Here is a 47,173-nt window from a genome sequence, read left to right on the forward strand (position 1 = left end):
ACATTTAATTTTTGGTATAATAGTCACAGGCCTCGGCCTCCTTTTTGGAGTAATAGAGTTTTGTGGTGAAACTATTATACCCCAAGGAGTCCGGGGCTTTCAATTTTCATTTAACTTAACAGAACGAAATAGACAGCAGGGAGGTGATAGATGAACCGCAGGTCAGGCCAGATTACTCAAATACTGAAGTGATGTTTTGTGCAGGAGGTAAAAGCTCCTACTGGATTTCCTGGGATGGAAAAATGCTCCCTTGTGCTTTGATGAATTCACCATGCTCTTTTCCTTTCAGTTCATGCTTTAACAGTGCCTGGCAGGAAATCAAACACAAAATAGGAGAAATTGGCAGGCCTGATGAATGTAAAACATGTAAATACTTACCCTATTGCAATGTGTGTCCGGGAAGGCTTCAGGCAGAAACCGGATCATATGAAAAGGTAAGCATGCATATCTGCAAAATGACAAGAATGTCTATGAAAAAATTTTTTAACAAATATGAAAGGGGGGACTAAGATGACAAAGAAGATGTATGTAAAACCTGAGATTACAATGGTTGGACTCAGGATAGAAGAACGTCTTGCAAATTGCATAGGTCACACTTACCAGTTCTCTCCTAGTCCGGATGGTTGTAACAAATTAGTATTTCCAGAGGATTATCCTAGCACTTGCACCATAACATTACAACTTGTACCAAGCTAAAGCTGAGAATTGGTAAAGAGAATTTAAAGGATATAAGAAATGAGTGCTTCATATGTCAAAAATAGTTATTGGTAATATCCCAGTTAATTTGAGTGCAGAAAAAGCTCTGCAGAAATATTTGCTCTGGCTTGAGCCTTTTAAGCAGGCTCATACTTCTCCGGAAGTTGGCTTGCAATTTTTTTGCGCGGATGAGATAAGCATACATGGGAACAGGATATATTCTGAAGATGGACTGGAATGGCTGCAGGATGGTTCTGATTATGAAGTTGTAATTTATAGCAGAACTGACAATAAACCAATTGCTATAATGCGTGCAGACAGCAATTGGCGAAATATCTCAATTACAGGGACATATAAGGCCTTGCCGGGTGTATTTAGGACTATGAGTGAAATTGCATTTAGGACAACTATATTATTTTATCAGGGCATAGTACTTCATGCATCTGCAATTGATTACAATGGTAAAGGCCTTGTGTTCTCTGCTCCCTCAGGTACAGGAAAGAGTACTCATGCTAACTTGTGGGCATTACATAAAGGAGCGGAGATTCTAAATGAAGACCGTCCCGCAATCAGAATTACAGAGGGTCAGGTAAGAGTTTTCGGTTCCCCGTGGAGCGGTGCCTCAAATCATTTTTTAAATAAGAGTGCGCCTCTTATTGCCATATTTTTACTTGAGCAGAGCCTGGAAAATGAGGTTGTAGTGATTTCTCCACGGGAAGCTCTTCAAAGGTTGGCTGCAAGATGCTATTTGCCATATTTTGACAGAAGCTTGCTGGAAATGGCTCTGGATAATATCGGACTTACCATGGAGAAAGTGCCGGTGTATATGTTAAAGTGCAGACCGGATAAACAATCTGTGGAAAAGGTGATTTCATGGTTGAACTTGTAAATAAAACAAATTTTATCAAAATGTCTCTGCTTGTTCCTATTATTGAAATGCTTTTTAATGAAGGCTGTCAGATTAAGCTCGCAGTGTCAGGCAACAGCATGTATCCTTTTTTACGCCACGGCATTGATAGTGTAGTAATTGATAAAGATTTCCATAGGAAGATAAAAAAAGGAGATATTATACTTTTTAAAAGAGATAACGGTCAATATGTGCTTCACCGGGTGGTGAAAATTTCTGAAAAAGGAGAGCTGTATCTGGCAGGCGATGCCCAAAGATTAATCGAAGGACCAATAAATAGAGATCAGGTCACCGGGATAGTAACCATGATATACAGGGGAGATAAGGGAATTCCTTGCAACTCCTTATTATATAAATTATTATCAGCTATATGGCTTTGGGTTTTACCCTTTAGGCCATATATCATAGCATGGTACAGAAAGTGCAGGAAATTATGTTCTTAAAGCGGATAATAAAACAATTAAAAAAGTTAGAGAAACATTTTAAAGAAATAAAATGGCTGTATAGATATATAAGGCTGTTTTCAGGCAAGCTTTTCTTAATCATTATTTTGGGTGCTCTCCTTTCTTTATCAGGAGTATATTTTGCTTTGATTTCCAGAAAGCTGATGGATACAGCTACAGGAATCGAAGAAGGCAGTATACTGTTTAATGGCATACTTATGGGAATTATGCTGTTGCTTCAAACTCTGCTCCAGGCAGGGCTTTCTGTCCTTGAATCAAAAGTCTCCGAAGATATGAATAATTTTGTCAGAAGCGACATTTTATACTCTTTGATTAAAAGTAAGTGGCTGGAATTTTCCAAACTTCATTCGGAAGATATGGTAACCCGAATGACCAGCGATATATCTGTTATTACAAATGGCATCACAGGTATTGTCCCGAGCATTATATTCTTATTTATCAGGCTTGTTTCTGCATTTATTCTTCTATATTATTTTGATCCTGTACTTGCTTTACTGGGAATTTTGGTGGGACCGCTATTTCTGCTGTTAAGCAAACTGTTTACTCCCAAGCTCCGTAAATTGCATATAGAAACCCAGCAGGCAGAAAGCAATGTAAGAAAGACAATGAAGGAGATTTTGGGGAATATTCTTGTAGTTAAGGCTTTTAACAGGGAGAATAGTTCCAGGGAGCAGGTAAATAATCTTCAGAACATCCATTGCTCCTGGGTGGTGAAAAGGAGCTTGTTTGGTACAGGTGCATCTGTACTTATGTCAGTTGGGTTTGGAATGGGCTATTTATTAGCTCTTATATGGGGTGCCTGGAGGCTGTCAGAAGAAATGATTACTTTTGGCACACTTACAGCATTTTTACAGCTAATCGGGCAGATTCAGGGCCCTTTTTTGGGGCTTGCTCATTCTATACCAAAGGTGATCTCTACTTTAGCTTCTGCAGGAAGGCTTATGGAACTTGAAGAATTGCCGAAAGAATATGAAGAGGTGGATATAATTCAGGATTATACAATCCCGCAGAATAATTTGTGGGGTGTTAATATAAATAAGGTATCTTTCTGCTATGAAGAGAAGCAGGTTATTTTAGAAGATATTGATTTACGCATAGAACCGGGAGAAATTCTGGCCATTATGGGGCCCTCCGGTGAAGGAAAAACTACTCTTCTAAGGTTATTACTGGCACTGGTGGAGCCTGATTCAGGTAGTATTTCTCTTTATAGTAAAACAGGAGAAAAAATACCTGTTTCAAGATATACCAGAAAATTCTTTACGTATGTTCCGCAAGGCAATACTCTTTTTTCCGGTACGGTATTGGAAAATTTAAAAGTAGGCTGTGAGGATGCGACTTTAGAAGAAGTGCAACATGCCCTGAGGATGACATGCGCTTTTGAATTTGTAAATAAGCTGCCTAATAAGAAGAGACCGTTATTGGAGAAAATGGAGAAGGTTTATCTGAAGGGCAGCTGCAAAGGCTGGCTATTGCAAGGGCTCTCTTGCGGAAAGCCCCTATCCTTCTGCTTGATGAAGCTACCTCTGCCCTGGATGAAGAGACCGAGAAGCGGATTCTGACAGCCATTAAAAACGATTCTTTTAAACGGACTTGCATTTTTATCTCCCACAGGCCCTCCGTAAGGGATTATTGTGACAGATTTTATTATCTCGGACCGGAAAGGGCAAAAGCTGTGGGGGAGTAAGAGGCCCACTCTAGCTCTTTTTGGTCAACTTCATTTTTATAAGGGATAGAGTCTGCCGCGCCTTTTTTTCCAACTGCAAGAGATGCCGCGATACTGGCCCGTTTAAGGCATTCTTCTTTTGTAAGCCCTTCAAGAACTCCTGCCAGGAAATATCCTGTGAAGGTATCCCCTGCTGCAGTTGTATCTACTACAGGAACATCATATACACCATGTCTTAACATTACTTCAGAATCCAAGTATAAAACTCCATCAGGTCCTAATGTAAGGACTATGGTAGCATGGGGATATCGTGACAGTAATTCTTTGGCAATTTTCTCGGGTTCACTTTGGCGGGTGAGTTCTTTTCCCTCTATTTCATTTAGAATAAACCAGTTTATAGCAGAAAAATCACATTCCAACAAATCACCGGATATTGGTGAAGGATTGAGAGCTACACGTAATCCCATGTTTTTTGCTTTTTCTAATATATATTTAATATTTGATATTTCGTTCTGAAGTAATAGAATGTCACCATTTCCAAAATTAGACAAAATATCATTAATATCCTGGTGAGTTATTTCTTTATTTGCTCCTCCGTATAGAATAATGCAATTCTGACCAGTGGGATCAACCTGAATAATTGCATGACCGCTGGCTCCTTCCACAATCTTTATATTTGATGTATCTACATTATAGTATTCTAATTTTTCTTTTAAAAATAATCCTTCACGGCCTATCTTGCCTCCATGATAAACTTTTGCACCGGCTTTAGCCAGAGCAATACTTTGATTTAAACCTTTGCCACCGGCAAAAATTTGGTAGTTATTTGATGCCAATGTTTCACCAGGGCGCACAAAATGAGGTACTGAGTATACATAATCAATATTTAAAGACCCAAAATTTAAAATACGCATATTTTAATTCCTCCCTAAATCAAAATATCTAATTCTGCAGTATTCAATGGGTGTATTTCTGAAATACTATATAAGTGTATTTATTGGTTTGTTTTAAAAGCCATATTACGGTATTTATATGGAGTGACTCCTACTCTTTTTTTAAATACCATGCTAAAATAATGTGGATCACTGAAACCTACCTGCTCAGCCACCATATAAACCTTATTTTCGAGTATCTGTAACTTTTTCTTGGCTTGGTATAATCTATAATCTGTTATAAAAGTTGATAGATTTTTTCCGGTTTCTTTCTTGAATAATTCAGAGAGATAATTACTGTGTATGTATACTACAGATGCTATTTGTTCAATTTTAAATTGATACGAAGAATTCTGAATTATATATTGCAGTGCTTTTCTAACAATAGCACTGTATGAATTTTGACCCTTCAAAATTGATTCAATATAATTTGTTTTATCATAAGGCAATATAATATTATTATGGCGGTCATATTCTTTCAATTCTTTCAGCGCTTCCTGAAAGGCGGTATGAAGCTCTAAGAAAGAATAATGGATTGCACTTGTACCTGTCTTGATAGCATGATTGGTGGAAATATCTTTGACTTTTAAAATATTTTGTTCAATATTTATTTCATCATTTTTCCCCCAAATGAAAATAGCTACCTTTTTATTACTATGATCAATTAAATATAAGTCGATATCTTTTGATAAGGAATTTCTCAAATCGTTACTGAAGGAGGGATCATCGATTGTTCTCTCAGATTCATTATGAACAGAATCATCATCTTGAAATAATAAAACCCAAAAAGCTTTGTTATTGAGCTTCAGGGTATGAAAACATTCTTCATACTGTTCCGGGTTACTTGGATAAGCGCCTGATAAGACTGAAGCGAAGAAACCTGTTCGCAAATTTCGAAGATTTGTATCAATAAATCTTAAATCTCTTAACTGATTATATTTTTCTTGTGCTTCTTTTTCGGCATCATCCAGTATTTTATAGAGCTTACGTATATTAACAGGTTTTACTAAATAATCTTTGGCGCGAAGTTGCAGAGACTGCTGTGCGTAAGTGAAATTTTCGTAACCGGATACAATGATTACCTGAGGGTCAATCTTTTTTTCATTACTTAATATTCTAAGAAAATCAAGACCACTCATTCCCGGCAATCTTATATCAAGGAATAATATATCTGTTTCCAACAGCCCGGGATTTTCCAATGCTTCTTCAGCGCTGGCTGCAGTGAGGGGAGCAGGCCTGTCGGGATGATAATTGGTTACTATATGGGATAGACCACGGCGAATCTTTGGTTCATCATCGAGAATGAATGTTTTCATAACAACCTCCTATGATCGAACTAATACCCAATAAATAGTTATAGTACCCAATAAATAGTTATTACTTTTTATTATCAAAGAGAGGCAACAGAATGCGAATGCGTGCACCTTCCGGTACAGCATCCAGGAATTCTATTTTATAGCCACTACCATAAATCAGGTAAAAACGTTCAAGTACATTAGTTAGACCTATATTTTTCCGATTTTTTCCCCATAGGTTTCTGATTTCAGTTAATGCTTTTATCTCCTCTGAAAATCCAGGTCCGTTGTCGATAATCTCGATGATTGTATACTTGATGTCATTATATGCCTTTATAATTATCTGTCCGTTATTTTTTCTTTTTTCTATACCGTGTACAATGCTGTTCTCTACCAAAGGTTGAAGCAAAAAACGCGGAATCATCATATTATTAAGTGATGAATCAATATGGATTTTATATATTAATTTATCCTCGAAACGTACTTTACATATATCCAGGTAACATTCGATAGCATTCAATTCCTCTGATAATGCAACCATATCATTGGTGCCTGATATACTATATCTTAGCAGGCTGGCCAATTTACCCAGTGCGTCACTGATATCATATTGTTGCCGTTCAATAAGAGTCCAGTTAATTGAATCAAGGGTGTTTGAAATAAAGTGAGGAGAAAGTTGTCCCTGGAGGGCATTTAAACGTGCTACTGTAAGGAGGTTTTCTTTTCTGTAATTTTCTTTAAGTAATTCTTCATATGAATCAAGAGTTTGATTAAAAACCTGGCCAACAATAGCTAATTCATTTACAAAGTCTTCAGGTACTCTGGCAGTCAGGTTCCCCTCCTTTACACTTTTCATTGTTGATAGTAATGGGTCGAGCATATGAATAATCTTGTTTGTAATACTATATGATAAAAATATGCATATTAGGATAAGACATATAGCGCCAACCCATAATGTTTTCATGTTCCCGCGCAGGCTCCTGGTAAGGGAAATCTGAGGAATAAGGCTGACTACATACCAGTCGGTTGAAGCATTCTTTTTATATGTTAAAAGTATATTTTCATTTTCTATTTTTTTAATATCAAATCCTGAGTCACCGTTTATATTGGAAAATAAATCTGAATAGTATCTGTTATAAAGATTATTATTAGAAAGTATTACTTCTCTGTTTTTGTCCATTACAACCAGACTACTGTTTTCAAGAGATTCATATGGCCCTGTAATAGCTGATTCCAGAGCTTTTACCCGCAGAAAGATGCTTAAAAACCCGCAGGCATCTGTCTTAGCTGTGTTCATCAGCATAGCTGAGCATCGAATGTATTTTGCATTGCCGGTAGTATTCTCTGAGGATGAAGAAATTAAGGAATCCCTGCTTCCGAACCAGAGAGATGAACCTCGCTTGCTTCTTACTTCGCTTTCACAAACACTTCCCTGTATTCTGAGTAAATGGCTTGGTACGGGCATGGAAGCGGTTTTTGAGAATACTATTGCATTTGGAGTCTCCAGTAATATCATTTGTACTATATTACTGTTGGCAAATAATACATCTTCGATTTTTTGAGTTACCTGATTACGGCTGGCCAAATCAATTAACATATCTTTATATGTAAGGTTGAAAATAATTTCACGGTTTATTGCTATACTTAGTGCCATATTCTCAACAGTATCAGTTATCTGCTTGATATTAACATTTACCTGGTCTAATATGTCTTCGGCATTTTCTCTTGCATTATTAATAATATTGTTAGTGCCCCATAAGTATACTGTCGAAGCAACCAAAAAAGAGGGAACAATGCTAATGCAGCAAAAGTATATGAATAATGCTTGCTTTATTGAGAACCTTTTTTGAAATATAGATAAAAATTTAAAATTCCGAAGCAGGAACATAATATTTTATCTTCCTTCTGGCATCTTTAAAATGACTTTCAGCAAACTCGCTTCGCCCGGGGATTCAGTGGGGGTCTTGCAATCCCACACTGAACGAGGTTGTTATTATAATTTACATCAGTTCAGCTCCCGCTTATAGAAGCGAGAAACTTCTTGATGCCTGGTTAAATCTGAAAAACCGTGTGATCGTGTGATATTGACAAATCAATTGTAGCATATCGTGACACCTTTCTCAAATAACTCAGAAAGTTTCTTAAATTATTAAACTTTTTTTGAAAATTACTTACTACAAATCATTAATGCTTATAACGTACAATATAATTAAAATCATGCCTGTTAATAGAGGCAAAATACCAGCAAAAAGGAGGAATTTCAAATGTCATTTAAAAGAATTCTTGAGTCGTTATGATTGTTATAATGTGCATAGCTATGTTTGGCGGTTGTAGCAATCAGGCAAAAAAAGATACCACATCTTCTAGCGACAGTACAGAATCATCCAGCACTTCCGGCGATAAAAACACACCTAAAAGCGGTACTATAAACTGGCTCTGTCAGGACTATGGTGACGTTATGCAGAGGTTGTCTGAAGAATATAAGAAAACTGTCAACTCCAATGTAAATTTTAACATTGAAATCTATCCTAGAACAAAACTGATGGAAGTAATTGAAATCAAATTAGGAGCTGGGGAAAGTGATTTTGATTTGCTTTTTGTAGATCAGCCTCTTATTGCAGGTTATACTTGGAAGGATTATTTGTTACCACTTACTGATTTTTTTACAGAAGGACAAATGAATAATTTTGCTGATGCAGACCGTGCAGCTGGAATGGTGGACGGTGAATTTATGGCAGCACCTTTAATGTCCTCATCATGCGTGCTTTTAATAAACAAGACTCTTTTAGAACAGGCAGGAATGGTAATAGATCAGAAATATTATGATTTGAAAGAACGTATTACATGGGAGAAATTAAAGGATCTTGCTATAGAATTTCAGTCTAAGATGGATCGGGATCATACTAAAGGTTTATGGGGATATGCATTTGACCAGGCTGAAAATGTTTATCAGATCCTTGCTCTTGGTAACTCCCTTGGGGAAATTGGTATCGGACCTGACGGCGTAACTGTCGATGGATATTTAAATACTGATGGCTGGGTAAAAGCACTTACTTTCTATCAAAATTTATATACGGAATGGGGAGTTTCTCCAAATGGAGTTACAAATGATGAAGTCCGTGAACTTTTTGCATCAGGTAAAATTGCATTCTATAACACTAACAGTATAAGGGCAAAGAATTTTGGTTTTGACTGTTCTGTCATTTTACATCCCTATTTTGAGGGAGGAATAGCTGCTGTTCCAACAGGAAGTTGGCATCTTGGAATAAATAAGAATTCGAAGAATGTTGATTTGACAAAAGATTTTCTTGTATGGGCAACTGCTGATAAAGGAGCAGAATTCTGGATGCTCGCAAACAATCAGGTACCCGCACAGAAGAGTCTGCTTGAGGGAATAATCAATGGCAATTATCCTGCCTTTAACGAATGGCCTCTATATGCTACCAAAGTTGGTGTTATGCAGAACCTAAGCGGTGCTGCATTCCCGCGTCCTACTTCAGTTGGATTCCTTGAGTTCGATACGGCTATGACAGCCATGTTCCAGGATCTTAGAAGTGGTGCAGACGTAAAAACTGCTTTGGAAAATACTACAGCACAGTTAGAAAGCAGTTTCAAGCGTTATCGCTGATTCTAAGAAGAAAACTATTGATTTTGAGCTAGACACTTCTAAATAATTTTGAAATATTTTAAGTTCCTGGGGGAAGAAGAAATATCTTCTCCCAGGTAACAATATAAAATGTTATAACTAAACCTCTGTATATTTGGGAGGATAAACGTTATGTTAGCAATACCTGGTGCGAAATTTCTAGGTAAGAATCGCTCAATTTATACTAATTTTAATTGGAAACTAATAATACCTTATTTTTTCGTACTGCCTGCAATACTAATACTTGCCATTTTTAAGTTGTTTCCGGTTTTTATTAGTCTGTATGGAAGCCTTTTTAAAACCGGAGCCAAAAGTGTATCCATATTTGTAGGATTTCAGAACTATGTAGAATTATTTACTGATTCAATATTTTATATTTCCCTGAAAAATACAGTTGTTTTTAACCTTGTTACTACGCCGGTTCAGATTTTTTTCGCATTTCTGTTAGCACTGGTTTTTAATCAAAGATTGAAAGGAATTAAAATCTACAGGTCTATCTTTTATATGCCTGTTGCCACTTCCTTGGTAATGGCAACTATTGTATGGAGTATGATGATGAATCCATATCAAGGCATACTGAACAGCTTCCTTGGTATGTTTGGAATACCCAACCAGAAATTTCTTACAGATCCAAAGCAGGCGCTGTGGTGTGTGATGCTTATTGCCACATGGAAAGGTACTCCATATTGGATGATGTTCCTGCTGGCAGGTTTACAGGGTATATCCGACAGTGTTTTTGAAGCTGCCCTGATCGATGGCGCAAGTGGTTTAAAGCGGACTGTATATGTAACTATACCTTTATTAAAGAATACTTTTGGATTTGTATTCATATCCAATACCATAGCAAACTTACTTCTGTTTGTTCCAATGTATGTACAAACTAAAGGCGGACCAATGAATTCTACAAATGTATTAATGTATGAGGCCTATAAGTCGGCTTATAACTACAATAATATGGGCAGGTCATATGCAATTGTTGGTATATTATTGCTGCTAAGCATGGCTTTTGTTGCTATACAAAATAGATTTTTTGACATCACAGATTAAAAGGAGTGAAAAAATTGTTTACCTTATCCAGAAAACATAAAACAGCTATTGGTAATATACTCCGACATATATGCCTTATATTATTTGCTTTTATTTTCCTGATGCCTATTCTATGGTTTGTAACATCATCCTTCAAGACAAATGAAGAGGTCTTTGCAAACATAAATCCATTTTCACTGGCAAAGATGCTTTTCGGGAATTATACATTGACTTCATATATATCAATATTTGTGAAGTATTAATTTTACCGTCCGGTTTTTAATACAATTCTGGTTTCCGCCCTTACTATATTGTTTGGAATATTGTTCGCATCTATGGCCGGGTATGCATTTGCCAAAATGAAATTCTATGGTAGAAAATTAATGTTCCTTCTTGTAATATTTGCAATTATGGTGCCATTTGACGCAATTGCCATTCCACTTTACGCGATTATAAACAAATTGAAATGGATTAATACATATCAGGCTTTAATTGTTCCTACTCTAGCAAATGGTATGGTAATATTCATGTTTAAGCAGTTTTTCAAAGATGTTAGTGATTCTCTTATTGAGTCTGCAAGAATTGATGGCGCCAGTGAATTTGTAACCTTTTTTCGCATAGTATTTCCGATTTCAAAACCAACCATAATAAGCGGTGCTTTAATTCTATTTATGGCTCAGTGGAACGCTTTCATGTGGCCTTTGTTATGTGCCCGTTCACCACATCTTAGGATGATGCAGGTAGCACTTTCAGAATTTCAGACGGAATTTGGGACACAATGGTCAGAATTATTTGCAGGGATGACTATAGCCTTGATAATCCCCTGTATGATCCTTTTACCATTTCAAAAGTACTATATACGCGGTATAGCAACCTCTGGCATGAAAGAATAAATCTCCAAATACCTGATCAGGGAGGAAAATATAATGAAAAGAATACCTTTGATAATTGATACAGATCCCGGTCATGATGATGTTGTAGCTATCATACTGGCTTTATCCTCACCTAAGCTGGATGTGAAAGCCATAACAACAGTACAGGGAAATCAGACATTAGATAAGACAACACGTAATGCTCTTAGACTGAGAGATTTTATTAAAAGGGATTTTGTAATAGCGGCTGGTGCTGCACATCCAATGATAACTCCAATAGTTACAGCAAAAGGACATGGCATTACGGGACTTGATGGATCTACCATGCCTGAGCCTGTTTCAAAACCTTCAGATTTATCTGCAGTAGAAACCATAGCAAAAATTGTTGAAGAATCCGAGGAGCCTGTTACCATATGCATTTTAGGCCCCTGTATAAATATTGCAACATTTATTCTGGCATACCCTCACCTTCTGCACAAAGTTAAAAGGCTTAGCATAATGGGAGGAGGATTTTTCAGAGGAAACAGAAGCCCTGCCGCAGAAATGAATTTCTATGCTGATCCATTAAGTGCAGCCATTGTTTTCAAAAGCGGAATTCCTATAACACTGTTTGCCCTGGACATTACTCTTAAAACAGGTATGATGCCTGAAGATGTAGAGAGACTGGGTTCTCAGAAAGATCCGCTTTCCCAGGAGATTTACCGTTTAATGCTTTTTTATCAGAACACACACCGGAAGCTTGGCCGGGAAATGGTACCTGTTCACGATGCATTAACTGTTGCCTGGTTAATTAATCCTGATTTGTTTGAACTTCGTCCTGCATATGTGGAGATTGATTATCATGGACGATACACAAAAGGCTCAAGTATTGTAGATTTCCATGACCAGACGGGTAAGAAGCCCAATGTATTGTTTGCAATTGGCGCTAAGCGTGAGGAAATTATATCTATGATTTTAGATGGAATAAGAAAGATAGGTGAAACAATATGAAAAGGCCTGTAATAATAGATACTCCAGCAAATATTGGCGTATTTTTTGCTTTAGCTTATTCTTCAAAACAGTTTGATATCCGTTTTTTATCAGCATGCTCTTATGGTAATGCAATACAGTTGTGTTCAGCCAGAGATATGCTTGAAATGAATATTCCGGTCTATACCGGAGCGGTTAAGCCAATAATACGTGATGTAACCAGCCCCTGGAGAGGTCCGAAGGGTGACCGTGATTTTTCTGGATTGTTTTTTCAATCAGAATCAATGTATCCTCCTGAAAGCGGGTATGTCTGGGACGCAATAATGAATGAGGCTAAAAAACAAGAAGGAGCTCTCGAAATAATTACTTTAGGGAGCCTGACAAACATTGCTATTGCATTGTTAAAATATCCTGCTTTAGAGAAGCTTATTTCGAAGATAACAATAATGGGAGGCGCACGCTTTTGCGGCAATTGCCCTGATGCTCCTCAGTCTGAGTTCAATTTCTACTACGATCCGGAAGCTGCCCATATAGTTATAGATAGTGGTATTCCAATTCTTATTGCAGATATAAATACCTGTATAGGTGTTGAATGGAACTGGGAGGATATAAATCAACTCTTTGCAGCTGTTCCCAGGATCGAATATATGAAATCATATATTTTCCGTAAATATGGATATTGCTGTTCACTTAACGAGCTGGTGGCTGTAGCACTTGCAGACAGTTATTCTGAAGCTAAAACAATGAATTTGGTTGCCAATGTGGAAACAGATTCACAAATTGCCAGGGGAAAACTTGTACTTGAACATGATACTGTGGCAATGGGATTAGAACCTAATGCTACTTTATTTAGCTCACTGGATGAGGAAAGTTTAAAGAAAAGAATAATAAGTGTGCTTAATAATTAATTTTTCCGGGGATGATGTGAAAATGAAACTAAATAAAGAAGCACAGGAATTAAATGAAATCTTTCAGGAAAGTCCTGAAGTATATGAGATGCTTTCTGACTTTGGCAAACGTATTTATTTTTTAGAAAGTGGCGTACTTGCCCAGTCCTGGGAAGCAAGAGAAAAGGCATTCCGGTTTAATGCTACACTTGGAGAAGCCCAGTCAAACAGGGAAACAATCTATTCAAGAACTTTTCACGATGCTTTTTTGGGATTTGCTCCAAATGAAGTATATCCTTACGCACCGCCTGCCGGTCTGAAAGAGCTTCGTCAGCTATGGCTGGAAAAAATGCTTCGAGAAAATCCTTTGTTCGAATATATTAATATTTCACTACCAGTTGTTACAACCGGTGTTACCCATGGGCTTTCTCTGGCGGCAGACCTTTTTCTTAATCCGGGGGATAGGGTGGTGGTTCACGATAAACACTGGGAGAACTATGAATTAATTTTTGAAGTGCGAAATTCAGCAATCATTGAGACTTACCCAATGTTTGTAAATAATAGTTTTAATGTTTCCGGATTGGAGAACTGCATAAATGCATGCCAGTCAGACAAGGTCTTCGTTATATTAAACTTCCCCAATAATCCTACGGGATATACCCCTGCCATGAAAGAGGCAGAGGAAATAGCAGCCGCATTGGTACGCTGTGCCGAAGCGGGAAAGAAAATTGTTGCACTATGCGATGATACCTATTATGGATTATGGTATAATGATGAGGTTATTCATGAATCTATCTTTGGCCTTATAGCCGGGTCTCATCCTTCAATTTTAGCCATCAGGCTGGACGGGGCTACAAAGGAGCATTTTGCCGGTGGATTCAGGGTGGGATTTATAACTTTCGGAGGAAAATCTGGAGAAGTGCTTACAGCATTGGAAAAGAAGGCTATAGGGACCATCCGGGCAAGCATATCCAGTAGTTCCCGTACATCACAGGCAATTTTGTTTAAGATACTCAGTGACAGTAAATATACCCAGGAGTTAATGGAAGGCAGGCAGTTGCTTTGTGAGAGAGGGAAGGAGGTTATGGAGCTTATTAAGAAAGGAAGCAGTAAAAACCTCTGGAATGCTTATCCGTTTAATTCGGGATATTTTGTATGTATTAAGGTATCGAAAAATGCAAGAAGAGTCCGTGACTATTTGCTTTCGCAATATGGAATAGGAGTAATAGCAATTTCTGATGAGGATATCAGGATTTCAGTCCCCTGTATTGAAATAAATGAAATCAGAGAGTTATTCAGCATATTGGATGAAGCCATAGAAAGTGCTTAGTATAATGTAGAAAATACATAGTACAATGTGGAAAATGCATAGAACTACGTGTAGGATTCATAGAACAAACACTTGCAGCATGAAGTAAAAACTCGCAACATAAAATTAATACTTGCAACATAAAACCAATACTTGCAACATTAAACCAATACTCGCATATGTTTATACTTGCATATGATTAGCAGAGGGGGTAGTAAATTTGTGGCAATTTGTAGCTGTTATAGTTACATTTCTGATGCTTCCGGTGCTTACTAAAAAATTTAAACTGAACCTGACTTTATCTTTGATAATATGTAGCCTTGGGATTCACCTGCTAGTTTTTCGTTCATTGAAAGTTCTATATACCGTTATACTCAATACACTTTCTTTTACAACAATCAACGTGGTATTAACTATTTTTTTAATCAGCATCCTTAGCAATTTAATGAAGCATTATGGTTTATTGGATGATATAGTTACTTCGCTTAAGAGCCTTTTTAAAAGCCGAAGACTGCTAATTGGAGCAATTCCTTTGGTTATAGGCATGCTCTCAGTTCCAGGGGGTGCATATCTGTCTGCACCATTTGTGGATGATTTAGGTAAAGATATGAATATTGCACCGGAAAAGCGGGCAGTAATTAATCTGACTTTCCGTCATATAGCAATGCTGATAAATCCTTTTTCTACACCCCTGCTTTATATTGCTGCAAGTGTACCGGATTTAAGCATCTATAAACTTATTTTGCTTAATATTCCTCTTGCGCTGGTAATTATGGCAGGATCAGTAAAATTATATATGCCTGGTCCAAGATCTTTCACAGATGATAAACCCAATGAATATTCAAAAAGAGAAAACATAAGAAGGTTATTATTAGGGATTTCTCCGATAGTTATTGCCATATTGTTTAACGGAATACTTAGAATCCCTATGTCAGCAGCAATAGCAATTAGTATATTATGGGTCTGGATTATCTGCCCTAAAAAAGACTTTATTGATGCTATCAGGAAAGGTTTAAATTTTGATTTGCCTGTAATGATACTGGTGGTTTTCTTTATTCAGAATACCATTTTACAGATGACCGATATAATGGATACTTTCAAGATTATGTTTGAAAGCCCTTCTACAATAGTAATTTTGTTAGCATTATTGTTGGGTTGTTTCTTTATTGGAACTGTTACAGGGTTAAACCTGGCGGTACTTGGTGTATTCATTCCTATTATACTTTCACTGCCACTGACGACCTCAGAGCTTTGGTTGTTTGTTTTCTTCCTGAATATTTGGTCATTTTTAGGTTATTATTACTCTCCGCTTCATTTGTGCCAGATACTTACAATAAAATACATAGATGTGCCAACCTTAAGTGTATATAAACAACATATAAAGCTATTTCCATGGCTTGCGGCAGTTTCCTTCATACTTTATTATCTTTACAGCTTATTGTTATAACAGTTTGATCATATAGGTTGAATATATTTATCATTTGTTTACTATTTATCTACTTTGCTTATTTTCTTTTTGTTTTGGGAGGGTTCTATATGTCAGTTAAGAAAAAAGTTATTCTGGATGTAGATACCGGTAGTGATGATGCAGTTGCCATAATGTCTGCAGTACTTTGTGAAGAACTTGAAGTCTTAGGTATTATTGCCACTTTTGGTAATCAGCCCTTGAAATATACTTTACCCAATACCCTCAGAGTTGTAGAATTTCTAAAATGTAATGTTCCGGTTTACAGGGGTTTTGGAGTCCCCATTGCAAAGGATCTCACGCCCAGCAGGAATAAGAATGTAAATACAGATTATACTGTTCTGGAAAGGGTTGTTAATGGAAAAGTATTAGCAATACATGAAAAAGAACTGCCTCTGCCCGGACCAACGATAGCGGAGCAACCGGAGCATGCTGTTACCTGGTTACTTAGGACTCTAAAAGAAACAAAGGAAAAAATTACACTTATTCCTGTTGGGCCTATGACAAATGTTGCCACTGTCCTGCGTATGGATCCTTCGGCTGCAGAAAACATTGAGGAGATTGTTGCTATGGGGGGAGGAGTATATGTCCATAATATAACACCCTGTGCTGAAATTAACTTCTACAATGACCCTGAAGCTGCAAAGATAGTTTTAAATTCGGGTGTTCCCGTAACTTTGGTTACTTTGGATGCAACTCATAGCTCCTGGTTTGGCTATGAGGAGGCAGACCAAATTGCGGCCGTAGGGACTCCTGCGGCAGAATTTGCAGCAAATCTCTTACGTCACCGTATTTCATCTGCAAATAGGCTTGGAATCCGCAAAGAACAGAAAAGCGCCTTACATGATGTATTGGCTGTATGCAGTGTAATTGATAAATCAATTCTAACTGATCTGAGACATGAAAAATGTGATGTTGACATTGGGGGAAATTATGCGGATGGCGCTTTGATAGTTGACCGCCGTCCTGTGGCCAGGCTTGATTTACCTACATATATTGCTTATAAGGCTGATAAAGATAAACTGTTATCTATGCTTTGCAGGCACCTTTCCAATATGAAAGCCCAGGAGGATATATGAAAGCCTAGAAGGTTAATATGAAACCCAGAAGGATATATGAAATTCCAGAAGGTAATATGAAACTCAGGAGGAAAACTAAGGGGAAATGTAAAATGAAGAAGCGTAAAGTAATTCTGGATGTTGATACAGGCAGTGACGACGCAGTTGCAATAATGTCGGCATTATTATGCGAGGAACTGGAGGTTTTGGGGATTACCACAGTTCATGGAAATCTTCCATTACAGTATACTCTTGAAAATACTCTTCGAGTTGTAGAATTCTTAAAGTCAAATGTACCTGTTTTTGCCGGATGCCCTTATCCCTTAGTCCAAGATCTTATTCCGGGACGCTTGTATAATACGGATGAGATAAAAAAAGAATGTATAATTGATGGAAAGGTTGTGGCGGTTCATGAAAAGGAACTGCCGCTGCCTAAGGCAACTATAAAACCGCAAAAAGAGCATGCCTGTTCCTGGATTCTACGTACTCTAAAGGAAAGTAAAGAAAATATTACTCTGATTCCGGTGGGAGCTATGACTAATATTGCGACGGTGCTGCGCATGGACCCGTCAGTGTCGGAGCGTATTGAGGAGATTATCTGTATGGGTGGGGGTGTAAATGTACATAACAGGTCTTTCCGCTCGGAAACCAATTTTTTCAACGATCCTGAGGCAGCAAAGATTATGCTAGATTCGGGAATTAAGACGGTTATAGTGACCCTTGATGCAACTCATAGCTCATGGTTCGGTTATGAAGAGGTTGAAAAATTACGTGAAATTAATAATCCAGCTGCTAATTTTGCGGCAGACATGCTTTATCACCGTATTTATGCGGCAAATCTTACAGGGGCGCGCAAAGAACCAAAAAGTGCATTGCATGATGTGCTGGCTGTGTGTGCTGCAATTGATATAAGTATATTAACGGATTTGCGACATGAAACCTGTGATATCGATATAGCGGGGGGAGTATCAACAGGAGCTTTAATGGTATCATCACGGTATAAGTACAGCAAACCCGAAAAACCTACCTGGGTAGCTTATGGCGCCGATGGAGAAAAGCTGTTTTCTATGTTGTGCTCGCATTTGAAGAGATTTAAAGGATAGGGAGGTTTAAGGACTTTAAAGGACTTTTAAGGACATAAGGTATTTAGAGGATATAAGGTATTTAGGGCTTGGCTTTGCTTAACTTGGTTTTCTTTTATAGTGCCAGGTCCTTTTTATTTTTGTCTTTATATAAAATTAAGATTTTTTTTGAATTCATGAACTGTTACTTTTAGATTTATAAGCCGATATATTTTATAGAAAAAAGCTAAGGTTGATTATCCCTAATATAGTCATATCTTTGAAAGGAACCGTTAGTGAGATGGAGAATAAAACTCTGTTGAATGAACTTAGTGATTTAACAGTTAAAATAAGCAATGATGTCGGTAAAGAATTCTTGCTTTCTGGCGAACAATTATTTTCTAATGTAAGAGATAGATTCTTAGAATTCAGCAGAGAAACAATGTACACCATCAGACAGTTTGAAGAAAGCGTGCGGGAATCTGTTAATGCCTTGCAGATAGTGTCAGCTGAGGTGGAGAAATTCAAGAATAATGTTAATGAAATAATCAGAAATATTGGAAACAGAAATTTAGAAAGTAGGGATGTAGAAAGCAGGGAAATAGAAAACAGTTATTTTAAAAGCGGAGATGTAGAATACGGAAAAGTAAATAACAGGGATATAGGCAAGGATCTATTTGGAAACAAAGATTTAGTAGGGAACAAGAATTTAGCAGGAAACAGGGATTTAGTAGGAAACAGGGATTTGGAAAACAAAAATGCTGAAAACAGGAATGCAGGAGACACGAAAGCAGAAGACTGGAATTCAGGAAACAGGAATTTAGAAATCAGAAATACAGGAAACAGGAATATAGAAGCTGCAAGTATAAAAAACATTAACATTGAAAAAAGAAACATTGATAATAGAATTGATAATAGAACTATTGAAAATAGTGATGCCATATTAATTTATAATTCTGGAACCATTTCTGAGGATACCGGCCTTGATATTGTTGATTTGATGAGCGGATTAATGAAAAAAGCTGAATTTCTTGATAAAAAAGCCACGGATTTGGAAAGCAATTCAAAAGAGCTATGGAACAAAGCAAATAAGTTCATGGAAGTGTTTATAAGGCAGAAAAACCAGTTTTATACCGTAGTTAATAATATGAATAAAAAACTTCCGGATGTGGCAAAGGAAGTTAATAAGATGAATGAACAGCTAAATAGAATATATAAAAATTCATTTTCTATTTTGGAAAGCCTTGAGAATAACGACAGAATAATAAAAAATATTAAAACACTGCTAAATGATTCAGTTGAGAAAATGACTCTTTTCCTTCCTCAGAATATAAAATATCGGAAAAACCTATCTTATAAAACTGAAGCAGAAAGTGAAGAATATTTCAATATAGCTGATAGTAAAATTACCGATATAAAAGATTTAAGCATGCTTAATTTGAAAGACTTAAGTACGATAAAAATGAAAAATTACACAGAAGAGTTTTCAAATCAAGAAAAGAAAGTACGTAAGAAGCTTATATTATTGTATATAATTTATATTCTGGCATTTGCTATTCTTTGTGTTCTTTTGTTGAACAAGTCATGAATTGATGATTGCCTAAAATAAATATGCTTATAACAAAGTATAAACTAATAATATGTGCTTATTACATATCTATATGCATTAAAAATGTTGGTTATTTTTCAAATGAGCAGAATGAAGTGTATATAGTATTAATAAGAAATGATTCAGATTTGAAAAAAGTACTTGAATGGCTTTCGGTAGAAACGGAAAAATCTGATTTACATGGAAGATTTTGAGTATCCATCTGCCTGTGCATTTACAAATCCAAATGGTGTTATAAAAATATTCTATCAATAAATTCATATAAATAACAAAAAACTACATGAATTCTTAATGATTACTATATGCAATTATTATAATCATTATTAAAATAGGTAAAATTATGCATTTTAGTTGATAAAGTACATTGAGTTTATTTCTAAACATGTCAAAATGTTTATAGAGATGAATTAATGCACAATGGAAATTATTCTATTTCGTTAGTAAAGATCGGGAGAAACATATGAAAAATATTAAAGAAGTTAATCTACGAATTGCAATTTTACAGGGCACATATAATTCTATGACCTGTGTAAGTATTGTATATTTTGTACAAGCTTTTCAAAGGTTTGGGATCGATAAGTTAACAATAGGGATTATAATGATGCTTTCAAATATTGTCGCAGCTGTTATGCAGCCATTTTGGGGGTATTTATGTGATAAAATTGGGAATCCAAGAAAAATTATCATTTCATGCTGCATTGTTGGTGGCATTTTGTATTTTGGTCTTATTTATTCCGGAGGCAATATTATTATTATTACTCTTGCAGCCATGGGTGTGTTTGCCACTTATCATCCAATGATGCATTTGCTAGACTCTTGGGTTACAAAGCTTATAGTAGAAGGATATAAAATTAATTATGGAGCTACTAGAAGCGGTGGCTCAGTATCATATGCACTAACAGCAGCAATTTTTGGAGTGGCTGTAACAAGATTTGGAATGTTTATAGCACCTTATGTTTTTACTGGATTATGTCTGATATTCTGTATAGTTGCAATAAAAGTTCCAAATCCTATTACTCATGTACAAAATAAGGGAAAAATATCTCCATCTTCTAGTATTAGTTATCTAGTAAAAAATAATGCTTACATTATCTTTATGGTTGCCTATTTTCTTACTACTCTAACACATTCGTCCAATAATACTTTCTATTCTGTTCTTGTTTTTGAAATGGGAGGTAACGAGACTCATGTTGGCATAGGTTTGTTTATTTCAGCAATTGTAGAGATACCTGGATTAGTTTTTTATAATAGTTTTCGCAAGAAAACAGGTATGAAAACAAATAATGTATTGGCAACAGCAATGTTCTTTTATTTCTTGAAGTGTCTTATGATGGCGTTATCACCAAATATTGGTTTTATTATGATAGCAAATACCTTACAGGCTGTTTCTTTTGCGATTTTCATGCCTGCTATGATAGAGTATCTTATTGAAAATGTTGACAAGACGTTTTTATCTACTGCACAAATGTTTCTTATTGCCATAGGAGTAAGTATGGGTTCTATTCTGAGCAATCCAATTAGTGGGGCCTTGGCAGAAAATATAGGTACTAAAACTATGCTTAAAATAATGTCTCTTTTTTCTCTGTTTGGAATGGTGCTAATGATATTAAGCCCGGTTATAATACGAAAGTCAACACAACATAAAGATAATAGGCAGTTGTATATATAAGTTGGTAATAAAAAATAAATACTATTCATAGAGGGGGATTAACAATGAAAGTAGAAATTGCAACATGTCCATGTTCGTGGGGAGTCTTCTGGCCTGACGGTTCTCCATCCGGTGTTCCATACAATGTTTTCCTTGATCAAGCAGCAGAAGCCGGATATATAGGCATTGAGCTTGGCCCGGTAGGTTATTTGCCTACTGACCCAAAGATACTGAAATATGAACTGTCAAGTAGAGGGCTTATAGCACGAGCAGGAACTGCGTGTTATAAAATTGATGAGATGAGAAGTTTTGAAGATGTTAGGGATGCAGCTATTGATCTGTGCGCGAGGCTTAAAGCCTTTGATGTTAAGTACCTTGTAATGATGGATGAGTCTCCATTAGGAAGAGATCCTCAGCGAAAAAAAGAAGCTGATCCTGAAAGAATACTAAAGAACTATAATATAATTGGCGAATATGTTAAGTTTGCCAAAGATAATTATGATGTAACAGTTGTATATCATCCACATGCCCGTTCTATTGTAGAAACAGAAGAAGAAATCTTAAAATTAATGGATATTACAGGATGTATGCTTTGTTTTGATACTGGACATCACCAGCTCGTAAATGGAAAGCCGGAAAAAGGCGACCGCTGTGCAATTGACTTTTTCTTAAAATACCACGAAAGAATTCCGTTTTTACATTTTAAAAATGTAAATGGGGAAGCCATGAAGGAAAGACTTGTTAATCCGGCATCAAAGATTCAAGCTTTTTGCCCGCTGGAGGAAGGTATTATAGATTTTGTGGATTTTAAAAAGGCTCTTGAAAGTGTGAATTTTAATGGCATTGGTGTAGTTGAACAAGATATGGCTCATGCTCCTGCTGAAGAAAGCCTAAAGTTGTCTAAGAAAAATAGAGAGTTTTTAATGAGAGTGGGTATAGTTAAATAGTTTATAGTATTTATGATAATTTCTCATTTTTGCCTTTATCAATTGGAAGGTTGATAAGTACTTCGGTTCCGACGTTAGGCGTACTCTTAATATGGATACAATATTGATAGCCATATAAAAGTTGTAGCCGCTTACTTATATTGTTTAGGGCTATATGTGTATGCTTAGCGTCGGTACTTCTATTCTGTTTTCTGTAAGATGAAATTTCTTTAATGTTTTCTACCAAGAAACCTATCCCGTTATCTACCACTTTTATGTAAACCTCATCTATTTCTTCCCAAATCATAATTGAAACTTGTCCTTCATCTCTCTTTTTCTCCAGACCATGTATTATACTATTTTCAACAATTGGTTGTATAATTAAGGGGGGAATATAATATTGTAGGATTTCATCGCTTTCTATTGATATTTGATAGTTTAAACGATTTCCGAAGCGTATTTTTTGCAGTTTAAGATAAAAGGAAACATACTCTAGTTCTTCTTTGATAAGTATTTTATTTCTGCCGCTAAAATTATTTGATGCAAAGATCAGCATTTGAAGATTATCTATAATGTTTTTCAATCCTAAATATTTCTTTTTATCAATCATGGAACTAATTGCTTTTAATACATCACATATAAAATCCCAGTCTAGTTGATTTTGAAGAAGAGAGATTTGTGATTCATTATTTTTTAATCTTTTTTCATAAACTTCATATATAAGAAGTTCAAGTTTGTCAGCCATTTTATTATAGGCTATTGATAGTTCGTTGAATTCATTATAATGCTTTGGTGGCATGCGTACAGAAAAATTACTTTTTGTACATTGGTTTAGACTAAAAATTAAATTGCTTAGTGGAATAGTTATTATTTTAGAAAAGAATATTCCAATAAAAACACCTAAAAAACATATAACTATAATAAAACTGTAAAATAGAGCAATTGTGCGGTTATAATTATGAAAGATTATATTCTTGCTAGCTACAAGTGTAACTGACAAATTCATTTTAGGTATTTGCTCTGTTATGATAATATAGTTTTCATCAATTGGCTGATAATCTTGTAAATTTAATAAAAACTTGCCATCAAATACATAATTCGAATTAGATTCCATAGGTGCATTACTGAAAAAAAATGATTTATTTGTTGAGTCATAAAGATAAAGATGATAGTTATTGAATTCTTGTGAATTATTTGAAAAGTTTAGTAGTGCATGGGGATTCATTTTTATAATTATCTTTCCATGTTTTTTAAAATCACTTATATTAACTAGATCGTGAATAAAGTACAGGTATTTGCTATTATTAGGAGATACGATATGATAAACGTCTTTTGAGTCTTTATACTGAGAGTAAATATTTTTATAATCATCGCTAATAGGTGAATAATTATCATATCCTAAGACAGATACGTATTCGTCCTCATTAACAAATACAAAGGCTCCATTAATAAAGTGATTCTCAAAGGAGACGTTTTTATTAACGTTATTCAAAATAAAATTCCTCGTAGAAGTCAAATCCTCAGATGTAATAAGACCTCCAGAACTAAGTTTTTCTATGACTTCATTTGATGAATGCAGAACATATATAATATTAAAAGCATCTTCAAAGCGTCCTTTGATGTGTTCTGAATAATTGGCCATATAAAAAACTGCATTCTCATATAAACTTGCTTCAAAATGTTTTCGAAATAAAAATTTAAAGAAGATAAAAGAAGTAAAGATAGGAATAATAATAGATAAAATAATAAGAATACATAATGCAGTACGTATAGATATTTGATAATTTTTATTTAAGGATATTTTCTTTGCTGCATTGAACATGAATGATACTCCTTGTTATGCGTTATTTCGGTATTCTTTAGGTGTTAAGCCTGTATGGTTTTTAAAGATTTTTGAAAAATATACTGGATCACTTATTCCAACTTTTTCAGCTATTTCATATGTTTTCATATTCGTTTTTTTAAGTAGTGCTTTTGCCTTTTCAAGTCTCATTGTCTGAATAAAATATGATAAATTGTAACCGGTTTCTTTTTTATAAATACGGCTCAAATGACCGCTGGATACATGTACTTTGGATGCAAGTTTTTCAAGAGACAAATCTTCAGATAGATGGCTTTTTATGTAAATTTCTATTTCTTGAATTATTTTTAGCTTGTTAGTACTTTGGTTATTAATATCCGAGAAGATATTTTTTATCATTTGTATGATTATTTTCTCGATTTTTTCTGGGCTATTGCTGAACAAAATTTCATGTAGGTGATGATCTTTTTGTAGTTCTATATATTTATCAAAAAAGCCATGATCCCAATATTTACTTACACATAGACTGCTGATAAAAAAAGCAATCTCATGAATGGTATTTAGGGGATATTTATTAACTACAGCCGTTCTAAATATGATATTTATTAGTTTTATTGTAGCGTCATAATCATGATCATCAAGTTTGTTTCTTAATTCACTAAGCGAATCATTTATGTCTTCAAGACCTGAGGGCTTAAGCTGTTCAAGCTGAGAGTAACGAATAATATTTGCCATAGAAAGATGCTGTGAATATTGAAAGGCAGCAACTACTTCTTTTTTGGCTTGAGTTATTTCAGATAAATGTTCATGAATGTTGCTTATTGCTACAGTCACTGAAAAATCAGAAAGATTGTAAACCATCTGTGATAACTCTGAACATCGATTTAAAATAATATCAAAAAAATTGCTACTTGCATTGTCTGCTGGAATTATAAGATAGAGAGTCATTTTTATTCCATGGACTAATTTTATAGGATTTAAGTCATTAAAAGATGCATCTGCAAAACTCTTTAGTTTATCAATTATTTCGAGTGGAGGACTTTCACCTTTATCTTCAATAATACTATTTATTGCAACAAGGCAAAATCGATTAAAGGTAAAGCCTAATTTTGAAATTTTTTTTGAAATTTGATCTTGGGATATGTCATCACTATCAAATAGTTCATGTAAAAAAATTTTTTGTTGCAATCTAGTTGTTTGCATGCTAAAAGATTTTAATCTTGAATACTCTTCTTGGCTTGTTTTTTCTTTAGAGATTTGGTATTGGATTTTTTGTATTGTCTCTATGATTTTTTGTGGAGATACAGGCTTTAGTAGATAGTCAGAAACATGCAAATCCAGAGCTTGTCTAACATATTCAAATTCTTGGTAGACAGTCAGAAGTATGACTTTGATTTGTGGGTAGCGAAATGCTAATTCTTTGCATAATTCCAGCCCATCCATACCTGGCATACGAATATCGGTAATAACGACATCAGGGTAATTATCAGGTGTTATTTGTTCAAGAGCTTCAATTCCATCAGAAGCAACACCAAAAATGTTACAATTAATTGAAGACCAATCGATACATTGACATAGTCCTTTCCGGATTGCTTTTTCATCATCAACAATCATTACATTAAGCAATTATATTTCCCTCCGTTTCTTTTTTAATATTACTCAATGTTATTAAAAAATCGAAGGCTGATTGCGAAATCTGTTTAATCTGAAGTTTTGAATTTTCTCCCTCAAGTTTCTTTAAGTGCTCAATTACCTTATATACTTTATATTGATTCTCTTCATGGATATTTGTATTTAATTGCATGGTTTCGCAAATAGGGTATACTTTGCCAGTTATACTGATATATATGTTATCTAGTTTGTGATTGATAGAGATATTGAGTTTGCAAGTATATTGTTTTGGTACAACTTTGATAAAGGTTACAACAAGTGTTTTAAGCCAAAATTTTGGTATTTTGATGTGCTGCAGTTTGTCATAATCAAGTGTAGAGATCGTACACTGAAGCCGGTCCTTCATAATATATTGTTGTAAATCTATATAAAGTTTGATTTGTTCTAATTCATCCTTTAAATTTGATTCTTTTTGCAAGTAAATTAAGGAATTTCGAATTAAATTGGCCAGCTCCCCTATTATTTTTATTAAAGTTTTATCTCCAGTTTCATGTACTTGCCAATGAATTATGTCAAGTATGTTGAAAAGAAAGTGAGGATCAACTTGTGAATGCAGTAAATCAAGCTCTGCCTGTTGATTTAGGATTTTAAGTTCGTATACTTCATTCACCAGTTTATTTATTTGAAGCGACATATTATTATAAGTGGAATATAAAGTATTAATCTCATTGAAATATCCATATTCATTCTTGTGATCGTCAGATGAGGTATTCACAGTAAATGTAGACATTTCTTTTATTAGATTATTTAACGGGTTAAAGAAGTTTTTTAAAATTCTTAGTGTTATTAGTATAGACATGACCATTATGACGGCAGAAATAATAAAAAAAATCATTAATATTTCATTATATTGACCATATATACTTTTAGTATCTATTAATATGAGACACTTTAGGCTATATGCGCCTAAATCTTTTGAAAATGCATAATATTTCCCACTTTGTGTGTGTATAAGCTCAAATGAATAATTCTTAGTATATTCAATATTTTTCAACACATTTTCATTTTTTAGTTCGGCTTGATTTGAAAAGAAAATATCTCCTTTAGAATTATATATTAAAATTTTCGTATCGGAATAAAGTGATTTAAGACTGTCAGATTTCAAAAGTAAAGAAGGGTCAATCTCTATTATTATTTTACCATAAGGTTTATATACGTATATATTTGAGAGTGTAGATATGTAATAGGCATAATCACTTTTATCAGGAATAATTAAATCTGCAAAATCGACTTTGCTGCCGTATTTTACGTATATATTTTTGTTCCTTTCAATGGTATTTTGATAGTAGCTTTCTCGTAAGACTGAAGAGTATATATCCTCATCAAAAAAGAGGAAAATAGATTTTATAAATTTTTGTTGCCAGGTTTGTTCAAATAGAATAGAACGGCTGATAAAAAAATCGATATTAGCTAGATCAGTGGGAGTAGGATATAAATTTTTATTAATTTTATCTGCAATTTCTTTTGACATTAGTATTTGATATACTATGTCTTTAATGGCATTAAAACATGAATTTACATCATATACAAATTTATTTATGTATAAATTGATATTTTCATAACTCTGCTTTATAACATTATTAACAATGAAGTTCTTATAAAAGGCAGATAACAAAATTTCAGATATTATAACAAGTAGTATTATTGAAAACATTACAGTAAAACGAAAAGACTTAAAATGAGTTACTTTTAGTATTTTCATTAAAACAAGCACGACTCCTTTTTATTTAGTGCGAATCTGAATGTATTAGCTTGTTGAATGAATTTATCAGTTAAAAAAACAATTCATAATAATAAATATATCATAAAATCAAGAAAGTAATTTAATAAAATATAAGTAGTCGAAAAACTATTGACAAAGTATTGTTTGTATTATTATTATAATTATTATAATAACAAATATTATAATGTTATTCAATATTAATCTGGACTAAGTTGCGTTATTAGATATTAGATAAGAGTTCGTAGGTGTAAATGATGCATATAGATAACTTAATAGATATAAAATATAAAAATATAAAAAGTATTATTGATTATATACGGTTTAAGAAAAATTGTACAAAGAAAGAAATCTCAGATTCTTTGAAATTAAGTTTTGCAACTGTATCAAATATGATTAATCTTCTGATGAGTAAAGACCTAATTTCAAAAACAACAGTTGATAATTCAAGATCTGTAGGTCGCAATCCTAAAAATTTTAATTTTAAGCCAGACAGATTTTGTATTATAACTATTGATCTTCACTTAGATGAGTATCTATCTATATGTCAAGTTGATCTTGCTCGAAAAATACTTGCCAGAGAAACATATGAGATAGGGTGCTACAACGATATCGGTCAGTTTATTCAAAAAGTTAAAAATATTTACAAGAATTTTGTTATTTCTACAAATATTGACGCAGATTCAATCATTGGCTTCGGTATTATAATAAAAGGAATATATGATAATCAAACTGACTGTATGATAAGTTCAGAGAACAAAATTTTTATAGGACAACCTCTGAGAAAATTACTGGGAGAAGCTTTGGAAAAGTTCGTTATAGTAGAGAATGATGCAAATATTGCAGCGCTTTTTTCAGCTATTTCTTCAGGTATTAGAGATTTAATGTATGTATATTTAGGTGAAGGACTGGGGTTTAGTGTAATTTCAGGAGGTAATATTTTAAGAGGGACGAGTGGATATTCTCCTGAAATTGACCATATACCCATGGGCAGAATTAAAGTCAAGTGCCCTTACTGCGGCAATGATAATTGTCTGAGTACTGACTTATCTCAAAATGGGTTTTTAACAAAGTACTATAAAAGTGATTTTTTATATAAAAAGACATATAAATTTGAATGGGAGGAATATATTAAGCAAATTCGCCTTGGTGATGCTCATGCCATTGATGTAGCAAATGAAAACGCAATTATTTTAGGAAAAAGTCTTGCAATAGCTACCTGTATTACATGGCCATCGAAGATTATTATAGGAGGTATTCCTCAGGAACTATACCTGATTATGAAACCTGTTATTGAAAATCAAATAAATTCCAGAAAACCTTTTGGAGATAACATAAATCTTTGTTTTGATCCTAATTGGCAAGATACTATTGCAAAAGGTGCAGCTGAGATTATATATTTAAACTGGCTACCAGATTTATAAATTGAGGCGGAATATTACAAGTAAATAATATTTTTGAACTTTTTAATCCGCCATAAATTTCCAGATAAGCAATTGAATATAATAATATTATATATTAATTGAAATACTCTTTATTGATGACAATTATTATAATAATTAAAATAATATTTATAATAATTTTTATAATTTATTAAGGGGGAATATTGATGGGAAATATGATGAGGGAATATATAAATGAGCAGCCGGATATACTGAAAAAAATAATGGAATCCAGTGAAGAAGGAATAAAGCTATTTCTTGATAAGTTCCGGGATTTTTCTATTGAGAGAATTTATTTATTTGGCTCAGGAAGTTCTTATAATGCTGCTTGTATGGCTAAACCTTTCATGGAGCATGTTTTAAAGGTAGAAGTTACTCCTATGACACCAACACAGATTTATAATATTGACTGGATTAAAAAAAATAGAAGTATTAGAATTGCCTTATCTCAATCAGGACGGAGTACAAATACGTTTTCGCTCGTTCAGATGCTGGAAAAAGATAATTATGGTGTTGTGAGTTTAACGGCAAATCCTCAATCAGAAATTGCCAGATTGAGCAGTTTACATATAGAAATAAGTTGTGGCGAAGAAAAAGCTGGGCCAAAGACAAAAGGTGTTACAAGTACAGTTTTGATGCTGTATTTATTGACTATTAATCTTGCATATACAAAAAAGCTAATTAATATTGATGAATACAATTCATATTTAGACCTTTTTAAAAGGACCATATATAATTTGCCTGATAATATCAATAGAAGCATATGTTGGTATAAAGCAAATAAAATTGAATTATCCAGAGCAAAATGTATATTTATTATTGCAAAGGATTTATACTCCTCAGCGGCTTTAGAAGGTGCATTGAAACTTGATGAAACAATATATAAGCCTGTTTTTGCATATGAATTTGAAGAATTTATCCATGGAATAAATTGTTTGCTAGGTTCGGATAATAATATAATTTTTCTGATTTCTGGTGAAGATAATAATGAACGTATTTATAAATTATGCGACTTTTCAGAGAAACTTGGCGATAAAGTATATATTATTTCTACAGAAGAGCAAAGCATAGTTTCTTCAAATAGATTACAACTGATGTCTGTACATAATAAATATATGGAACCTTTTGAATTTGTAATTCCAATGCAAGTGCTAAGTTCTTATTTATCAGAATATTTGGGAAATGATATTGACAAACCCAAATTCAAGAATTTCTCAGCCATCATGGAAAGTAAAATCCAATAAATCAAAAAACAGAAAATATAAAATTTAGGAGAGAATAATTGTGAAAAAATTATTTAAGCCGTTCGGAAGCATAGAAAAAGAAGCTGAAATGCTTAGAGGTATTGTTGATGTTATTGGAATTCAGGGGAATTCAAAAAAGCAAAAATGGGATGAAATTATAAAAAAGCTTACAATTAGCAATATCCTTTTAGCGGATATAGATATTAATGTCAATGAGGAATTGCTGTCTTATGCCAGATCTCTATATGCTATAGTTTGCCGCAGCATAGGTGTTGATTTTGTAGATGTGAAACTGGCTTCAGAGAAGGGAATACTAGTAGTAAATAGTCCTGATTTTTGTGTCATATCTGTTGCAGAATTTACTATAGGATTAATGATTTCATTGTTAAGAAGAATACCAGAAGGAATATCAGCTGTAAGCCAAGGTAAATGGGAACTCCGTACAAACCTTAAAGGTGCTGAAATTACCGGTAAAGTTCTGGGTATAATAGGATTCGGCAAAATTGGACGTGAAGTTGCCGTACGTGCAAAAGGTTTGGGCATGGAGGTTATTGTATTCGATCCGTATGTGACCACTTCTCCACAAGATAATAAAAATTATAGGTATGTAGACTCAATTGAAATGCTTTTGAAGCAATCAGATGTAGTAACAATACATACACCACTAACTGCTTCAACAAGAGGATTAATAGGTATGAGTGAGATTTCGATGATGAAGGATGGAGCTTATCTCATTAATGTAGCCCGGGGAGGTATTATTGATGAAATGGCTGTTTATGAAGCTTTAAGGAGCGAAAAGCTGGCTGGGGCTGCTTTAGATGTTTTGACCCAAGAGCCACCTGGCGAGGAACATATCTTTATGAATAAAGAGATTAATAATTTGCTGATTACTCCTCATATTGCATGGAATACGGTTGAAGCAAGCAAAAGAAATAAAGAAATATTTATTGAACAAATAAGTTCTATAGTGAATGGAGAAATCCCACGAGGAGTTGTTAACCCTGAAGTTATACCTGCTTGGAAAGATAAATTAAAAAAATGCAAGAGTTAGTAACAAAATAAAAGATTATTGCTAAATATTAATAAAATATAAGAAAAATAAAAATTTACATTACATAAGGAGGATAAAATGCCAAAAATTAACTATTTAGGAATGGAACTAAGAAACCCTGTTATTGTTTCATCAGCTACACCAACTATTAGTGTAGAAGGAATAAAAAAAGCAGCATATGCAGGAGCAGGAGCGGTTGTTACAAAATCAGTTATTTTTCCTGAAAAAAATGGAAGACCTGCCGGAGGATTGGCAAGACCAAGATTTCAGCTATTTAACCAGACTGAAGGATATGATCCTGTAATAACTGAAAAAGGAGGAATGTTCTCACTTTTTAGATTAGGAGAGCCATATCCTACTCCAGATAAGATGTCAGAGATGTTAGAAAAAATTAAAAAGTCTCGTGATATTGATATCCCAATTATTGTGAGCATTTGCGGATCTCCTTCAGATTATGAAGAGTGGAGAAAACTTGCCAGAATGATGGAAGATGCAGGAGCTGATGCTTTGGAGTTAAATATGCACGCATACCCGGAAATTAGGTATACAGATCCACTATTTGTAAAGGTTGTAAAAGATGAAGTAAAAATTCCTGTTGTTTGCAAACTTATGGCAATAAATGATGATCCTAAAGTTGTAGGTCCAAAAGTTGAACTTGAAGGTGCAGATGCTATTGCTGCCCTTGGTACTTTTGGCTTCAGGGCAATGGAGATTGATATTTATCAACAAAAACCATGGATGGAAAAAGCACATGGCTTGGGTGGCACATGGTTACGTGCAGTAAGCTTAGCTTACGTAGAAAGCCTTTATCGAAGCGTAAAAGTGCCTATTTCTGGTGTTACAGGCATACTAACTTGGCAGGATGCAGTGAAATATATTTTAGTTGGCGCTACTACAGTTCAGATATGTGCAGCAATTTATGCAAAAGGATATAAGGTTATTAAAGAAATAGCAGAGGGTATTGATTCTTATATGAATAGTTATGGGTATAAAACATTGGATGATTTCAAAGGAAATGCATTAAAAAATATGAAAGAGTTAGAATATGCTCCTCCGGTTCGCGCTATAGTGAATGAGGATAAATGTACAGGTTGCTCAAAATGCGCAGAAATATGTATGTTTGATGCAATTACCATAAAAGATAAGAAAGCAAATATTTCAGACAAATGTGATGGATGTGGACTCTGCTGGTCATATTGTCCAAGAAGGGCTATTGAATTGTACAGGTATGAATAAGAACATTAACTATTAAAATTTGTAAAGCAGTATTAATTATAAAATTTATTATAGAAGTGGGGATGATATAATGGGTAAAATTTTACTAATTTTTGAAAAAGGAGGAACATTTGAATTAGTATTAAATGAAAAAGCTCCAAAAACATGTAAGGCATTTCTTGAACATTTACCATATGAAGCAGATGTATTACAGGCAAGATTTTCAGGAACAGAATGTTTTTTCCGCATGCCTCTAGGTGTAGAACCAGAAAATATTGTAGATCCGAAAACAGGATATGTTGCATTTAACAGCGATAATGAGCAAGCAATCTGTATTTATTATGACTCAAATATACGTCCTGCAGATCCTCCTTACAACTTTTTTGCTACGATTAAAGGTGATTATTGCAAACTAAAAGAGGTCGGACTACGCATATGGAGAGAAGGAAGTGAAAAAGTAAAAATAAGCATGGAAAGTTAATGACTAAAAACTGATAGTAGGTTTATTTTATTGATTATTGATGTTTTTATTAACTATTAAAGTTATGGAGGTTATTATGTTTTTTCTGGGATGTGACGGTGGGTCGTCAAAAACGGAATTTATATTGGTAAATGAAGAAGGAAATATATTATCACATAATATTTACCCATCATATAATTATGGAGTCATCGGACGTAATGCATTTCGACAGTCAATGCATCAAGCAATTCTTGAAGTTTGCAATAATGCCGGAGTGAATACCCAAGAAATTACACATGCTGTATTTGGCATACCTACACTTGGCGAACTGGAGGAGATGGATACAACAGTTCCTGAAATAATTGGGGAAGTGCTGCCAAGAGAACGTACAACAATAGTAAATGACTCAGTAATAGGCTGGAGTGGCTCATTATCTGGCCAGCCGGGTATTAATGTTGTTTCTGGTACTGGTTCTATAGCATATGGTGAGGATTCATATGGAAATAAAGCCCGTGCCGGGGGGTGGTCAGTATTATTTGGTGATGAGGGATCTTGCAGTTGGATAGGGAAAAAGGTTTTAGAAACTTTTTTTAAACAGTCAGATGGGCGAATGCCACGAAGTGCTATTTATGATATTTTTAAGGAGCATTTCAAGCTAACCAAAAAAGATATTTATTTTGTTGGTATTCTTTGTAGCGGGTTCCAGAAAAAACGTTCTAACATTGCAATGTTGCAATTGTTGGCTGAGGAAGCTTGTAAAAGAGGAGATCCCAACATGAAACATGTTTATGAAGAAGCAGCTTCGGAATTGGCTCTGCTTGTAAAAGCCGTAAGATCCCAGCTAACTTTTCCTCAAGAAAAACCTGTATTGGTTTCTTATTCCGGAGGTCTTTTCAAGAGTGGAAAGCTAATATTGGACCCCTTCAGAAAAATAATCTATGAAATGAATATGAAACTTGTAGAACCCAAATATCCACCAATTATTGGAGCTTTAGCACTGGAAGCAGGTAGATATCTGCAACCTAATAACTATAATTACATGCTATCCCAAGCATACGCTAATATCCAAAAAACTAAATGATTCCAATTTTACTTGAAAAAAATAAAAGAGGCATAAAACCGTTACTTTTTGGTTTTTAGCCTCTTTTTATGTACTTTAATTTATTATATGTAAATGCTATGTAAAGAATTTTTGCTTTAAATTATATTCTCCTTCCCAAATTTGATACATACGGTAATATCAAAATAATTATATAATTAACAAATTAGTACAATAATGCTATGAATATTATGGTTTTTAATTATTTAAAAATTATTATAAACATTAAAATTATATATTATTGCAAACAAAATACATTGAGTTTAATTTCAGTTATGTCATGATATAAATACACAAATAAAAAAATTATATAAGGAGTGAGCAGTTATGAAAAAAATCTTGTGTATTACATTGGCATGCATTTTAGTACTGACTTCAGTTATACTTACCGCATGCAATGGACAGCAGTCTGATGCCAAATCTTCTCAAGCTGACACTCAAAGTAACACTTCAGATAGTTCATCTAAAGCTGATACCACGAAATCTACAGAAGCTTCAGAAGAGTATGTGATTAAATATCCTACACACCAAATAGGAACAAATACTTCAGCTCCTGCAAATGCAGAAATGGTTAGAACTTTCAATGAAAAATACAAAGGAAAGTACAGAATAGAAGTTGAAGAAGTTCCAGGTGACAAAAATTATGTAGATAAAATTAAAATATTGCTTGCATCAAGACAACTCCCTGATTTTGTATATGGTTCTACAAACATTGACGCTATATACGAACAAGGCCTTTGCATGGATTTGACTCCATTACTTGATGCAGATCCAGAGTGGAAAGCTTTATTCCCAGAAGCAGTTCTTGAATATAATTCCCGTGACGGTAAAGTAGTAGCGTTACCTAATGAAGGACAACTGGTAGGATACTATTATAATAAAGAACTGTTTGCAAAAGCGGGTATTGAAGGTCCGGCTAAGACCTGGAATGAATTTTTTGATATCTGCAAGAGACTTAAAGAGGCTGGAATAACTCCAATGTCAATGCAGACAGGAGACAATGCTTTTGTTACTCAGTTGTGGCTTGGCCAGATGATTGTAACTTCAGATGAAGGTAAACAAATGCTAAGAGCAACTGTAAAGGAAACAAATTACAATAAACAATGCTTTATTGATGGATTAAAGATGTTGCAGCCAATATTTACAGAAGGTTATACAACAAAAGATGCTATTGGAGGAATGTATGAGAATGCTGCAAACAATTTTATATCAGGAAAAACAGCAATGATTGCAAATGGAACATGGATGATTGGAAGCTTTTCTGATCCGAACATGGGTGGTAGTGAAGAATTTGCGAAAAAAGTTGATATAGCTTTGTATCCTGAAAATGGATATTATTCTAATCCTTTTGCTGGATTCATGATTTGCGCTCAGACTGAAAAAGGCAAAGAAGCAGCTATTGCAATGCTTAAACACTGGACATCAAAAGAAACTATGCTATCTAACCTTAGAATTATGGGTATGGTTCCAAGCGGAAAGATTGATATTCCACAAGATGTACTTGAGAAATGGCCATTACTTGGTAAAATGCTGCAGTTGAAGAATCAGCCAGAAGCCCAATCATATTTCACACTTACCAACCAAATGTATTCAAATGTTGTCGACGTTCTGTCTCAATACATGACCTTATTTGCTGATGGAAAATGTACAGCTGAGGAATTTGCCCAAGCAATGACTGAAGCTGCTCAGAAAAATTTAGAGTAGAATTTTATTCCTAAAAATCTATAGGTGAAGGAAGAGTATAAATTCAAGACTCTTCCTTCACCTCTAAAAATAATCCGCTGAGGAGAATGATAATATTATGCAGCGAATATATAAAAAGTGGATACCTGTTTTTCTTGCACCATCAATAATTATGTACTGTTTTTTATATGCAATGCCATTCTTCACGATAGTTGTAACTTCATTTACAAAATACAAGTTAACTCAAAAAGATATAACGTTCATAGGATTTACTAATTATATTAATTTGTTTACAAAAGATATTACATTTAAAATTGCCTTAAAAAATACAGCAGTGTGGATGATCTTGCATGTTTTCTTACATGTAGCCATTGGTATTTTTATGGCACTAATTCTTTACAGGAAACCAAGAGGTTGGAAATTTGTTCGTACTGTATACATGATTCCAAATATAATTGCATCATCTGCAATAGGCCTTATTTTTCTTCAGTTATATAACGCAGAGTATGGACTTGTAAATCAAATCCTTAAATCTTTAGGACTTGAAAATTTAACTCGCAACTGGTTATTTGATACAAATACGGCTTTTTGGTCTGTAACAATGATTTGGTTTCCTTTTGCAGGATATACATGTACTCTTGTACTTGCGCGATTACTATCCATATCGGAGGAAATGTTTGAAGCAGCTAAAGTTGAGGGAGCAAATGTGCTGCAAATAGATTGGTATATTTCTTTACCTTTGGCAAAGGATACAATTGCTGCAACAATGATTATGGCGGCATCTTATATGCTTACGATGTTTCCTCTAATTTATGTTACAACAGGAGGAGGACCAGGCGTAACAACAACTAATCTGCCTTTATACCTGTATAAAGTAGCCATGCTAGAAAATGATTATGGTTATGCAAATACAATAGGAATTTTCATTATTATTGTTGGAATTGTAATTATGCAGATCATAAACCGCGTTATGAAAGTAAATGAGGAGGTGTAAATAAACTGATAATGAACAATAATAAAAGTAATAAAAACATAGATGAGAGAAAGTATAACACCTCCAGTATTAAAACAAAAATTGCAATTATTTTAAAGTACATGGTGTTAGCATCAGCTGTATTTATTTGCCTATTCCCTTTAGTCTGGGTAATACTTTCTTCATTTAAAACAAATGCACAGATATTTTCAGAGCAGTTTTGGCCAAGTACAATTAATTTTGATGGATACAAAGAAGCTCTTAGACTTTCACCAATACCAAAGTTTTTTATAAATAGCGTATTTATAGCTACTACCGCATCGGTTATTAATGTAGCGTTAGTTTCAATGGCTGCATATGTGTTTGCTAGAACAAAGTTTAAAGGTTCAGATTTTTTATATTCATTATTCTTAACTGCTCTTGTATTGCCAGGTACAGCTGTTATACAGCCTGTTTATATGCAAATAAACCGTATGAGATTACTGGATACCCGTACTGGATTAATAATTGTATATTCTTGTGTAGGTCTTGCAATGACAATAATGGTTATGAGATCTTTTTTCTCAGGTATTCCAAAAGATTTAGAGGAGTCTACTGCAATAGATGGAGCTGGATTTGTCAGAACTTATATTCAAATTATGCTTCCTATTGCAAAGCCTGGGATTGTAACATGTTTCGTACTGCGTTTTATACCAAACTGGAATGAGTTTACATATGCTCTTGTGCTTACTACATCAACAGAAGTACGAACATTACCATTATCATTGGCATACTTTGTTTCCACATTCAGTTTCAATTATACAGCAATGTTTGCAGCAATTACCATTGCAGCTCTGCCATCTATACTTATTTTTGCGGTATTTAATGAACAGGTAATAAGCAGTATGACTATAGGAGCAGTAAAAGGTTAACAGTAATAAATTTATTATTTGATATACATAAATTTTTTTATTACTTTCTATTTTCTCAATTTTAAATTAATAAATCTATTTCAGAAAGGAGTTTTATTATGATTAAAGTAGGCTTTATTGGAGTAGGAGGAATTGCTCAACTTTCTCACCTTCCATTGATGTGGGATTTACCAGATTTATATAAGATCGAGGCAATAACAGACATTTCTCCTTCACTTTGTAAGTATATAAGCGAAAAATATAATGTAAAAAAGATATATTCCAATGCAGATGATTTGATTGCAGATAAGGAAATTGATGCTGTGATAGTGCTGACTCCTGATCCCTTACACTATACTTACACTTTAAAGGCTATAGAAGCAGGAAAGCATGTATTTATTGAAAAACCACTTGCCATGAATTCCAGAGATATTCGTGGATTAATCGAAGCAGAGAAAAAACATCCTGAATCTATTGTAATGGTTGGCTATATGAGACGTTTCAGTCCTGCTTTTTTGAAAGCCAAAGAGCTTTTGGAAGAATATAATAAGCCTATTGAGTATATACGTTTTCGTGATATTATTTGTGAAGGGTTTTTCTATATTGGACAAACGAGATATACTAAACGGTCGAGGACTTTATCCGATGTTCCTAGTAATGCTTTTAAAGAAATTGCTGATATGAAATACCAGCAACATTCTGTTGCTCTTGGAGAAGATGCCACCGAATTGCAGAGAAATGCTTATCAAATGCTATTAGGTTTAGGATGTCATTCATTTTCCGCTGTTCGTGAATTAGTAGGATTACCCAAAGAAGTAAAAGCAGTCTTAACTTCCAAAAATGGAACTCATTTTGTATCATTATTGCAATATGATGGATTTATTGGAACATACGAAATGGTAAACGATCAAAATGTTGTACAATTCGACGCTGCAATTGAGATATTCCAAGGAGACCGCAAAATTAAGATAAAATATGATACCCCATATATAAGATATCTGCCCAGTTGCTTAGAAGTTATTGATTCTACGAGATCTGATACAAAGACTACAATTTATGGACCTGATTATCATGATTGTTTTGCTAATGAGTTAATATATTTCCATGATTGCATAAAGAATCATAATAAGCCGAAGACATCCCTGTATGATTCCCTGCAGGATATAGAACTATTTGAAAAAATGGCTCGTATGGTTAAAAGTGAGGGATAAAATATTTAAGCATTAATGATATCTGAAAATAATTGGAGGAAATAATATGGTAAAAGTAGGAGTCGTAGGTTATGGAGTAATTGGTCAAAGACTTGCAGATGGCGTTGCACTGCAAAAGGACATGGAACTTGTTGGCGTCGCTGACGTTGCACCTACACTTTCAGTTAGAGCCCTAAAAGAAAAAGGTATGCCATATAATCTTTATAACGCATTGCCTGATAACCAGAAGCTTTTTGATGATGCAGAAATATCTGTTTCAGGGTCATTAGAAGACCTGATTCAAAGTTGTGATATTTTACTGGATTCAACTAGTGCAGGAGTAGGCGCAAAAAACAAAGAAATCTACAAACGGTATGGGAAAAAGGCTGTTTTCCAGGGTGGAGAGAAGAACGATGTAGCAGATGTATTTTTCCATGGCTATGCCAACTATGAAAAGGGTCTTGGCAAACAATTTTTAAAGCTTACCTCCTGTAACACAACCGGGCTTATACGTTCTGTGGACTGCATAGACAGAAAAGTTGGAGTTGAAAAGGTTGCAATCACCATAATCCGCCGTGTAGCTGATCCTGGTGATTATCACAGGGGACTTACCAACGCTTTACAGGTTGACAAGGCACCAAACCACCAGGCTGTAGACTTAATGACCATAATGCCTCATATTGACGCTACAGGAATTCTTGTACACACACCGGTAACCCATGGACACATTATCACAGTTTTGGCAAAAACCAAAAAGAAGGTATCAAAGGAGAATCTGCTTGAGTTTTTCAATGAGCACGACAGAATAAGGGTGGTAAGAATTGCAGACGGATTTTTGGGCAATGCTTCACTCTTTAGATATGCCCGTGATTTGGGAAATCCCAGAGGAGATATGTATGAAATAGTAGTATGGGAAGAAACCATAGTAAACTCTGGAGATGACCTAATGTTTGCAATCAATATCCCCCAAGAGTCAGTCACAATACCTGAAACAATAGATGCTATAAGAGCTTCAATGGAAATGCAGACAGACAGGCTTGAAGCAGTGGGAATGACAAATAAATATTTGGGGATGGGAAAATGGAAATAAAATACGTATCTGGGATAAGGCCGCTGGAGGCATTGGATTATGCCGGTAAAACTGTACTTTTACGGGTAGATATTAATTCACCCATAGATCCTGTAACAAAGAAAATAGTAAATGAAAACAGGATAAGAATGAGTATACCCACCATCAAATATTTACTTGACCAAGGGGCAAAACTTGCGATAATTGCCCATCAAGGGGATACATTGGATTATCAGAACCTGATGCCTATGGAAGAGCATGCACAGAAGCTTTCAGCCTTATTGGAGATTACGGTCAAGTATATAGATGATGTATGTGGTCCTTCAGCCCAGGAGGCGGTAAAAAGCCTGAAACCTGGGGAGGCTGTTCTTTTAGGGAATCTACGTTATTTAACCGAGGAGATATCAACCTTTGAGGACTCTGTTAAATTAAAGCCTGAAGAAATGCTGAATACTTATCTTGTAAGAAGTCTTGCACCTATAGTGGATTGTTATGTAAATGACGCTTTCGCAGCAGCCCACAGGAATTCTCCTTCAATGGTCGCGTTCCAGGAGATACTCCCCACAGCAGGAGGCAAGCTCCTCATGAATGAGATAGAAGCTCTTACAAAAGTTATGGAGACACCGGAAAAACCATCTGTATTTGTGCTTGGCGGAGCTAAAATTTCTGATGCTTTCGGAATGATGAAACAGGTGCTGGAAAACGGAACTGCTGATAAGATCCTTGCAGGAGGCGTTACCGGCGAAGTAATGCTAATGGCTGAAGGAATATCAATAGGAGCAAAGAAGGAAAAGTTCATTAAAGACAGATCTCTGGATGTTTTTATAGCGCCTGCAAAAGAATACCTTAATGATTATCCTGGAAAAATCATTGTTCCTGTTGACCTGGCATATGAAAAAGACGGGCAAAGGCATGAAATACCTGTAAGTGATTTACCGGTAGATGAGATGTTTATGGATATCGGTTCAAAAACTATTGAACTTTTTAAGGAAGCCATTCTATCCGCAGGAACGATTTTTGTGAACGGGCCTATGGGAGTATATGAGAACAAGCTCTTTGAAAAGGGCACCAGGGAGATATGGAATGCCATTGCTGAAGCAAAGGGCTATTCCGTTATTGGTGGAGGAGACACTGTAAGCGCAGCATCTCGTTTTATAGACACTAAAAAAATTAACTATGTCTGTACCGCAGGAGGTGCAATGGTAAGGTTTCTTTCAGGGAAAAAGCTGCCCTTGATTGAAGCCATGAGGAAAGCGTCAAAAAGACAATATTAAATTATCAGTATTAATTAGGATTATTAGGAGGCATTATGTTAAGCGGTCAGAGAGTCAAAGAACTCGAAATATTTGCCTTGAGGATAAGAATTGAGACTTTAAAAGAAATAAGCAATCTGGGGTTTGGCCACTTGGGTGGCGCCATGTCAATAGTAGATACTCTGGCGGTATTATATGGGGGCGCAATGAATATTGATCCTAAAAACCCGAAATGGGAGGACAGAGACTGGCTTGTGTGCTCAAAAGGGCATGCAGGCCCTGCAGTTTATGCAGCCCTTGCATTAAAAGGATATTTTGATATTGAAGAACTGTCAACTCTGAATAAGCCGGGAACAAACCTTCCAAGCCACTGTGACAGAAACAAGACCATAGGGATTGATATGACTACCGGTTCATTGGGCCAGGGTTCATCTTTGGCAGTGGGAATTGCTCTTGGGCACCGCCTTGACGGAAGGAATAACAAAGTATACCTGATTCTTGGAGACGGCGAGCTTCAGGAGGGCCAGGTATGGGAAGCTGTTCTTTTATCCGCACAGCTAAAACTTGATAATCTAATTGCTTTAGTTGATTATAACAAGCAGCAGCTTGACGGTTACACAAAGGATATAAATGACCTGGGAGACTTAAAAGCCAAATTTGAAAATTTTGGCTGGTTTGCACAGGAGGTAGATGGAGCCTCCGTCAAAGAAATATACCAGGCAATTGAGGAAGCAAAAAAAGTCAGAGGAAAACCCTCTGTAATAGTGTTACACACAGTAAAGGGGAAGGGCTGCAGCTTTGCAGAAGGGATTTTAGATAATCACCATATGACTATAAGCAAAGAACAGGCTGAGAATGAACTTAAAACATTAGAAGAAAAATTAGAAAAGATGGTGAAATCATGAGCATTTTCATTGCTAAAGACAGAGTAATGGATGAAGTGGCAATGAGGGACGTGTACTGTAATACACTGATCGAGCTTGCCGCAAAAAATAAGAATATAGTAGTTCTTGATGCAGATTTAGCAAAATCAATGGGGATGATGCCCTTTAAGAAAGCATTTCCAGATAGGTTTTTTGATGTAGGGGTACAGGAAGCAAACATGATAGGAACAGCTGCAGGCCTTTCAGCAACAGGAAAAGTTCCCTTCGCTCATAGCTTTACAGCTTTTGCATCAAGAAGATGCTATGATCAGATATTTATATCATGTGCTTACGCAAAACTAAATGTAAGGATTATTGGAAGTGATGCCGGCATTACTGCAGCATATAACGGAGGAACTCATATGTCCTTTGAGGATATAGGTATAATGAGGAACATTCCCGGTATAACCATACTTGAGCCGGTAGATTCTGTTATGTTAAAGGATCTCATTGAACAGACTGTGGATTTATACGGAGTATTCTATATAAGACTTTTGAGAAGAAACGCCATAAAGGTGTATGAGGAAGGTTCCAGATTTGAAATAGGTAAAGGTATACAGATTAAAGACGGCAAAGATGTAACAATTATTGCTACCGGCATTATGGTAGATGAAGCGCTAAAAGCTTCCGAGAAGCTGGAGGAGGAAGGTATATCCGCAGGAGTTGTAAATATCTTTACCTTGAAGCCCATTGACAAAGAAATAATTATAAAATGCGCCAGGGAAACAGGAGCTATAGTAACTGCTGAGAATCACAGTATACTAAACGGACTTGGATCGGCAGTGGCAGAAGTTCTATCCGAAAGCTGTCCTGTATATCTGGAAAGAGTGGGTGTAAAGGATCTGTTCGGGGAGGTAGGCCCTGTTGATTATCTGAAGAAGAGATTTGAGATGACCCATGAGGATATTGTCAAAAGCGCTAAAAAAGTCATTGAAAGAAAAAATAAAGAGAAGGTGTTCAGGTGATTATTAAGCAAAAAGATAAGTTTAAGCCGGGTTATAACCCTATAACAAACATTGGGGATAAAGATAAGGATACCATGATGGACTTCGGTATACTAATACTTGAAAAAGGACAGGTTGACAAAAATAATGAAGGAAAAGAAAGGGCTTTCCTGCTTATAAAAGGAGAGGTTGTTTTTGAATGGGAAGGCAATATAACCGAAGTAAAGAGGCAGTCTTTTCTTGATGAGAATCCATGGTGCCTGCATATACCGGCAGGAGTGGAGGTTAAGATTACTGCTTTAAGCGGGGAAGCAGAAATTTGTGTTACCAAGACATATAATGAACGGAATTTTGAATCAAAACTATACACAGATAAAGACTGCAGGGTCGAACATTTCGGAAAAGGTACCCTCGGAGAAACATCCACAAGGATTGTAAGGACAATTTTTGATATCTCAAATGCTGATTATGCAAATCTTGTGGTTGGGGAAGTAGTAAACTTTCCTGGAAAATGGTCAAGTTACCCTCCCCATTATCATCCTCAGCCTGAGATATATTACTACAAGTTCGTTCCTGAACAGGGTTTTGGTTACTCTGAATCAGGTGAGGAGGTATATAAGGTAAGGAATAATGATACCGCTTTAATCCTGAACAATGTTACACATTCCCAGGTTGCAGCCCCAGGATATGCCATGTTTTATGTATGGGTAATCAGAAACCTTGATGATAACCCATTTAATGAAAGGATTTTTGTACCGGAGCATAAATGGTTGCTGGATAAAGATGCAAAGATTTGGCCGGAAAAATAGAATGAAAAGGATGTGAGAAAATGAAAACTATTCGGCTGACTATGGCTCAAGCGCTTGTAAAATTTCTGGATAACCAGTACATTGAATTTGACGGAGTTGAGAGCAAATTTGTAAAAGGAGTATTTATCTTATTTGGCCATGGAAACGTATTAGGAATAGGCCAGGCCTTAGAACAGGACTCTGGCGGCCTGGTAGTGCATCAGGGAAGGAATGAACAGGGAATGGCGCATGCTGCCATTGGCTTTGCAAAACAAAATCACAGGAGACAGATTTATGCATGTACTTCCTCTGTAGGACCTGGGGCTGCAAATATGGTTACGGCTGCCGCAACTGCCACTGCCAACCGTATTCCGGTACTATTTCTGCCAGGAGACACTTATGCTTCCAGACAGCCTGATCCTGTACTGCAACAGATAGAGCATTTTCACAACCTTAATATTACAACTAATGATGCTTTTAAAGCTGTAAGCAAATACTGGGACCGCATAAACCGTCCCGAGCAACTCATGACTGCCATGATTAATGCAATGAGAGTGCTGACTGACCCTGCAGATACAGGGGCGGTAACAATTGCGCTGCCTCAGGACGTACAGGGTGAAGCATATGATTATCCTGTAGATTTTTTCAGGAAACGTGTTCACAGAATTGAAAGAAGATTGCCTACAAAAGAGATGATAAAGGATGCTGTAGAACTTATAAAAACAAAGAAGAAGCCTATTTTGATATGCGGCGGTGGAGTAAGGTATTCTGAAGCAGCAGAAGTTTTTAAAACATTTGCAGAAAAATTCAATATTCCCTTTGGAGAAACACAGGCGGGAAAAAGTGCAATTGCGTGGAACCATTATTTGAATCTGGGTGGTATTGGCACTACAGGAAATTATGCTGCCAATATGATCGCCCGGCAGGCAGATCTGGTAATCGGTGTGGGAACCCGATACACAGATTTCACTACTTCATCAAAATGGTTATTCCAGAATCCTGATGTAGATTTTATAAATATTAACGTTGCTGAATTTGATGCTTATAAATTAGATGCAGTCAAGATTGTAGCAGATGCGAAAGCCGGACTGGAAGCATTGATGGAGAGGCTGGATGAAATTGGTTATAAATCCGAATATTCTACGGAAATTGAAGAAGCAAAAAATAAATGGGCTGCCGAACTGGAAAGACTGTTTACACTGAAGTATACAGGTAATGACTTTAAACCTGAGGTTGCAGGTCATATTGATCATGTATTGGGAGAGTTCGCAAAACTAACCGGTTCCTGCCTGACTCAAACAAGAGTGCTGGGTATTTTGGACGAAATGCTGGATGAGGATTCCATCGTTGTGGGTTCCTCCGGAAGCTTGCCGGGAGACATGCAAAGGATGTGGAGATCTAAGAAGCCGAATACTTATCATATGGAATACGGTTATTCCTGTATGGGATATGAGGTTAATGCAGCTTTGGGAGTTAAGCTGGCAAGACCTGAAAGTGAAGTATACAGCCTGGTAGGAGATGGTTCTTACATGATGCTTCACTCTGAACTTCCGACTTCAATTCAGGAAGGCAAGAAAATAAATGTGATATTGTTTGACAATATTTCTTTTGGATGCATTAACAACCTTCAAATGGGACACGGAATGGGAAACTTCGGAACGGAGTTCAGGTATAGAAATCCTGAAACAGGAAAGCTGGACGGAGACCTGATGGTAATTGATTTTGCCAAGAACGCAGAAAGCTATGGCTGTAAAACATATAAAGTACGGACAGAGGAAGAGTTAAGGGCTGCTTTGGAAGATGCCAAAAAACAGACTGTATCCACTCTTCTGGATATAAAGGTTTTACCTAAAACAATGACCCATGATTATGAATCCTGGTGGAGAGTTGGAAATGCCGAAGTAGCTGAAAAGGAGAATATTATAAAAGCAAATCAGAAAATGAAAGAAGAACTAAGTAAGGCAAGAAAGTACTAATGTGGATTTTATGCTTACAAAAAAACGGTGATTAGCTTGAAAACGTTATTTTCATCCCTTAATAAAAAAATTAAGGGAATTATTTTGCTTATTATTACATCAATATTATGGAGCTTTGGAGGTTTGCTCATTAAATCAGTAAGTACACATCCTTTAGCAATTGCTGGTATAAGGAGTGGTATTGCAGCAGTTCTTGTTTTGATTATAAAAGGTAAGCCAAAGCTTAATAGGTCTTTAGCGCAGATTGGAGCTGCTTTATCCTATGCAGCAACAGTATTATTAATAGTATTAGCCAATAAAAATACTACTGCTGCAAACGTAATATTGATCCAATACACCTCACCTATATATGTTGCACTATTAGGGAGATGGTTACTGAAAGAAAAAGTAAAACTTTTAGACTGGATTACAATATTTATTGCTCTTAGTGGAATGGTACTAATCTTTATTGGTAAAGTTGATGTAAATGGTTTATTGGGAAATATTCTGGCAGCAGGCAGCGGAATTTCATTTGCTTTACTAACAATATTCATGCGCATGCAAAAAGATGGTTCACCAACTGATTCAGTAATAATGGGCAATGTATTGGCGACTATTATTGGAATTCCTTTTATTATTAATGACTTTCCTGATATGGAAGAATGGGTGTTTCTAATATTAATGGGTATCTTTCAGCTTGGTTTACCGTATATATTATATTCGTGGGCTATCAAGCATGTAACTGCCCTTGAGGCAAGTATGATATCTATTATTGAGCCGATATTAAATCCTGTATGGGTATTTCTATTGCTAGGTGAAGTGCCTGATAAAAATACACTTGTTGGAGGATTTATTGTAATTATGGCGATTGTAGGAAGATGGATTTTTGATTACATATATAATTATAATGTTTCAAAATACCAATATTTATTACAACATAACAGTGATTGGATAGATGAAAGAAATACTACTAGAATATAGTTGTACAAATACAAAATATTAATTTTTATTATATTTGGTGCTTATATTAGTGCTTATATTGGTACTTATTTATATTATTATCATAAATTATGAATAACATTACTTGAAATCAAATTCTAATATAGCTCTGTTAACTTAGTATGAAAGAAATGAAACCTGAAAAACTTCTAGTAGGTCTAAAAAGGAAAAAACCTACAAATGGAAGCCACTAAATGTAAGATAACACGAAAAAAAGAGAAGTGCAAGGTCTTTGAAAAATAGGTTTGTGTCAAGTACTAGTGGGCAAATTTTTCATTTTTCCTTGTAGTAAGAATATGCCAGTACTTTTTTACTTGGTTTGATCTTACTTACCGCATTTATTCCACGGTTCCCTTGACAACGAGCCTCT

40 protein-coding genes are annotated in these 47,173 nt (G+C 35.1%); 34 read left to right on the forward strand and 6 right to left on the reverse strand.

The window, feature by feature from the left end; genetic code table 11:
• Nucleotides 1-143: 143 nt before the first annotated feature.
• Genes GXX20_08585 through GXX20_08605 form a run of 5 tightly spaced genes read left to right on the forward strand, consistent with a single transcriptional unit; the run spans nucleotide 144 to nucleotide 3,626 of the window.
• Nucleotides 144-509, forward strand: a complete 366-nt coding sequence (locus tag GXX20_08585; GenBank protein HHW31710.1) for a hypothetical protein — start codon at nucleotides 144-146, stop codon at nucleotides 507-509.
• Nucleotide 510: 1 nt separating this feature from the next.
• Nucleotides 511-696, forward strand: a complete 186-nt coding sequence (locus tag GXX20_08590; GenBank protein HHW31711.1) for a hypothetical protein — start codon at nucleotides 511-513, stop codon at nucleotides 694-696.
• Nucleotides 697-748: 52 nt separating this feature from the next.
• Complete coding sequence (locus GXX20_08595) at nucleotides 749-1,585, forward strand: hypothetical protein (GenBank protein HHW31712.1); 837 nt, start codon at nucleotides 749-751, stop codon at nucleotides 1,583-1,585.
• Nucleotides 1,570-2,046, forward strand: coding sequence for a peptidase S24 (locus tag GXX20_08600; GenBank protein HHW31713.1), 477 nt, complete (start codon nucleotides 1,570-1,572; stop codon nucleotides 2,044-2,046). Before GXX20_08595 ends, GXX20_08600 begins: the two co-directional genes overlap by 16 nt.
• Nucleotides 2,037-3,626 (forward strand): ABC transporter ATP-binding protein, encoded by a 1,590-nt coding sequence (locus GXX20_08605; protein HHW31714.1) that lies wholly within the window; start codon nucleotides 2,037-2,039, stop codon nucleotides 3,624-3,626. Before GXX20_08600 ends, GXX20_08605 begins: the two co-directional genes overlap by 10 nt.
• Before the next feature lie 85 nt (nucleotides 3,627-3,711).
• Here GXX20_08605 and GXX20_08610 read toward each other — a convergent pair whose 3' ends face one another.
• From GXX20_08610 to GXX20_08620, 3 genes are all read right to left on the reverse strand, one after another.
• Nucleotides 3,712-4,644, reverse strand: coding sequence for a ribokinase (locus tag GXX20_08610; GenBank protein ID HHW31715.1), 933 nt, complete (start codon nucleotides 4,642-4,644; stop codon nucleotides 3,712-3,714).
• An 80-nt stretch (nucleotides 4,645-4,724) separates the two neighbouring features.
• Nucleotides 4,725-5,978, reverse strand: coding sequence for a response regulator (locus tag GXX20_08615; protein HHW31716.1), 1,254 nt, complete (start codon nucleotides 5,976-5,978; stop codon nucleotides 4,725-4,727).
• 61 nt (nucleotides 5,979-6,039) lie between these two features.
• The gene (locus GXX20_08620; GenBank protein HHW31717.1) at nucleotides 6,040-7,737 is read right to left on the reverse strand and encodes a histidine kinase; all 1,698 of its coding nucleotides are present in this window, start codon (nucleotides 7,735-7,737) and stop codon (nucleotides 6,040-6,042) included.
• Between the two features lie 513 nt (nucleotides 7,738-8,250).
• Here GXX20_08620 and GXX20_08625 point away from each other — a divergent pair.
• The 12 genes from GXX20_08625 (at nucleotide 8,251) to GXX20_08680 (ending at nucleotide 22,454) form a co-directional block, all read left to right on the forward strand.
• Nucleotides 8,251-9,585 carry an extracellular solute-binding protein gene (locus tag GXX20_08625; protein ID HHW31718.1) on the forward strand — a complete coding sequence of 445 codons (1,335 nt, stop codon included), beginning with the start codon at nucleotides 8,251-8,253 and terminating at the stop codon, nucleotides 9,583-9,585.
• A gap of 150 nt (nucleotides 9,586-9,735) precedes the next feature.
• The gene (locus GXX20_08630; protein ID HHW31719.1) at nucleotides 9,736-10,650 is read left to right on the forward strand and encodes a sugar ABC transporter permease; all 915 of its coding nucleotides are present in this window, start codon (nucleotides 9,736-9,738) and stop codon (nucleotides 10,648-10,650) included.
• A 314-nt stretch (nucleotides 10,651-10,964) separates the two neighbouring features.
• Nucleotides 10,965-11,522 (forward strand): carbohydrate ABC transporter permease, encoded by a 558-nt coding sequence (locus tag GXX20_08635; protein ID HHW31720.1) that lies wholly within the window; start codon nucleotides 10,965-10,967, stop codon nucleotides 11,520-11,522.
• Between the two features lie 33 nt (nucleotides 11,523-11,555).
• Nucleotides 11,556-12,491, forward strand: a complete 936-nt coding sequence (locus GXX20_08640) for a nucleoside hydrolase (GenBank protein HHW31721.1) — start codon at nucleotides 11,556-11,558, stop codon at nucleotides 12,489-12,491.
• Nucleotides 12,488-13,378, forward strand: a complete 891-nt coding sequence (locus GXX20_08645) for a nucleoside hydrolase (GenBank protein ID HHW31722.1) — start codon at nucleotides 12,488-12,490, stop codon at nucleotides 13,376-13,378. Before GXX20_08640 ends, GXX20_08645 begins: the two co-directional genes overlap by 4 nt.
• 22 nt (nucleotides 13,379-13,400) lie before the next feature.
• Nucleotides 13,401-14,687 carry an aminotransferase class I/II-fold pyridoxal phosphate-dependent enzyme gene (locus GXX20_08650; protein HHW31723.1) on the forward strand — a complete coding sequence of 429 codons (1,287 nt, stop codon included), beginning with the start codon at nucleotides 13,401-13,403 and terminating at the stop codon, nucleotides 14,685-14,687.
• A gap of 199 nt (nucleotides 14,688-14,886) precedes the next feature.
• Nucleotides 14,887-16,113, forward strand: a complete 1,227-nt coding sequence (locus GXX20_08655) for a DUF401 family protein (GenBank protein ID HHW31724.1) — start codon at nucleotides 14,887-14,889, stop codon at nucleotides 16,111-16,113.
• 89 nt (nucleotides 16,114-16,202) lie between these two features.
• The gene (locus GXX20_08660; protein ID HHW31725.1) at nucleotides 16,203-17,210 is read left to right on the forward strand and encodes a nucleoside hydrolase; all 1,008 of its coding nucleotides are present in this window, start codon (nucleotides 16,203-16,205) and stop codon (nucleotides 17,208-17,210) included.
• A 92-nt stretch (nucleotides 17,211-17,302) separates the two neighbouring features.
• A complete protein-coding gene (locus GXX20_08665) occupies nucleotides 17,303-18,292 on the forward strand; it encodes a nucleoside hydrolase (protein HHW31726.1) in 990 nt (329 codons plus the stop codon).
• Between the two features lie 277 nt (nucleotides 18,293-18,569).
• Nucleotides 18,570-19,838, forward strand: a complete 1,269-nt coding sequence (locus GXX20_08670) for a hypothetical protein (protein HHW31727.1) — start codon at nucleotides 18,570-18,572, stop codon at nucleotides 19,836-19,838.
• Between the two features lie 481 nt (nucleotides 19,839-20,319).
• Entirely contained in the window at nucleotides 20,320-21,528 is a 1,209-nt protein-coding gene (locus GXX20_08675; GenBank protein ID HHW31728.1) for an MFS transporter, read from the forward strand.
• Between the two features lie 44 nt (nucleotides 21,529-21,572).
• Nucleotides 21,573-22,454: a TIM barrel protein gene (locus tag GXX20_08680; protein ID HHW31729.1), complete on the forward strand. Its 882-nt coding sequence runs from the start codon at nucleotides 21,573-21,575 to the stop codon at nucleotides 22,452-22,454.
• A 10-nt stretch (nucleotides 22,455-22,464) separates the two neighbouring features.
• On the opposite strand, the gene GXX20_08685 is transcribed toward GXX20_08680, so the two are convergent.
• From GXX20_08685 to GXX20_08695, 3 genes are read right to left on the reverse strand one after another with little or no spacing between them, the layout of a single operon-like run.
• Nucleotides 22,465-24,255 carry a histidine kinase gene (locus tag GXX20_08685; protein ID HHW31730.1) on the reverse strand — a complete coding sequence of 597 codons (1,791 nt, stop codon included), beginning with the start codon at nucleotides 24,253-24,255 and terminating at the stop codon, nucleotides 22,465-22,467.
• Between the two features lie 15 nt (nucleotides 24,256-24,270).
• Entirely contained in the window at nucleotides 24,271-25,860 is a 1,590-nt protein-coding gene (locus GXX20_08690) for a response regulator (GenBank protein HHW31731.1), read from the reverse strand.
• On the reverse strand, nucleotides 25,853-27,607 hold the full coding sequence (locus GXX20_08695; GenBank protein HHW31732.1) for a histidine kinase: 1,755 nt from the start codon (nucleotides 27,605-27,607) through the stop codon (nucleotides 25,853-25,855). Before GXX20_08695 ends, GXX20_08690 begins: the two co-directional genes overlap by 8 nt.
• Nucleotides 27,608-27,879: 272 nt before the next feature.
• On the opposite strand from GXX20_08695, the gene GXX20_08700 reads away from it, so the two are divergent.
• The 17 genes from GXX20_08700 to GXX20_08780 all read left to right on the forward strand — a co-directional run bounded on the left by GXX20_08700 (nucleotide 27,880) and on the right by GXX20_08780 (nucleotide 46,785).
• Nucleotides 27,880-29,049, forward strand: a complete 1,170-nt coding sequence (locus tag GXX20_08700) for an ROK family protein (protein ID HHW31733.1) — start codon at nucleotides 27,880-27,882, stop codon at nucleotides 29,047-29,049.
• A 185-nt stretch (nucleotides 29,050-29,234) separates the two neighbouring features.
• Nucleotides 29,235-30,311 carry an SIS domain-containing protein gene (locus GXX20_08705; protein HHW31734.1) on the forward strand — a complete coding sequence of 359 codons (1,077 nt, stop codon included), beginning with the start codon at nucleotides 29,235-29,237 and terminating at the stop codon, nucleotides 30,309-30,311.
• A 40-nt stretch (nucleotides 30,312-30,351) separates the two neighbouring features.
• The gene (locus GXX20_08710; protein ID HHW31735.1) at nucleotides 30,352-31,362 is read left to right on the forward strand and encodes a hypothetical protein; all 1,011 of its coding nucleotides are present in this window, start codon (nucleotides 30,352-30,354) and stop codon (nucleotides 31,360-31,362) included.
• 78 nt (nucleotides 31,363-31,440) lie between these two features.
• Nucleotides 31,441-32,598, forward strand: a complete 1,158-nt coding sequence (locus tag GXX20_08715) for a 4Fe-4S binding protein (GenBank protein ID HHW31736.1) — start codon at nucleotides 31,441-31,443, stop codon at nucleotides 32,596-32,598.
• Nucleotides 32,599-32,668: 70 nt separating this feature from the next.
• Nucleotides 32,669-33,058, forward strand: a complete 390-nt coding sequence (locus GXX20_08720; protein ID HHW31737.1) for a DUF3830 family protein — start codon at nucleotides 32,669-32,671, stop codon at nucleotides 33,056-33,058.
• A gap of 76 nt (nucleotides 33,059-33,134) precedes the next feature.
• Entirely contained in the window at nucleotides 33,135-34,118 is a 984-nt protein-coding gene (locus GXX20_08725) for a hypothetical protein (protein HHW31738.1), read from the forward strand.
• A 345-nt stretch (nucleotides 34,119-34,463) separates the two neighbouring features.
• Nucleotides 34,464-35,840: an extracellular solute-binding protein gene (locus GXX20_08730; GenBank protein ID HHW31739.1), complete on the forward strand. Its 1,377-nt coding sequence runs from the start codon at nucleotides 34,464-34,466 to the stop codon at nucleotides 35,838-35,840.
• A 97-nt stretch (nucleotides 35,841-35,937) separates the two neighbouring features.
• Nucleotides 35,938-36,813, forward strand: coding sequence for a sugar ABC transporter permease (locus GXX20_08735; GenBank protein HHW31740.1), 876 nt, complete (start codon nucleotides 35,938-35,940; stop codon nucleotides 36,811-36,813).
• Between the two features lie 11 nt (nucleotides 36,814-36,824).
• Complete coding sequence (locus GXX20_08740; protein ID HHW31741.1) at nucleotides 36,825-37,703, forward strand: carbohydrate ABC transporter permease; 879 nt, start codon at nucleotides 36,825-36,827, stop codon at nucleotides 37,701-37,703.
• Between the two features lie 95 nt (nucleotides 37,704-37,798).
• Complete coding sequence (locus GXX20_08745) at nucleotides 37,799-38,893, forward strand: Gfo/Idh/MocA family oxidoreductase (protein ID HHW31742.1); 1,095 nt, start codon at nucleotides 37,799-37,801, stop codon at nucleotides 38,891-38,893.
• Between the two features lie 46 nt (nucleotides 38,894-38,939).
• Nucleotides 38,940-39,962, forward strand: a complete 1,023-nt coding sequence (locus GXX20_08750) for a type II glyceraldehyde-3-phosphate dehydrogenase (protein HHW31743.1) — start codon at nucleotides 38,940-38,942, stop codon at nucleotides 39,960-39,962.
• The gene (locus GXX20_08755) at nucleotides 39,959-41,215 is read left to right on the forward strand and encodes a phosphoglycerate kinase (GenBank protein ID HHW31744.1); all 1,257 of its coding nucleotides are present in this window, start codon (nucleotides 39,959-39,961) and stop codon (nucleotides 41,213-41,215) included. Before GXX20_08750 ends, GXX20_08755 begins: the two co-directional genes overlap by 4 nt.
• A 35-nt stretch (nucleotides 41,216-41,250) precedes the next feature.
• Nucleotides 41,251-42,099 (forward strand): transketolase, encoded by an 849-nt coding sequence (locus GXX20_08760; protein HHW31745.1) that lies wholly within the window; start codon nucleotides 41,251-41,253, stop codon nucleotides 42,097-42,099.
• Nucleotides 42,096-43,082 carry a transketolase family protein gene (locus GXX20_08765; protein HHW31746.1) on the forward strand — a complete coding sequence of 329 codons (987 nt, stop codon included), beginning with the start codon at nucleotides 42,096-42,098 and terminating at the stop codon, nucleotides 43,080-43,082. The genes GXX20_08760 and GXX20_08765 overlap by 4 nt, the downstream gene beginning before the upstream one ends.
• Nucleotides 43,079-43,870 carry a 5-deoxy-glucuronate isomerase gene (locus tag GXX20_08770; protein HHW31747.1) on the forward strand — a complete coding sequence of 264 codons (792 nt, stop codon included), beginning with the start codon at nucleotides 43,079-43,081 and terminating at the stop codon, nucleotides 43,868-43,870. The genes GXX20_08765 and GXX20_08770 overlap by 4 nt, the downstream gene beginning before the upstream one ends.
• 20 nt (nucleotides 43,871-43,890) lie before the next feature.
• On the forward strand, nucleotides 43,891-45,825 hold the full coding sequence (iolD, locus tag GXX20_08775; GenBank protein ID HHW31748.1) for a 3D-(3,5/4)-trihydroxycyclohexane-1,2-dione acylhydrolase (decyclizing): 1,935 nt from the start codon (nucleotides 43,891-43,893) through the stop codon (nucleotides 45,823-45,825).
• 30 nt (nucleotides 45,826-45,855) lie between these two features.
• Nucleotides 45,856-46,785 (forward strand): EamA family transporter, encoded by a 930-nt coding sequence (locus GXX20_08780; GenBank protein HHW31749.1) that lies wholly within the window; start codon nucleotides 45,856-45,858, stop codon nucleotides 46,783-46,785.
• Nucleotides 46,786-47,173: the final 388 nt, after the last annotated feature.

It is taken from the genome of Clostridiaceae bacterium (assembly GCA_012840395.1).
Lineage (GTDB): Bacteria > Bacillota > Clostridia > Acetivibrionales > DULL01 > DULL01.

Coding starts and splice junctions, on each gene's coding strand:
- GXX20_08590 (HHW31711.1), top strand. CDS start 511: ATGACAAAGAAGATGTATGTAAAACCTGAGATTACAATGGTTGGACTC.
- GXX20_08595 (HHW31712.1), top strand. CDS start 749: ATGTCAAAAATAGTTATTGGTAATATCCCAGTTAATTTGAGTGCAGAA.
- GXX20_08600 (HHW31713.1), top strand. CDS start 1,570: ATGGTTGAACTTGTAAATAAAACAAATTTTATCAAAATGTCTCTGCTT.
- GXX20_08605 (HHW31714.1), top strand. CDS start 2,037: ATGTTCTTAAAGCGGATAATAAAACAATTAAAAAAGTTAGAGAAACAT.
- GXX20_08610 (HHW31715.1), bottom strand. CDS start 4,644: ATGCGTATTTTAAATTTTGGGTCTTTAAATATTGATTATGTATACTCA.
- GXX20_08615 (HHW31716.1), bottom strand. CDS start 5,978: ATGAAAACATTCATTCTCGATGATGAACCAAAGATTCGCCGTGGTCTA.
- GXX20_08625 (HHW31718.1), top strand. CDS start 8,251: ATGATTGTTATAATGTGCATAGCTATGTTTGGCGGTTGTAGCAATCAG.
- GXX20_08630 (HHW31719.1), top strand. CDS start 9,736: ATGTTAGCAATACCTGGTGCGAAATTTCTAGGTAAGAATCGCTCAATT.
- GXX20_08635 (HHW31720.1), top strand. CDS start 10,965: ATGGCCGGGTATGCATTTGCCAAAATGAAATTCTATGGTAGAAAATTA.
- GXX20_08640 (HHW31721.1), top strand. CDS start 11,556: ATGAAAAGAATACCTTTGATAATTGATACAGATCCCGGTCATGATGAT.
- GXX20_08645 (HHW31722.1), top strand. CDS start 12,488: ATGAAAAGGCCTGTAATAATAGATACTCCAGCAAATATTGGCGTATTT.
- GXX20_08650 (HHW31723.1), top strand. CDS start 13,401: ATGAAACTAAATAAAGAAGCACAGGAATTAAATGAAATCTTTCAGGAA.
- GXX20_08660 (HHW31725.1), top strand. CDS start 16,203: ATGTCAGTTAAGAAAAAAGTTATTCTGGATGTAGATACCGGTAGTGAT.
- GXX20_08665 (HHW31726.1), top strand. CDS start 17,303: ATGAAGAAGCGTAAAGTAATTCTGGATGTTGATACAGGCAGTGACGAC.
- GXX20_08675 (HHW31728.1), top strand. CDS start 20,320: ATGAAAAATATTAAAGAAGTTAATCTACGAATTGCAATTTTACAGGGC.
- GXX20_08680 (HHW31729.1), top strand. CDS start 21,573: ATGAAAGTAGAAATTGCAACATGTCCATGTTCGTGGGGAGTCTTCTGG.
- GXX20_08685 (HHW31730.1), bottom strand. CDS start 24,255: ATGTTCAATGCAGCAAAGAAAATATCCTTAAATAAAAATTATCAAATA.
- GXX20_08695 (HHW31732.1), bottom strand. CDS start 27,607: ATGAAAATACTAAAAGTAACTCATTTTAAGTCTTTTCGTTTTACTGTA.
- GXX20_08700 (HHW31733.1), top strand. CDS start 27,880: ATGATGCATATAGATAACTTAATAGATATAAAATATAAAAATATAAAA.
- GXX20_08705 (HHW31734.1), top strand. CDS start 29,235: ATGGGAAATATGATGAGGGAATATATAAATGAGCAGCCGGATATACTG.
- GXX20_08715 (HHW31736.1), top strand. CDS start 31,441: ATGCCAAAAATTAACTATTTAGGAATGGAACTAAGAAACCCTGTTATT.
- GXX20_08720 (HHW31737.1), top strand. CDS start 32,669: ATGGGTAAAATTTTACTAATTTTTGAAAAAGGAGGAACATTTGAATTA.
- GXX20_08725 (HHW31738.1), top strand. CDS start 33,135: ATGTTTTTTCTGGGATGTGACGGTGGGTCGTCAAAAACGGAATTTATA.
- GXX20_08730 (HHW31739.1), top strand. CDS start 34,464: ATGAAAAAAATCTTGTGTATTACATTGGCATGCATTTTAGTACTGACT.
- GXX20_08735 (HHW31740.1), top strand. CDS start 35,938: ATGCAGCGAATATATAAAAAGTGGATACCTGTTTTTCTTGCACCATCA.
- GXX20_08740 (HHW31741.1), top strand. CDS start 36,825: ATGAACAATAATAAAAGTAATAAAAACATAGATGAGAGAAAGTATAAC.
- GXX20_08750 (HHW31743.1), top strand. CDS start 38,940: ATGGTAAAAGTAGGAGTCGTAGGTTATGGAGTAATTGGTCAAAGACTT.
- GXX20_08760 (HHW31745.1), top strand. CDS start 41,251: ATGTTAAGCGGTCAGAGAGTCAAAGAACTCGAAATATTTGCCTTGAGG.
- GXX20_08765 (HHW31746.1), top strand. CDS start 42,096: ATGAGCATTTTCATTGCTAAAGACAGAGTAATGGATGAAGTGGCAATG.
- iolD (HHW31748.1), top strand. CDS start 43,891: ATGAAAACTATTCGGCTGACTATGGCTCAAGCGCTTGTAAAATTTCTG.